At 63.9% G+C, this 57,671-nt stretch carries 45 protein-coding genes (1 of these 45 running past the window's edge); 27 read left to right on the top strand and 18 right to left on the bottom strand.

From position 1 onward, the window contains the following. Positions 1 to 2,736, top strand: the 3' portion of a protein-coding gene (locus F4Y38_01020; protein ID MXY47858.1) for an autotransporter outer membrane beta-barrel domain-containing protein. The gene continues 1,875 nt to the left of window position 1, outside the view; 2,736 of the gene's 4,611 nt are visible here — the last part of the coding sequence; its start codon lies off the left edge, out of view; the stop codon is at positions 2,734 to 2,736. Positions 2,737 to 3,072: 336 nt separating this feature from the next. Beyond that, positions 3,073 to 3,597: a hypothetical protein gene (locus F4Y38_01015; GenBank protein ID MXY47857.1), complete on the top strand. Its 525-nt coding sequence runs from the start codon at positions 3,073 to 3,075 to the stop codon at positions 3,595 to 3,597. Positions 3,598 to 3,758: 161 nt separating this feature from the next. Here the strand turns inward: F4Y38_01015 and F4Y38_01010 are convergent, their stop codons facing one another. The 4 genes from F4Y38_01010 to F4Y38_00995 all read right to left on the bottom strand — a co-directional run bounded on the left by F4Y38_01010 (position 3,759) and on the right by F4Y38_00995 (position 12,325). Next, complete coding sequence (locus F4Y38_01010) at positions 3,759 to 4,409, bottom strand: hypothetical protein (protein MXY47856.1); 651 nt, start codon at positions 4,407 to 4,409, stop codon at positions 3,759 to 3,761. Positions 4,410 to 4,538: 129 nt separating this feature from the next. Next, positions 4,539 to 5,261 carry a hypothetical protein gene (locus tag F4Y38_01005; GenBank protein ID MXY47855.1) on the bottom strand — a complete coding sequence of 241 codons (723 nt, stop codon included), beginning with the start codon at positions 5,259 to 5,261 and terminating at the stop codon, positions 4,539 to 4,541. An 86-nt stretch (positions 5,262 to 5,347) separates the two neighbouring features. Further along, positions 5,348 to 10,507: a hypothetical protein gene (locus F4Y38_01000; protein MXY47854.1), complete on the bottom strand. Its 5,160-nt coding sequence runs from the start codon at positions 10,505 to 10,507 to the stop codon at positions 5,348 to 5,350. A 63-nt stretch (positions 10,508 to 10,570) separates the two neighbouring features. Continuing rightward, entirely contained in the window at positions 10,571 to 12,325 is a 1,755-nt protein-coding gene (locus F4Y38_00995; protein ID MXY47853.1) for a hypothetical protein, read from the bottom strand. A 359-nt stretch (positions 12,326 to 12,684) separates the two neighbouring features. Between F4Y38_00995 and F4Y38_00990 the strand changes: the two genes are divergently transcribed. From F4Y38_00990 to F4Y38_00975, 4 genes are read left to right on the top strand one after another with little or no spacing between them, the layout of a single operon-like run. Continuing rightward, entirely contained in the window at positions 12,685 to 13,854 is a 1,170-nt protein-coding gene (locus F4Y38_00990; protein MXY47852.1) for an amino acid ABC transporter substrate-binding protein, read from the top strand. 47 nt (positions 13,855 to 13,901) lie between these two features. Beyond that, positions 13,902 to 14,825: a DUF4956 domain-containing protein gene (locus F4Y38_00985; GenBank protein MXY47851.1), complete on the top strand. Its 924-nt coding sequence runs from the start codon at positions 13,902 to 13,904 to the stop codon at positions 14,823 to 14,825. Then, the gene (locus F4Y38_00980; GenBank protein ID MXY47850.1) at positions 14,785 to 15,918 is read left to right on the top strand and encodes a hypothetical protein; all 1,134 of its coding nucleotides are present in this window, start codon (positions 14,785 to 14,787) and stop codon (positions 15,916 to 15,918) included. Before F4Y38_00985 ends, F4Y38_00980 begins: the two co-directional genes overlap by 41 nt. Next, positions 15,919 to 17,118, top strand: a complete 1,200-nt coding sequence (locus F4Y38_00975) for a hypothetical protein (protein ID MXY47849.1) — start codon at positions 15,919 to 15,921, stop codon at positions 17,116 to 17,118. A 52-nt stretch (positions 17,119 to 17,170) separates the two neighbouring features. Here the strand turns inward: F4Y38_00975 and F4Y38_00970 are convergent, their stop codons facing one another. Further along, positions 17,171 to 19,855, bottom strand: coding sequence for a BamA/TamA family outer membrane protein (locus F4Y38_00970; GenBank protein ID MXY47848.1), 2,685 nt, complete (start codon positions 19,853 to 19,855; stop codon positions 17,171 to 17,173). 363 nt (positions 19,856 to 20,218) lie between these two features. On the opposite strand from F4Y38_00970, the gene F4Y38_00965 reads away from it, so the two are divergent. The 7 genes from F4Y38_00965 to F4Y38_00935 all read left to right on the top strand — a co-directional run bounded on the left by F4Y38_00965 (position 20,219) and on the right by F4Y38_00935 (position 25,371). After that, positions 20,219 to 20,632: a RidA family protein gene (locus F4Y38_00965; protein ID MXY47847.1), complete on the top strand. Its 414-nt coding sequence runs from the start codon at positions 20,219 to 20,221 to the stop codon at positions 20,630 to 20,632. Between the two features lie 259 nt (positions 20,633 to 20,891). Next, entirely contained in the window at positions 20,892 to 21,326 is a 435-nt protein-coding gene (locus F4Y38_00960) for a YkgJ family cysteine cluster protein (GenBank protein ID MXY47846.1), read from the top strand. A gap of 13 nt (positions 21,327 to 21,339) precedes the next feature. Next, entirely contained in the window at positions 21,340 to 22,842 is a 1,503-nt protein-coding gene (locus tag F4Y38_00955; GenBank protein ID MXY47845.1) for a hypothetical protein, read from the top strand. Positions 22,843 to 22,862: 20 nt separating this feature from the next. Further along, positions 22,863 to 24,152, top strand: coding sequence for a phosphoribosylformylglycinamidine cyclo-ligase (locus F4Y38_00950; protein ID MXY47844.1), 1,290 nt, complete (start codon positions 22,863 to 22,865; stop codon positions 24,150 to 24,152). A 133-nt stretch (positions 24,153 to 24,285) separates the two neighbouring features. Beyond that, entirely contained in the window at positions 24,286 to 24,537 is a 252-nt protein-coding gene (locus F4Y38_00945; GenBank protein ID MXY47843.1) for a hypothetical protein, read from the top strand. Positions 24,538 to 24,635: 98 nt separating this feature from the next. Continuing rightward, a complete protein-coding gene (locus F4Y38_00940) occupies positions 24,636 to 24,875 on the top strand; it encodes a hypothetical protein (protein MXY47842.1) in 240 nt (79 codons plus the stop codon). A 283-nt stretch (positions 24,876 to 25,158) separates the two neighbouring features. Beyond that, positions 25,159 to 25,371 (top strand): hypothetical protein, encoded by a 213-nt coding sequence (locus tag F4Y38_00935; protein ID MXY47841.1) that lies wholly within the window; start codon positions 25,159 to 25,161, stop codon positions 25,369 to 25,371. 17 nt (positions 25,372 to 25,388) lie between these two features. Here F4Y38_00935 and F4Y38_00930 read toward each other — a convergent pair whose 3' ends face one another. Genes F4Y38_00930 through F4Y38_00920 form a run of 3 tightly spaced genes read right to left on the bottom strand, consistent with a single transcriptional unit; the run spans position 25,389 to position 29,786 of the window. Continuing rightward, positions 25,389 to 26,015 (bottom strand): RDD family protein, encoded by a 627-nt coding sequence (locus tag F4Y38_00930; GenBank protein ID MXY47840.1) that lies wholly within the window; start codon positions 26,013 to 26,015, stop codon positions 25,389 to 25,391. Then, positions 25,820 to 27,019 (bottom strand): starvation-sensing protein RspA, encoded by a 1,200-nt coding sequence (locus F4Y38_00925; GenBank protein MXY47839.1) that lies wholly within the window; start codon positions 27,017 to 27,019, stop codon positions 25,820 to 25,822. Before F4Y38_00925 ends, F4Y38_00930 begins: the two co-directional genes overlap by 196 nt. Before the next feature lie 58 nt (positions 27,020 to 27,077). After that, the gene (locus F4Y38_00920; protein ID MXY47838.1) at positions 27,078 to 29,786 is read right to left on the bottom strand and encodes a peptidase M14; all 2,709 of its coding nucleotides are present in this window, start codon (positions 29,784 to 29,786) and stop codon (positions 27,078 to 27,080) included. A gap of 239 nt (positions 29,787 to 30,025) precedes the next feature. Between F4Y38_00920 and F4Y38_00915 the strand changes: the two genes are divergently transcribed. Together F4Y38_00915 and ppk2 are read left to right on the top strand one after the other, a co-directional pair. Continuing rightward, positions 30,026 to 31,207 carry a hypothetical protein gene (locus F4Y38_00915; GenBank protein MXY47837.1) on the top strand — a complete coding sequence of 394 codons (1,182 nt, stop codon included), beginning with the start codon at positions 30,026 to 30,028 and terminating at the stop codon, positions 31,205 to 31,207. 29 nt (positions 31,208 to 31,236) lie between these two features. Further along, positions 31,237 to 32,151, top strand: a complete 915-nt coding sequence (ppk2, locus tag F4Y38_00910; GenBank protein MXY47836.1) for a polyphosphate kinase 2 — start codon at positions 31,237 to 31,239, stop codon at positions 32,149 to 32,151. Between the two features lie 24 nt (positions 32,152 to 32,175). Here ppk2 and F4Y38_00905 read toward each other — a convergent pair whose 3' ends face one another. Next, on the bottom strand, positions 32,176 to 33,960 hold the full coding sequence (locus F4Y38_00905) for an alkaline phosphatase family protein (GenBank protein MXY47835.1): 1,785 nt from the start codon (positions 33,958 to 33,960) through the stop codon (positions 32,176 to 32,178). A 258-nt stretch (positions 33,961 to 34,218) separates the two neighbouring features. Here F4Y38_00905 and F4Y38_00900 point away from each other — a divergent pair, with 258 nt between their 5' ends. Beyond that, positions 34,219 to 34,581: a hypothetical protein gene (locus tag F4Y38_00900; protein ID MXY47834.1), complete on the top strand. Its 363-nt coding sequence runs from the start codon at positions 34,219 to 34,221 to the stop codon at positions 34,579 to 34,581. A gap of 28 nt (positions 34,582 to 34,609) precedes the next feature. On the opposite strand, the gene F4Y38_00895 is transcribed toward F4Y38_00900, so the two are convergent. From F4Y38_00895 to F4Y38_00880, 4 genes are read right to left on the bottom strand one after another with little or no spacing between them, the layout of a single operon-like run. Beyond that, on the bottom strand, positions 34,610 to 35,926 hold the full coding sequence (locus F4Y38_00895) for a hypothetical protein (protein MXY47833.1): 1,317 nt from the start codon (positions 35,924 to 35,926) through the stop codon (positions 34,610 to 34,612). Between the two features lie 18 nt (positions 35,927 to 35,944). Continuing rightward, complete coding sequence (locus tag F4Y38_00890; GenBank protein ID MXY47832.1) at positions 35,945 to 36,967, bottom strand: Gfo/Idh/MocA family oxidoreductase; 1,023 nt, start codon at positions 36,965 to 36,967, stop codon at positions 35,945 to 35,947. A 27-nt stretch (positions 36,968 to 36,994) separates the two neighbouring features. Beyond that, positions 36,995 to 37,816 (bottom strand): tungsten ABC transporter substrate-binding protein, encoded by an 822-nt coding sequence (locus F4Y38_00885; protein ID MXY47831.1) that lies wholly within the window; start codon positions 37,814 to 37,816, stop codon positions 36,995 to 36,997. An 11-nt stretch (positions 37,817 to 37,827) separates the two neighbouring features. Then, the gene (locus F4Y38_00880) at positions 37,828 to 39,267 is read right to left on the bottom strand and encodes a hypothetical protein (GenBank protein MXY47830.1); all 1,440 of its coding nucleotides are present in this window, start codon (positions 39,265 to 39,267) and stop codon (positions 37,828 to 37,830) included. A gap of 148 nt (positions 39,268 to 39,415) precedes the next feature. Between F4Y38_00880 and F4Y38_00875 the strand changes: the two genes are divergently transcribed. From F4Y38_00875 to F4Y38_00825, 11 genes are all read left to right on the top strand, one after another. After that, a complete protein-coding gene (locus F4Y38_00875; GenBank protein ID MXY47829.1) occupies positions 39,416 to 40,675 on the top strand; it encodes an aminotransferase class I/II-fold pyridoxal phosphate-dependent enzyme in 1,260 nt (419 codons plus the stop codon). 16 nt (positions 40,676 to 40,691) lie between these two features. Next, the gene (locus tag F4Y38_00870; protein MXY47828.1) at positions 40,692 to 42,026 is read left to right on the top strand and encodes an alpha/beta hydrolase; all 1,335 of its coding nucleotides are present in this window, start codon (positions 40,692 to 40,694) and stop codon (positions 42,024 to 42,026) included. Positions 42,027 to 42,104: 78 nt separating this feature from the next. After that, on the top strand, positions 42,105 to 42,716 hold the full coding sequence (locus tag F4Y38_00865) for a nitroreductase family protein (protein ID MXY47827.1): 612 nt from the start codon (positions 42,105 to 42,107) through the stop codon (positions 42,714 to 42,716). Positions 42,717 to 42,725: 9 nt separating this feature from the next. Continuing rightward, positions 42,726 to 43,601 (top strand): 4-hydroxy-tetrahydrodipicolinate synthase, encoded by an 876-nt coding sequence (locus F4Y38_00860; GenBank protein MXY47826.1) that lies wholly within the window; start codon positions 42,726 to 42,728, stop codon positions 43,599 to 43,601. Positions 43,602 to 43,613: 12 nt separating this feature from the next. Beyond that, positions 43,614 to 44,663, top strand: coding sequence for an aminotransferase class I/II-fold pyridoxal phosphate-dependent enzyme (locus F4Y38_00855; GenBank protein ID MXY47825.1), 1,050 nt, complete (start codon positions 43,614 to 43,616; stop codon positions 44,661 to 44,663). 16 nt (positions 44,664 to 44,679) lie between these two features. Beyond that, on the top strand, positions 44,680 to 45,975 hold the full coding sequence (locus F4Y38_00850; GenBank protein MXY47824.1) for an aspartate aminotransferase family protein: 1,296 nt from the start codon (positions 44,680 to 44,682) through the stop codon (positions 45,973 to 45,975). Between the two features lie 17 nt (positions 45,976 to 45,992). Further along, complete coding sequence (locus tag F4Y38_00845) at positions 45,993 to 46,715, top strand: NAD(P)-dependent oxidoreductase (GenBank protein ID MXY47823.1); 723 nt, start codon at positions 45,993 to 45,995, stop codon at positions 46,713 to 46,715. An 88-nt stretch (positions 46,716 to 46,803) separates the two neighbouring features. Then, positions 46,804 to 47,382 carry a hypothetical protein gene (locus F4Y38_00840; protein MXY47822.1) on the top strand — a complete coding sequence of 193 codons (579 nt, stop codon included), beginning with the start codon at positions 46,804 to 46,806 and terminating at the stop codon, positions 47,380 to 47,382. Then, positions 47,243 to 48,367, top strand: a complete 1,125-nt coding sequence (gene dgoD / locus F4Y38_00835; GenBank protein MXY47821.1) for a galactonate dehydratase — start codon at positions 47,243 to 47,245, stop codon at positions 48,365 to 48,367. Before F4Y38_00840 ends, dgoD begins: the two co-directional genes overlap by 140 nt. Positions 48,368 to 48,431: 64 nt before the next feature. After that, a complete protein-coding gene (locus F4Y38_00830) occupies positions 48,432 to 49,238 on the top strand; it encodes a protein-L-isoaspartate(D-aspartate) O-methyltransferase (protein ID MXY47820.1) in 807 nt (268 codons plus the stop codon). After that, complete coding sequence (locus F4Y38_00825) at positions 49,235 to 51,733, top strand: hypothetical protein (protein ID MXY47819.1); 2,499 nt, start codon at positions 49,235 to 49,237, stop codon at positions 51,731 to 51,733. Before F4Y38_00830 ends, F4Y38_00825 begins: the two co-directional genes overlap by 4 nt. Before the next feature lie 66 nt (positions 51,734 to 51,799). On the opposite strand, the gene F4Y38_00820 is transcribed toward F4Y38_00825, so the two are convergent. The 5 genes from F4Y38_00820 to F4Y38_00800 all read right to left on the bottom strand — a co-directional run bounded on the left by F4Y38_00820 (position 51,800) and on the right by F4Y38_00800 (position 57,584). Continuing rightward, positions 51,800 to 53,848, bottom strand: coding sequence for a SpoIIE family protein phosphatase (locus tag F4Y38_00820; GenBank protein ID MXY47818.1), 2,049 nt, complete (start codon positions 53,846 to 53,848; stop codon positions 51,800 to 51,802). A gap of 30 nt (positions 53,849 to 53,878) precedes the next feature. Then, complete coding sequence (locus F4Y38_00815) at positions 53,879 to 54,685, bottom strand: creatininase family protein (protein MXY47817.1); 807 nt, start codon at positions 54,683 to 54,685, stop codon at positions 53,879 to 53,881. A gap of 36 nt (positions 54,686 to 54,721) precedes the next feature. Beyond that, complete coding sequence (locus F4Y38_00810; GenBank protein MXY47816.1) at positions 54,722 to 55,786, bottom strand: LLM class flavin-dependent oxidoreductase; 1,065 nt, start codon at positions 55,784 to 55,786, stop codon at positions 54,722 to 54,724. A 32-nt stretch (positions 55,787 to 55,818) separates the two neighbouring features. Then, a complete protein-coding gene (locus F4Y38_00805) occupies positions 55,819 to 56,913 on the bottom strand; it encodes an LLM class flavin-dependent oxidoreductase (protein ID MXY47815.1) in 1,095 nt (364 codons plus the stop codon). 128 nt (positions 56,914 to 57,041) lie between these two features. Continuing rightward, positions 57,042 to 57,584: an LLM class flavin-dependent oxidoreductase gene (locus F4Y38_00800; GenBank protein ID MXY47814.1), complete on the bottom strand. Its 543-nt coding sequence runs from the start codon at positions 57,582 to 57,584 to the stop codon at positions 57,042 to 57,044. Positions 57,585 to 57,671: the final 87 nt, after the last annotated feature.

Genomic DNA, 57,671 nt, shown 5'->3' with positions numbered 1-57,671 from the left:
GCTTACGAATCCGACGAATTCGCCGTCTTCGCTGGCAATCTATTGGGAACGATCAGTGAGCCGGTCGTAATCACCATCGTCGACAACGACACACCGAACATGATCCTGAGCGCAGTTCCGACCTCGTTGCGCGAAGACGGCGGCGCCCAGACGGTAACGTTCGACGTCACGATGACCGGCAGCCCGGTTCCGGTTCCCACCGTGATCACGCTGGTGATGACCGGCACGGCCGCCCAGGAAATAGACTACACTTGGGGCGGAACCGCGGAAATCGCCATTCCCGCCGGCGGGACGACGGCGGGCACGCAGCTCACCTTCCAGGTCGAGGACGACGAAGTTCACGAGCCGGGCAACGAGACCATTGTGGTGACGGCGAGATGGCAGCACCAGGATCTCGGCCACGTCACGCTGACGATCATAGACAACTTTCCGGCGCCGGCGGTGGCCAACCCGATTCCGGAGGTGAGCCTGATTGCGGGCGGCGCCTTTCGCACCGACCTCTCCGAAACCTTCTCGGGCAAGGACCTGACCTTTTCGGCCCAGGCCTCGGGTGGCGCGATTTCGGTTGAATTGACGGGCGCCTCGCTGGTGGTCACCGGCAACTACCTGGGTTCGGGCCGCGTGACGGTCGCCGCGACCAACGCCGCCGGTTCGGTCAGCTACAACTTCGGCGTGTCCGTCACGGCGGCGTTCAGCCTGAACGTCGACCAGGATACGCTGCGTGAAGACGGCGGTACGCAGTCGGTGTCGTTCACCGTCGCGTTGTCCGGCGCCGCGCTTTCTGTTCCGACGGCCATTACGCTGGACCTGGCCGGCACGGCCACCCGGGGTACGGATTACCAGGTGAATGGAAACGCGGAAATCGTTATCGCCGCCGGTCAGAGTTCAGCGGCTGCGCAGCTGGACTTCTCCGTCGTGGACGACGCGGTCTACGAACCGAACGACGAGACGATCGTCGTATCCGCGAACTGGCAGGGAAGCGAGATAGACCACGTCACGCTCACCATCGTCGACAACTTCCCGGCGCCCGCGGTAACGAGTGCGATTACGGACATGACCCTGGAAGCGGGCGATTCCAGGCAGGCCGACGTGGCCGGCAGTTTCTCCGGCAAGGGCCTGGCCTTTTCGGCCTCTTCCTCGGACGAAGCGGTATCGGCCGAAGTGTCGGGATCGACGCTGACGGTCACGGCCGATCACAGGGGTTCGGCCCGCGTAACGGTGCTCGCGACCAACGACGCCGGTTCGGTCAGTTTCGACTTCGGCGTGACGGTAACGACGGTCACCGAAGAACGGATGATCTACACCGACATCCTGGCGGCCATGGGCCGGGGAATCCTGTCGAGCGTGTCCAGCACGATCGGCGGCCGGTTCGCGGTGTCCGGTTCCGAACGCCAGCTTGCTTTGGGTAACCGGCGGGTCGACGGCATGGCGGCCGGTCTGGAAGCCGTGGTCGGACTGACCGGTACACAGGAGACGAGAAAGTACGGTGCTGCCGGCGAAACTCTGGCCGGCGCACATCCCGTCTCGGCCCGAGAGTTGATGCGGGGCACGTCCTTCTACTACGCGCTGGATGATGCGCCGCAGGTTGGGAGCGGCAGGGACGGCCTGAGCTACACGGTCTGGGGGGCCGGAGACTGGAACGCCTTTGAGGGTGCGGCCGCCCAGACCGCCACCTACGACGGATCGCTGATTTCCGGTTACTTCGGTATGGATGTGTCGAAGGCCGGCAGCTGGACGGGCGGCGTGGCCTTTGGCCGTACCATGGGTAGTTCGGATTACACCGGATCGGTCGCGGACGGCAAGCTGGAAACCACCTTGAACGGCGTGTATCCCTATGTGCTGTGGCAGGTTCCCAGTTACATCGTCGAGGTCTGGGGTATCGGCGGTTTCGGTTCGGGTAAAGTCGAGTCGAACGAAATGACCAACGATCTGTCCATGCGCATGTACCAGTTCGGCGTACGCGCCCAACTGGTCGGATCGGGCATCGAAGGGCTGGACCTGGGCGTAATCGGTGACGCGGGCATTGCCAACCTGACGGCCGCCGACAGCGAACACGCGTCCTTAAGCGACCTGAAGGCCGGCGTACATCGCGTTCGTGTCGGTTTCGAAGGTTCGGGAACCATCGAAATGGACAATGGCATGCGCGTATCGCCCTTAGTCCAGGTGACGGGCCGGTATGACGGCGGCGACGGCCAGACCGGCGGCGGCATCGAGGTCGCCGGCGGACTCAAAATCGCCCGCGGCAGGATCGGCGTCGAAACGCGCGGCCGCCTGCTGGCCTCGCACTCGGGCGAAGGCGTCAAGGAGCGCGGCATTTCGCTGGCCGCCTACGTAAATCCGATGGCCGCCGGCAGGCGGGGATTCTCGATGACGGTCGTTCCCCGGATCGGCGCCGCAACCGATATGTCCGGCGATATGTGGCGCGATGAGCAGATGGAGGGCCTCACGCGGCCGTCCCGCGAGGGCGTCGGCGTGAAGGCCGAAGTCGGCTATGGTCTCGCGCGTTTCGCATCGAGCGATATCCTGATGACACCCTTCGGCGCAATGGACTTGGCCGGTGACGACCGCCGCCGCATACGCTTGGGCACGCGGTTCGGATCCACTGGCGCCGGTGCCGTGGGCGGCACGGCTGGCGGGGTCGGCGCATTGAGTTTCGAACTCGCCGGTGAGCGCATAGAGGGTTACGGCCGGACGCCCGACCACCGCATCGGCCTGATCGGAAGGATGAGCTTCTGAGGGGCAGCTACGAATGAAACAATGGCCGGGTCGTCGGTCTTGTGTGGATAAGCCTGTGGATAACTATGGCCTGTACCTGCACTTTTCCACTGCGTGAATTGAACGCCCCGTGATACTGAAATTCCGGGGCGTTCTGCGTTCAAGTGTGACAACACGTCCCGCTGTTCGTCTTTTTGTCACGTTAATCTCATTGCAGTTGACTAACTAATAACAACTTTGTTTATTTAATAATAACAATAATGAACAACCGGTATGATGTGGGAATTACATGCGTAAGTGCCGAAGGAAGCAACCACCCCATGCCGTGTATGGGGTACTCGATATAGGGAGGTTAAAATGAAGTGGATTGCTGTTATATTATCAGTTGCTACGTATAGTAGCGCTTTTGGACAGACAAACTTGATGGTTGGTCCAGCAGGTCATGTGGGTAGTTACAACGGATCTGTTGGAGGAGGAATGAGGGTAGAGATTGCCAGAGACCTGAATTCCTCGGTTCAATCCATATTCAATGTTTCATTGGATTTACATGAACAAGTAAACGGAGATTACCTGTTAGAGCGTGAGAATACTTTTGTACAAGACGGAGAAGGTCCAGTCATATCTGTCCCGATTATGACCGGATTGAGATTTAAGGTTGGTGGAGGTGATGATAACTTCCTTTTCGCACAAATCAGTGGTGGTGGGATGATAAGTACGGAATCTGGTCTAATGGGCAGTGCTGGAATTGGTGCTATGCTTTATATGGCTGGCGTTATGGTAGAGCATAACAGGTCTGTGGCCAGGTATTGGGATTATGAACATAGCAGTCCAAAAACATGGACATCTTTTCATATCTTTATGCGCATACCTTTGTCGATGTAATGCAGACGCGGGGTGGATAAGGGGTTAATCGCCGATCTCGTAAGCCGAAAATCGCGGTTTCGAATCCCCACGATACAGGAAAGTGGCTGGCGGAAATGCAGGGGCACTGAGGTATATAGTTCCCAATCCTTGAAACAACGGCCGGGTCGTCGTAACGTAGCTTACGGCACTTCCAAGGCGCAGAAGTGTCCCGTGGTCACGGAGAAACCCAAACCACCGCCGCTTCGCCAGCTTCCCGCAAAACCCTTCTCGTCGATGCTCCTCACAGACAACACCGTGTAGGTCCCGTCGTAGCGCACCAGGTCAGACCTGTTGGCAAGCGAACCCAGCCGCAGCGTGATGATGGACCGACCGTATTCCTCCCTTTCGAGCACGAGCACGCCGGGGGCCGACGGGTCCCTGCTACCCGGATCGCCGACGCGGTGCGCGCCGACCGACTTCGGATCGAGATCCGTGAACCCGTAGAGGGGCGTCGAGGGATCGTTCGACCGGTCAATCGAGTCCGCAGAGCCCGACGAGTCCGCTTCGCGGGCTAGCCGGCGCAGGGTGAGTTGACCGGAAACGGCACGGCGGGAGGTGCGGCTGGAATCCGCTGCGGCGCCGCTGGGGTCCGCCACTATGCTGGAGTCCGCCACAAGGATGAGGTGATACCGGCCGGCCCGATCCGCCAGGGTGGTGTCGGCTTCCAGGGAACCGGCCGTGGGTTCGCAGGCGTATTCCCCGTACGATGCGGACGATGCGGACGGTCTCGCGTCCGCGCCTGAGGACTGATCGAGTGCGGAATCGTCGTTCGAAGCCGTCTGCAAAGCCATTGAGCAGCCAGCGGTAAGGCCCAGGAAATGAGTGAGACCCAGGATAGGAATCAAAAGGAGTGCCTTCGACATCAGCATGTTCCTCGCGGCGGCGCAGCGACGGCGCCGGCTTTCGGACCGACCCGCTACTCAGTGATTCAATACGTTCGAGCTGAACCGTAGTCTCGTTTGTCCATCTCGGCTTATCGTAACGTCGCCGACCATTCTGTATAGTCCCGACTGGGGCGGCGCGTACACGCACAGCTTGTTTTCGCCGCGCACCGTTCCGGGTATCGTTATCCAGCCGAATTCGTCCTGCCGTTGCCATCTCGAATGGTGAAACCGGTAACTTGCCGTTTCGTATCCCGACCCGTACACGGTCTGTGGATCGACGTCGATGCAGGAGCCGGACCCCTGCGCGGACAATCCAAAGAACTCCACGCTGTTTGCCATGACGATCAGTCTCGATAACGGTTGATAGTTTTCGTCATCGTCGGGATGGGCAGGAGCGTTTACCGTTACGGAAATGGTGATGGTTGCGCTGTTCCCGCCGGGGTCCGAGGCCTTGATGGACACCGTGGCGCTTCCCTCGGCCAACGGGGTGATCGTCAGGACCGATCCGGATATGGCGACCGTGAGGACCGAAGGATGGCTCGATTCCGCCGAGTAGCTCAGCGGACGCTCTTCCGGGTCGTTGAATGCCGTCGCGAAATCGATCATCAAGCGCTCCCGCTCGGCCGTCAGCGTCTGCACTTCAAAGGTCTCGACCGCCCTGGGCGGGAAATCCTGCTGGGGTCTCGGCTCTACGCTCTTGTCGCCGCCGCAACCCATGCCTATGGCAACCAGTAGTACAGACGTAGCAGTGTTTCTCATGGCCTTATCGCCTCTTTCTTTTTGCAGGTGAATGCACGCTTCTTCCAGTGTGCGCAACTCCCAGTGTGCGCAACTCCCAGTGTGCGCTACCAGTCCGCCGCATCGGGAACGCCCTGGCTCGTAATCACCTCCAGTCCCGGTTCGGGCAGTACGCGGCGGGCCGGCGGCATCCCCGCGCCCGTGACGGCCCAGTCGTGCAGGTACCCGCGTACCTGGCCGGTGGCGCGGTCCAGCAAAAGCGCCGCGGAACGGTCGCTTTCCTTATCCTGTATCACCACGCCTTCCGGCCCGGAAAGGGTGATCTGATCCAGCCTGCCGGGCCAGTCCGCCCGGAACGGAAGGATGAAGTTGAAGCCGCCGCCCCCTATGTCGCCGAATCCATTCAATCCGAATGAAACATCGAAAAGGACGCTGCCGTTCGTACTCTGTCCCGTGAGCCGGTACGGACCGCTGCCTTGAGGGACGTTCGGTGGCGCTTCGACGGCAAAAGCCGGTTCCAGCACGAGGTCTCCGGATGCGTCTACATGGCCCCAGAGCATCAGCCCCAGTGTGGTGGACGGCGTTACCGCCAGCCTGACGTCTTTGGACTGTCTCCAGCGAAGCGCCTTGTTGAAACTGTAGTAGCCTATCCACTCCGGCTCGCAGTAGCTCATCAGGTCGGGCCGGCTGGGGGATATCAATTCCCGCCTGCTGAAGTCGTAGCCCCACGCGCCGATGGATCCGTCGGATTCCGGATAGTTGGAGTCCGTTCCGGAAGGACCGCCGCACGGCGCGTGCCGCAGAGACAGATTGTGGCCGAATTCGTGCGCGATGACGGGACCTTGCAGCACGGTCACACTCGAATACTCCCTGATGTACCCCAGAAAATAACCGCCTACGTATGCGATTCCAAGGACGCCGTTGTCGCCTCCGCGTCTGAACACACCCATGTAATAGGTGTCCTCCGAGTCTTCCATGTCGCGAATCGATTCCGTCAGCGTAATGAGATCCTCGGCGCGATCACCGGTCGGATCGTACGAAACGAATACCGGGTCGTGCACGTCGTACGTAATGTCGCCCACCGGCAGATAGTCGCGGGTTTCGCGCAGGACTTCGCCGCGTGAGGTGATGGCGTTGATCTCCGTCAGGATGGAACGGTCCGGGTTGTCTTCCCAAAGATAGGGAATCGCCAGGATGTCGAAAGAACGAACTGTCCGGACGTCGACGGAGGTGCGTCCCGTGGCCGGTATGCGACGGGCAATTCCGAGCGCCGCGTCCAGGGTGCTGTCTGGGTCGACCTCGACGACCATTTCCAGGCCCGGCTCGATGACGGAGCCGGGTATCAGCGCATTGGAAGACAGTTCCAGCACGCCCTCCTCGATCTGCTCGGGTATGCTGGCGGATTTGCCCGGTATATCCACCTCGTGCGCGACCGACCCGTTTTGGTAGAAGGTGGCGCGAACCGGCGGGATGCCGACGTCATCGTCGCCGTCTCTTGCCAGAAATACGCGCAACAGGGCCTGGTCGCCTTCGATCAGGGCGACGGGGTCGCCGACCGATTGTACCGACTGCGTGAGGTATGCGTAGGCGTCGGCGCCGACGATCGTCGGTTTTTCCATGACGTCGATGGATACCACACCGGAGCAGTTGTTCTGGTCGTTCGTTTCAGCGGGAAGCGCGTCCACGCAGGCGCCGTAGTAGTAGGTTCCGGCGGCGTCCGGCGCCGCCAGGCTGATGGATTCGTCGCCGGTCCTGCCGCCGTCGAGCCTGGATACGTAGTCCGTTCCCACTTCCGTATCGTCGGAGGATACCGTGGTGTCGTCGGACCGGTAGTAGCGAAGCGTCGTCGAGGAGGTGGCGTCGCCGGCGCCCTGGTTGGTGACCGTCACGCTCAGGGCGAACACTTCCGCGACCTGCGGACTGGCGTTGGATACCGAAGGCAGTCCGACGACCAGGTCGGGACCTACGACCGTCACCATGACCGCGGCGGAGCAGTTGTTCCCGTTATTCGACTCCTCGGACAGCGCGTCCACGCAGGCGCCGTAGTAGTGCGTGCCGAGCGCCGCCGGCGCTCTAAGGGAGATCCATTCATTGCTGGTGGACGATGGTCTGAGCGAAGATACGCGGTCTGTACCCAGTTCCGTGTCGCCGGAAGTAATGGTGTCGTCGGTGGAAAGGTAATAACGCAGGGTCGTGGAAGACCCCCGGCCGTCTCCCTGGTTGCGCACGGTGGCCCGGAAGGTAAATCGCTCATCGGCACTCAGTTGATCTTCGCTTACCGTCGGCGATTCCACGATGAGGTCCGGCGCGAGCACGACGGGGTTCCGCACGGTCACGCGGATCGTCTGCCTCGCGGTCAGGCTGCCGTCGTCCGCCGTAACGGTGATGGTCGCGTTGCCCGCCGACTTGCCTTCCACCGTCACCACGCTGCCCGAAGTGGCCGCCGTGGCGACCGCCGCGTCGGACGTGGCGGCCGAGAACGTCAACCGGTCGCCGTCAGGATCGCTGAAATAAGAGGACACGGTGATTCGGACCGATTCGTCCACCTCCACGTTCTGTGCCGGAATCGTGCCCTGTGCGACGGGCGCCTGGTTGACGGGCTGGCCCACCGTCACCGTCACGGCGACGGAACAGTTGTTCTGACTGTCGGATTCGTCGGACACCGCGTCCACGCAGGCGCCGTAGTAGTACGTGCCCGCGTCTGAAGGCGCGTTCAACGCGATCGATTCGTCGCTGGTCTCGGAAGAGTCCAGGGAGCGCACGCTGTCCGTGCCGACTTCCGTGTCCGCGGCCGAGATCGTGGCGTCCCCGGAGTGGTAGTACCGCAGCGTGGTCGAGGACGAGGCGTCGCCGTCGCCCCGGTTGCGAACCGTCGCGCGGAACGTGAACCGCTCGTCCGGTTCGGGACTACCGTCGCTGACCGACGGCGATTCCACGATGAGATCGGCAAGCGGGACGATGGAACGCCGCACGGTGACGTGAATCGATTGCCCGGCGGTCAGGCTGCCATCGCTGGCCGTGACGGTGATCGTCGCGCTGCCGGCCGACACGCCCCGGATCGTCACCACGCTGCCCGGAATGAAAGCGGTCGCGACTGCGGCGTCAGACGTCAGGGCCTGGTAGGTCAGCGCATCGCCGTCGGGATCCGTGAAATACGAGGACACGTCCACCGTGACCGACTCGCCGCCGTCCACTTCCTGGTCAGGGATCATGCCCCGGGCTACCGGGGGCTGGTTGGCGGTCTGTCCCACGGTCACCGCGACGCCCATGGAACAGTTGTTCCCCGTGCCCGTCTCGTTGGCCAGCGCGTCCACGCATGCCCCGTAATAGTAGGTTCCCGCCGCATCGGGCGCCGTCAGCGAGATCGACTCCTCGGCGGTTGCCGCCGCGTCCAGCCTGCTTACGAAGTCGGTCCCGACTTCGGTATCGTTGGCTGAGATCGCGGCGTCGCTCGAGCGGTAGTAGCGGAGCGTGGTCGAATTGGCCGCGTCGCCGCCGCCCTGGTTGCGCACCGTGGCGCTGAGGTCGAATTGCTCGCCGGGCGCCGGGTTGCGCTCGCTGACGGTCGGGGTATCGACGACCAGGTCGGGGCTGCTGACGGTAATGGTCACCCCGCCCGAACAGTTGTTCCCCGTGTCGGCCTCGCCGGGCAGGGGATCCACACAGGCCCCGTAGTAATAGGTGCCGCCGTCCGAGGGCAGTTCGAGGAACCTGAGCGTCCTTTCCTGCGATCCGGACGCCTCCAGGGGAGATATGGCCCATGTGCCGACCTCCGTATCGGCGGTCGAGATCGCGGCGTCGCCGGACTGGTAGAACCGAAGCGTCGTCCACGCGACGGCGTCGCCGCCGCCCTGGTTGCGCACCGTGGCGCCCAGGGAGAACCTGCCGCCCGCGGTGGAGCTGACGTCGCTGACCGTAGGCCGCTCGACGATGAGGTCCGCCGTTCTCAGGGATATGGTCACCGCGTCCGAGCAGTTGTTCTGCTGGTCGGTTTCCTCAGGCAGGGGATCGACGCAGGCGCCGTAGTAGTAGGTGCCGGCGGTGGACGGCGCATAGAGCAGGGGCAGGGACCATTCCCGGGTCTCGGCCGGGTCGAGGGGCAGTATGGGCCGGGTATCGAGCTCCGTGTCGGCGGTGGAGATCGTCGCGTCTGTGGACAGGAAGAAGCGCACGGTCGTCAAGGATATGGATCCGCCGCCGCCCTGGTTCTTGACCGTCGCGCTCATGGAGAAGCGCTGCCCGGCGCTCAGACTCGTCTCGCTCACCGCGAGGGAATCGACGACCAGGTCGGGTCCTCCGACGGTCAGCTTCAGTGCTGCCGAGCAGTTGTTCTGCTGGTCGGTTTCTTCCGCCAGCGGATCGACGCAGGCGCCGTAGTAATAGGTGCCGGCCGTTGACGGCGCGTACAGGGCGGGCAGGGACCACTCCCGGGTCCCGCCCGGGTCGAGGGTCAGGATCGGCCGGGTGTCGAGTTCCGTATCGGCGGTGGAGATCGTCGCGTCGGCGGACTGGTAGAAGCGCAGCGTCGTCAGGTCGATCGTGGCGCCGGCGCCCTGGTTCCGCACCCTGGCGGTCATGGAGAAGCGTTGGCCCGCACTCGGACTCGATTCGCTCACCGCGAGGGAATCGACGACCAGATCGGGTCCGCCGACGCTCACCGCCACCGCGACCGAGCAGTTGTTCTGCCGGTCGGCTTCTTCCGGCAGGGGGTCGACACAGGCCCCGAAGTAATAGGTACCGGCCGCCGACGGCGCATAGAGGACGGGCAGGGACCACTCCCGGGTCTCGTTCGCGTCGAGCGGGAGGATGGGCCGATCACCGAGTTCCGTGTCAGCGGTGGAGATCGTGGCGTCGGAAGAACGGTAGAACCGCAGCGTTGCCAGATCAAAACCGGGGTAGTCCACGCCCTGGTTCTTGACCGTTGCGGTCATGGAGAAACGCTGTCCGGCGCTCAGGCTCGATTCGCTGACTTCCACCGATTCGATCACGTAATCCGGTGAGGTGGCCTGCTCGGTGGCCTGCCCTGCCTGGCCGGCGACCGTGCCCTGCGGACCGGTGACCGTGCCCTGCGGACCGGTAGCCGTGGCCTGCGGACCGGCTGCCGTGGTCTGCGGACCGGCTGCCGTGGTCTGTGGCCTTGCCGCGGCCTTCGGTGCGGTTGCTTCCTGCCGTGAGGAACTGGTGGGATTGTCTTTCCCACAGGTGAAAAGAGATACGGCCACCAGGCAAAGGATAACCGGGAATCCGAGTTTAGCGGTTCGATACATCAAATGGCCACACCTTCGTGCGACGGCAGGCGTCGCGGCGGTTTAAGGGTTTGTCGATCCGGATTACTCGTCCGGGCAGACAGGTATTGGTATTTCGCTGAGATCCGGTATATCACTCAGCCATTCCAGGAATTCCTCGGATAACGGCACGCAAAGTTGGGTTCCGTTAACGTGCAGGCTTTCCAGGTCGAGATTTGAAAGTGCCAGGGGCAGCGGTCCGGCGAGTTCCGGGTTCGAGGCCACGTTGAGGGCGGTCAGATTGCCGAGCCGGCCCATTTCAGGGGGCAGCGGACCGGATAGCTGATTGGCCGATAGATCAAGGTGGACGAGGGTCTGCAACGTGCCGATTTCGGGCGGGATGGCGCCCGAGAACATGTTATCCCCGAGGTCAAGTGCTTCAAGCGCATCGAGATGCTCGAGTTCACCGGGAATTCCGCCGGATAGTTGGTTTCCGGCAAGATAGAGTGTTTCGAGATTTCGCAGGTGCTCGATTTCCTGAGGCATAGGACCCGTCAGCTGGTTCTCTTCCAGGTTCAACGATTCAAGCAAGATCAACTGGCCGACCGAGGACGGTATGCTTTCCGTCAGGTGATTGCCGCCGAGGTCCAATGCCGTGAGATTGCCGAGCCGCCCGAGTTCAGCCGGGAGCGTGCCCCGAAGACTGTTTGCGTTCAGCTCCAGCCTGATGACCATGCCGTCGGCGTCTGTCGTGACGCCATGCCACTCGTTCATCGGTGCGTTGGACAGCCAGTTCGACCGGTCCGTCCAATCCGGCCCGCCTGTCATTTCGTAGAACGCGACGAGCGCATTCCGATCCGGACTCGAAACCACCGTCGTCACGGCGAAGCTCTGCGTGGCGCTCAGGCCTTCCGGGTCGGTCGCATGGACTGAAATCGTCGTTTTTCCCGGTGATACCGGCCGGATCGTGATCCGCGCTTCCATCGCTCCGACCGTGGCGATCAGTTCGTCGCTCGATACAGCGGTATATACCAGACTGTCGCCTTCGGCATCGAGAAACGCGTCGGACACGTCCAGTTCCTCTGCCGGTCCGCCCTCGACCAGTCTCAGGTCCGCGAGCATACCCACCGCCTGAGGCCGGGTATTCACCCCCGTAACGATGACCGATATGGACTGCGTGGCGCTCAGGCTGTCCGGATCGGTCGCCGTGACCGTCACGGTCGCTTCGCCGGCCGCGACGGGACGGATGGTGACGGTGGCGCCGAACGCTTCCGCCGTGGCTACCTGGTCGTTGCTGGATTCCGCGGAATAGGTCAGTTCGTCGTCGTCCGGGTCCCGGAAGGCGGCGGATACGTCCAACTCCGCGGGAGAACCGTTCTCGACCAGTGCCTGAGGTTCTATTTCATCCACTGGCTCCGGGGCGCGGTTGGGAAGGGGCGCCGATACGGTCACCGTGATCCCGTTCGAGACGCTGCCCGAACGCGCGGTGATGCGGGCCGTTCCGTTACTCACGGCGGTAATCAGGCCTCCGGTACTCACCGTGGCTACGTCGGTGTTGCTCGATGACCAGGCCACTGATGCCCCGGTGATCGGACTGCCGTTCTGATCGTTGACCGCGGCGGTCAGTTGCGCGGTCTGTCCCAGGGCGGTCAGGGTCAGGGAGGCCGGCGTGATCCGGACACTGGTCGGGACGGGTTGTGGCGGAGGAGGCGTCGGCGGCGGTGTAGGCGTGGGAGGTGGTGTCGGCGTAACGGGCGACGTCGGACCGGGTTGCGAAGATCCCCCTCCGCCACACGAAACCAGTGCTGCCGACAGGACCAAAAGCGCGACAACAGATGAGATGAAGCGGGACGTAAGCAAACCGGGAAACTCTCAGAATCGTGTGCGCCGCTACGGATTCATAGGTATAATCTGTTGAATGTACAGTTAATATAATCATTTATTTAGTACATAGTTTCAGGTTTTTAGCATACCGTTCGTTTTTTAGCATGCGAAGTACGGCTCCGTGGTTTTTATTATGGTTGAACTTCCTTAGCGTATAGGTAACCTGCTATAACAACTTTTTGCTTTTTCAACATTGCTGTCTGATACGCAGAGCCTTCCGAATCGCCGGGCTCTCGTGTGATATACCATAGCGGATGCGGCTTAGTTCGAGGCCGGGGTCCTGCAGGCGGTCAGGGCCACGCTTCGCGTTTTAGTCAAACAACAAGGTAAGGATCATGTACAGACCGGGTAACAGACTGCTGGTATGGTTTCTTATCTTCAGCTTCGTTTTTTTCGTGGTGGCGGTGATCGTGGAGGAGTTCGCATTGTTCGATTCCAATGCGGAAGTCCGGCCAGGCGACCCATCGGGAAGCCTGTACGAGCAGGACGCCGCTACGAATGGTCCGGCAGATGTGTCTGCCTCTGGCGCGCGATTCGACGGTCATCCCGCGCTGTCAGGCCGGCCGTTGCGACTGGTGACGACAACATGGTCGCCTTTTGCCGGCGTGCCGGGAAAACCCAGGTTCGCCCTCGACCTGGTCGAAGCGGCCCTGGAGCGCATGGGCATCGGCGTCGATACGGTCGTCATGGACGAAGAAAGGTTGTCGTCCGTGTTGCTGACCGGAGGGTTCGACGGAAGTGCGGCAGTCTGGCAGAATGAAGCGCGGAAAGGCGCGATGATCTACTCCCGGCCGTATCTGGAGAACCGGCTGATCCTCGTGGGGCGGACGGGCAGTGACGTATCCGCTGCCTCCCTGGCCGGCCTCGACGGAACGAAGGTCGCCCTGGTCGCCGGGCTCGCCTACGCAAGTGTGGACGTGACTGAGGGCGGGCCGGAATTCGTCCGCTCGAACAGCGACGAGGGCGGTGTCGCAAGACTCCTGAACGGCGAGGTGGATTACGCGCTGTTGGACGACCTGGTCGTCCAGTACCTCATCTCCAATCACGGAGACGAAGCGCGGACACGTCTGGTGTTTGGCTCGACGCCGCTGCTCGCGCGATCGCTTCACCTCGCCGTACGCCGTTCGCTTCCGGAAGCCGATGCGATCATCACGCGATTTGACGCCGAGGTAAGCGCCATGATAGCCGACCGGACCTATAACGGCCTGCTCGAGCTCGACTGGATCCGGGCGGACGTCGACGGCGACGGTCTCGGCGAGTACGTCCCATACGGCAATCGGACCGGTCCGGACCCGCCTGCGCATTTCTACGAACTCTTTCTGTCGGACAGGCCGGCCATGGGACCCGGTATGACGCGGCGGTATTTTCTGGACGGCAGTATCTACGAAGACTGGTCGGCGGTGCCAGGCCGGTACAAGGCCGTGGACGCCGGCAGGGCCGGGTCCGATCCGCAAGTGGCCGGGTCCGATCCGCGGGTGGCCGGATCATTCAGTTTCACGTGGTAGGGCGCATGGATTGACCGCCCTCGCATCGCACGACTCCGAGGTGACTTATGCAAGGATCTGGCCTGCTCGACCATATCATTATACGGCTCGTGGTTTACTATATCGCCTCGTTTCTGTTTTTCGCGGCCCTGTGGGAACTGCTTCCGGGGGTCTTCCTCGAATTTCAGGTGGCCGAACGGATCGAAGACAGCTCCCTCCCGGCCCTGGATTTCGAACAGTTCGAGGCCGACGCGGGCCTGTCCCAGGTGTTTGTTCCGGTGACCATGTCGTTGCTGTTTTCCTTTCTCTTCGCCCTGCCCGTGGTCTGGGTCTATCGCTGGACGCGGCCCCGCAAGAAATACGACCAGGCCTTTGCCCAGACCCTCCTCGTCGTCCCCATCGCGATCGCCCTCGTCGTGTTTCTCGTGAAGGACAGCATCGCCCTCGCCTTCAGTATCGCGGGTATTGTCGCCGCGGTACGCTTCCGCACGTCGCTGAACGAGACCATGGACGCCATCTATATGTTCATCGTCATCGGCATCGGGCTGGCCGCCGGGATCCAGTACGGTTCGGTGGCGATCCTGGCCTCGGTGGCTTTCAATGCCGTCGTACTCGTCGTCTGGCGCATGAACTGGGGCGCGGAGCCCGCGGTACTGTCCGGGCTCAGACTGGTGCATCCGCCCGGTGGGCACCAGTTGCCTGACGGGAGCGATCCCCAGTCGGACAAAAAAGCGAAACCGTTCACCTCCAGGCTCAGGGTACATACGTCGCGGACCGAAGCAGCGCAGCAGGCCGCCGAAGCGCTGCTGGCGACCCATGCCGCGCGTTGGCAGTTCGCGGGGGTAGTGGAACAGAAAGACGACGCTTCGATCGTCGAGTTCGACGTCCGAATGAAAAAGAAGGCGGACCCGGACGCATTCACCTCGGCGCTTGAGAAAATCACCGAGGGTCATGCCGCAAAGGTGGAGTTGGAGGAGCGGCCGCAACCCTGAGGAGAGGTGGTCTATGAGGGCACCGGGCAATAAGCTTCTGGCGGCGTTTCTGGGCTTGAGCGTGGTCTTCTTTGCGGTGGCTCTGTTGGTGCGGGAGGGCGCGCCGGACGATCCGGACGAGGGCGCATCGATCGATCCGGACCTGGAAGCGCGGCGTGATGGCGCACCAGGCGGTGTTCCTGCGATGCAAGATGATGGCGCCGCTGCGGGGCAGCGCGCGACTATGGATTCAGCGGTGATCGCAAGGGCCGCAGCCACGGTCGCCCTGGCATCCATTGCCGATTCCACCGCGGCGATCTCGGGGGATCCTCTTCTCCTCGGGCGTTACGCTTTCGAAGAGCCGGACCGGCAATTCAGGCTGCCGAGGCGGATGCGGGAAATATCCGGCCTGGCCATGCTCGCGGGGAACCGGCTTCTCGCCCACGATGACGAAAGAGGCACGGTAGTAGAAATCGACTACCGCGATGGTTCGATCGTGAAAGACTTCGAACTCGGTGGTCCGCGCGGCCGGGTCGCCGACGACTTTGAAGGTATCGCCGCCGCTGAGGGCCGCCTGTACCTCGTCACGAGCGCGGGCCGGCTGTACGAGTTCGTTGAAGGCGACGATGGGGCGGCCGTTCCCTACAACCGGTTTGAGACCGGCGTCGGACGAGTGCATGAAATAGAGGGACTTGCGTACGATCCGGACCGGCGCGAGCTGCTGCTCGTCAGCAAGAACCCCAGAACCCCCCGGCAGGGGGACCAGATCGTCATTTACCGCTGGTCGCTTGTTACCAAACGGCTTGTCGAAAACGGGCGCATCCACATAGAGGCCGACGCGTTCGCCCGCCCGATTGATCGCGTGACATTCCAACCCTCGGGCATCGAACGGCATCCGGCATCGGGACACTACTTTGTCGTGGCGGCCCGCCAGCGCGCCGTTGCCGAGATTACCCCCGGGGGATCGGTCCTCGCCGTAATCAGACTGAAGGCCAGCCGGCACCGGCAGGCCGAGGGCATCACTTTCGCAGCCGACAATTCCCTGGTCATAGCGGATGAAGGGGCGGGGAAGCGCGCGACCCTGAGTGTCTACCCCGTTGTAAAGGATCGGTAATTGCAAAGATCAAAATACGCTCGGCCGGAATTCCTGTCGGTGGCCGCACTGCTCCTGGCGCTGGCCGTATTCCTGGCAGGATGCCACGCCGGACGATTGCGGGGTGAAAACTACGACGCGGACGGGGACCCGTTCATCCGGTGGGCCGCCCCAGCGGACACGATCGCCACCGCCGGCCCAGCCGATACGGCCCGGGTCGCCTATCGCGTCATCCTGGCCGGGGACACCGGCGAGCCGGTTCCGGAGGACCCGACTTTAGCCGCAATCGGGCGCTGGGCGGTTCCGCCGGACCGTGCCGCCGTCGTGTTTCTGGGCGACAATTTATACCCGTCGGGACTGGAAGAGGATAACCGCGCCTGGGGCGAGTCCGTGCTGCGCCAGCAACTCGAGGCCACCTCGGCGCTGCGGATCTTCTTACCGGGCAACCACGATTGGGGTTCGTCTCCGCGAGACTGGACGGGAGAGCGCGTCATCGCGCAGCAGGAGTTCGTACTGGCCTGGCCCGCGGGAGACGTGGACTTCCTGCCCCGGGACGGATGTCCGGGTCCCGCCGTCCGCGAACTGCTTCGGCCGGGGGAGCAGATGGAACGGGGGATCGCGGTCGTCGCCATCGATTGGTTGCCGTGGTTCTCCGATGTTGTCGACGCCGACGGATGCACAGAAGGGGATTTTGGCAGGCAGATCGACGAGGCGTTCGCCGCCCTGGAGGAGCATTTCGTGATCGTGGCGAGTCATTATCCGCTGCGGTCCGCCGGAGACCGCGCCGACCTGGGGCGCGGGATGTTCATCGATATCCTGGTCAACCTGTATCATCTCCTGCTGCAGCCACGATCCGAACTCACGCTGCACCACCCGAAATACGTGGACTACGCGGAAAAAGTCGAGATCGCACTCGGAAGACACAGGCCCCTCGTCTACGCCGCGGGACATGACCACAGCCTGCAGCTCTTCGAAGGCGACGAGATTGCCCGGATGCACATCGTGAGCGGGGCGGGCTCCACCGGCAAGGTGACGCGGGTGACCGACCTTCCCGGAACGATCTTCGCCCATGCCGTTCCGGGATTCGTCGTGCTCGACTTCGTCAGCCTCGAGGGAGGAGAAGTCCCCGTCGTGCCCGTCGTGCGCGTCGTGAGAACGGGACAGGAAACGCCCGTGTTCCAGATGCGCATTCCGCTGCGGGACGAGTCGGACGGCAGGTAGGTCCACTGATCCCGGGTGCCGCGTCGGCCCCCAGTCGGCCCCCGGCCCTCCCCTAGAACATGAACCCGAAGTACAGGTACAGCTCGGTCTTGTCCTTGCTGTCCATCATCGCCAGGCTCAGCGTCGCCCGCCGCTCGGTGAAGGAGACCCAGAGCCCGCCGCCCCGGCCGATATGCCAGTTGTCGGCATTACCCGGATCGTCCCCGTAGAATACACGCCCCACGTCGACGGCGCCGAACGCGCCGAGGTCACCGGGAACCAGGAACTTGATCGGGGCCAGCCGGAAACGTATCTCACCGTTGCCGTAGACCGCCGAATCCCCCGCGAAACGGAACTTGCGGAATCCCCGCAGGTTTTCGGAACCGCCAATCGCAGCGGCTTCGTGGAAGGGATACTCCCCGAGGACGGTTTTGCCGCCCACGCGCAGGGCGAGGGTGGGGGAGGCGGGGATGTTCGCCGAGAGGTAGGTGGACGCCTCCCCCGCGACATTGCCGAAGATCGATTCGACGTCCCACAGCGCCGGATAGAGTTCACCGGCCAGCCTGATCCGCACGCCCCGCCGGGCGTGAGCCGGATGGTCGCGGGTGTCGAAGACGACTTCCCCACGCACCCCGGCCTGCCCGAAGGATCCCGTCCCGTACAGCGGCGTTTCGTAGGATGCGATAAACTTCCCTTCGTTCTCGTCTAATGAGGTGTTGGTTATCTTGGCGACGGGGCCGCCCGCCAGGTTCCACTTACCGTGCGCATCACCGGAACCCGTGAATGACAGGGCGGGTGCGAGAAGGAACTGCGCCTGTTCCAGCTCGTAGAACGGCTCGTCCTCCGTGAGATTGTAGTCGTTGCCGAAGCCGTTGAAGCGTACCATGTTGATGCCGGAGTACCCCATCTCCAGCTGTCCGTCCAGGCTCCGAAGCATATGCCGGAACCGGCCGGAATAGATGACGAAGGGTTTAACTCCACCCCGTGAGGCGACGCCGACGTCGATGGCGTATCGCGCGGCATACGGCGCTTTCCGGTAGCCATAACTCAATCGGGCGTACTGAAGCCCGGCGTAGAAGCCGAAGTCGGACTTGTAGTAGACCACCGGGCGAATACCCGATACACGGCCCCAGTCGAGGGTATAGATGTCCTGCGAGATCGCGCTCTCGTTCCTCGGCCGCACGAAACGTCGCTCGTTGACGTGCGCCCGGCCGCCTTCGAAGAGGTTGCTTCCCCGGGCGTCGTAGAACCGTGTCGTCCGGCGTCCCGCCCGGGAGTTGTTCGCGAAGGTGTCGTCGCCCCCGCCCCCGTCCACGTGCACCTTGATCCTCGCCCTGTCTCCGACGACGTTGGTCTGATCGTCCCCGCCGTGCAGGTAGATCCTGACCTCGCTGGTCTCGTTAGGATAGAGCGTGCGGCGGAAGTAGGGCGCGTCCCGGTTCCCGGCCAGGCTGATGCGGATCTCCAGCGCGCCATCGGTCCGGTGATCCAGTTCGAGGTACTCGTCCTCGTCCGTCGCCCGGATCTCGACCTGGTCGCTGATGAACCCGTAGTACCGCGCCGCGAATTCATCGAGCCGGTCCCGGCGCACTTTCAGCGTCCGGGCAAGGAATTCCCCCACCTGCGCGTAGAACGGATCCGGTAGCCGCCGGACGGCTTCGTCGATCACCGGGTCCGGCAATTCGGACTGTACCGCGGCGACCACGGTCTCCCACGCGCTCCATTCCAGTTCGGCCAGCAGCCTCCGGTCCAGTTCCCAGCCCGTGCGGGACAGCCCCTTGTGGTTAGGATATTTCTCCCGGAAGCGGACGAACTTGGGCTCGATACGGCGTACCAGTTTCATGAACTGGCCGTCCAGGTCGATGAAGGCCTTGTCCCGGTCTTCGGGGACCGGCAGCCACGTGTAGCAGTCGCCGACCGGAAATTGCGCCCAGCGCCACTGGCCCCGGTGCCGGTCCGAATCGCCGATCAGGAAATCGATGAGCCGCGCCTTGAGATAGGCCCGGGCGTCCACGCGTTCGCAGGGGGATTCTTCGAGGCCCTCGTACAACCGCTCCGAGCCGCTCACCCGGCGTGAACCGGCGAATCCCGGCTCGTTGCCGGGGGCTTCGGACGGATGTTCCTGCAGGGTGCCGATCAGCCCGGCATATTCCTCGCGAAACGATTCCAGCCTGGGATCGTCGGGGATCACCACGAGCCGGTGCGGCGCATGCAGGACTCCGGTTGCGTCCATCAGGGCGTCCACCACCAGGCCCGCCGCGGGCAGGTGGGCGCTCACGAGGTCCTGGATCACGTCCTCGACGACCGTGTCCTTGAGTTCCTCCAACAACCGCTTGGATGGGTCCTTGTCGATGGAGCGCACCGTGTAGCGGCGGCCGTCCTCGCCCATGAAATGGAGCGAAATGGACTGGCCGGCGCCGCCGGGTCGCATGGGCGACAGCCCGCCGCCCACGGTATCCAGATCAAGGACCGGCAGATCGAGCGGCGTCGTCCAGAGCTGGCGGTAGTCGCTGCCATAGAACCACCGGCCGAAACCGCCCTTCTCGAACCGCCCGCCCGGTACGGCTACGTGCGTCGTGTCGCCCGGCGCAGGGATCGAGCGGAAGATGCGCTGGCCGGCCTGCGCCGCTGCCGTATCGGCGCCCGCAAGGGACAGTGCGGCGACAAGCAGTGCGGTGATCCATCGACGACGACACGGACGGATCGAGTACGCCTCTCGGATCATTGTGTGTCTCCTGTGCAACACAAGAGATAACATGTATGCTTGACCGGGTCAACTTCAAATTGTTAGTTTCAGGTTTACCTTTACAAGTATATAACCACGTTGACGCACAGCAACAGACACCTCTGAACTCTGGAGCGAAACATGACCGGAACGCTACGTCCTGTCGATTCATTCATGTGGTTGGCGAAGACCTTCGCACCGCTGCTACTTTCCGATTCGCCGCGGTTAATTGGCGTTATGCCGCTGCTGCTTGCCGGATTTGTGTTGCTGTCGACCGCGGGCTGCGCGGAACAGGCTCAGGACGCATCGACGGATGCTCAACAAGCCGCGCAGACGCCCACGATGTCCGCGGCGCCGGAGGGGTCGGAACTGCCGGCGACCACAGAAGCTACGGAAATGTCGTCGGAACCGGCTTCACCCTCACCCGAGGCGGTCTATCTCACCTCGGAGACCACGGCGAGCATGAACCTGCCCTTCTCGGACGCCGTGCGTGTAGGGCATTTGCTGTTCCTCTCCGGGCAGATCGGAAACATTCCAGGCACGACGGACCTGGCGCCGGGGGGCATCCAGGGCGAGGCCCGCCAGACCATGGAGAACATCAGGACGGTCCTGGAAGCCAACGGATCCTCCATGGACCGGGTGATCAAGGCCACGGTCATGCTGGCGGACATCGCCGAATGGCCCGCCTTCAACGAGGTGTACGTCACGTACTTCCCAGGCGACAAGCCGGCCCGCAGCGCCTTCGCCGGCAGCGGCCTGGCCTTCGGCGCGCGGTGCGAAGTCGAGGTGATCGCCACGGTGGGAGAATAGGGGATTCGGCTGAAAGGTCGGGGAGTTCTGCCACACCGGCTGTGGTGATCGACAGAGCGATATTTAACTTGGTGATACGAGTGAATCGCCAATGCGCCGACTAATGCCTTATGCACAGCACTGGATACAGGCTGCTGTCTGGCTAAGCCATACACGATCCTATGCCCGGGCTCGGCGAATTGGAACTGCTCGAACTCTTATCAACGTTTTTTAATTTGGCGAAGGAACAAGGAATCTCTTTCAATAACGATCAATAGCCATGGCTAAAGGCAAGTTCTGGCACGACGGATTGCAGTTCTCCTGCCACGGGTGCGGCCACTGCTGCACCTTCCCGGGTGGATTCATCTACGGCAGCGAGAAGGAATTCCGGCGCATCGCCGAGTACCTGGACCTGCCGTTCGAAACCTTCCTGGAAAAGTACACGGAAGAGATCGACGGCTACGTCTCCCTGGTCTCTCCGGATGACGGTCCCTGCGTATTCTACGACCAGGGGTGTTCCATCTATCCGGTGCGGCCGTCCCAGTGCAGCAGCTATCCCTTCTGGCAGGACATCCTGAAGTCGAAACGCCGGTGGGAACGGGAAGCGGAGACGTGTGGGGGCATGAACAAGGGGAAGCGATGGACGCGCAAGGAGATCGAGGCACAGGCGGCAAGCCGGACGGAGAACCTGATGGCCGCGAAGAAACGGTCGTAGGGAGCGTGGACACATGGACGAGGACATCCGGGAAGACAAGCGTGTGAATGAGCCTGATTCGGCGGCAGCGGAAAACGAACTGGACGAGCTGGACGGTCTGGACCGGCTGGACCGGCTGAACCGGCTGGACAGGCGCACCTTCATCAGGGTGAGTGCCCTGGCCGGCGTGGCCGGCGCGGCCGGTGCGGCGGGCGTCGCGGCGTCCGGTTGCAGCGGTGCGGGCGAGATGGATGGATCATCGGGAGGTGGTGGCGCGGGCGGCTCCGGTGGCACGGGTGGCGCGGGCGGCACGGACGAAGCCGGCAGTTCGGGCGGTATGGGCGGCGCTGGAGGTTCCCCGGCGGGCATGGGCGGCGACCCGGAGGCCCTGGCGGCCGATCTGAAGGACAACGTCTACACCCGGCTGCTGGGCGTACGGCCCCACGTCGGCGCCCACGAGCACCTCTCGAGTATGGGCGGCTCGCGCATGCCGGCCGAGGTGATGGAGGCCATGGCCGAGGCCAACCGATACTTCGTGGACATGGCGGAGCTGCACGAAGCGGCGGGACGGCGCATCGCCGAGATCATGGGGGCGGAGGCCGCCCTGGTCTCGTCCGGCGCCTTCGCGGCGATGCTGGTAGGCGCGGCAGGCGTGTTGACCGGGTCCGACGAGGAACGGATGGGGCTCCTGCCCGATCCGACCTGGCCGAAGGTGGAGTGCCTGTTCCAGACGGCCCATCGCTTCTTCTACGACAACGTGTTCGGCTTCGCGGGCATGAAGCTGGTGGAGGCCGGCACCCGCGCGGAATACGAGGCGGCCATCACGGACCGGACGGCGCTGCTCGTCGGCCTGGCCTATATCGAGCACCAGACCCGGGGTGTCCCGCCCTTTCCCGTGCGCCACCGGCAGGAACACGACCCCGAGACCCTCATGCCCCTTGAAATCATCGAGATCGGCCGGCGCAGGGGCGTGCCGGTGATGATCGACCTGGCGTCCAACCTGCCGCCGAAGGAGAACCTGACCAAGTACCTGGAAGCCGGTGCCGACCTGGTCGTGGTCAGCGGCGGCAAGGGGATTCGCGGACCGAACTCGACGGGGATCCTCGCGGGCCGCGCCGACCTGATCGAGGCCGCCCGGATGCAGAACGCGCCGAACAACGGCATCGGACGGGGACTGAAGGTCGGCAAGGAGGAGATCGTCGGCCTGGTCGCCGCGCTGGAACGGTACGTGGCCCTCGACGAGGAGGAGGAGATCGCGGCCTGGAACGCGAAGGCCCGTTGGCTGGCGGACCAGCTGCAGGGCATCGACGGCCTGGTAGCCCGCTACGAGCTCAACACCCACGGATACTGCGACGTGGAACTGGTCTGGGACGAGGTGGTCATCCCCCTGTCCCGGGAAGACGTGGGCCGGCTGTTGCGCGCGGGCGACCCGAAAATCATCTACGACGGTCCGGGTCCGCGCACGCTGCAGCTCGAGGAAGGCGAAGTCCAGCTCGTGGCCCGCAGGCTGCGGGAACTGTTCACCACGGGAACCTGAGGAACTCCGAAAGGACGGGCATGGCCGACGAACATACGAGCGACCGCAGTGGTGCGCCGGGTGGAAGCGGCGCGACGGGCGATCAGGTAGCGGGAGCTGGCGCGCCTGGTGGTCCGCCGGCCGGTAACCGGCTGACCTACGAGGATTCCGGTGTGGACTACGACCGGATCGATCCTTTGAAGGTCCTCGCCCAGCAGGCGGCGCGGACCACGGGGGCCAACCTCGAGCGCGCGGGTGCGCACACAGGTGTCCGCGAGGTGGCGGCCAGCCGCGGGGAGTCGGCCTACGTAGTGGATATCGGCGACGCCTATCTCGCCTCCATCACCGAATGCCTGGGCACCAAGGCCCTGGTGGCGGATGCGATGCGGGAGGTGCAGGCGGTGTCGGGTGTGTCGGGGCCGCCGGAGATGTCGGAGATATCGAAGGGGTCGGAAACATCGAAGGCATCGGGGCGGACCTGGTACGACCACATCGCGCAGGACACCATCGCCACGGCCGTCAACGACCTCGTCACCGTGGGCGCCCGCCCCCTGAGCATCCACGCCTACTGGGCCGCCGGTTCTTCGGACTGGTTCGACGACACCGAACGCATGAACGACCTGGTCGACGGCTGGAAGGCGGCCTGCGACGTCCTGGGCGTGGCCTGGGGCGGTGGCGAGACGCCCTGCCTGACCGGCGTGGTGGAGGAAGGCGCCATCGACTTGGCCGCTTCCTGCGTGGGCATCATCCGGCCGAAGTCCCGCCTCACCCTGGGCGAGGACCTGGCGGCCGGCGACGCAATCGTCCTCCTGGAAAGCAGCGGCATCCACGCCAACGGCCTCACCCTCGCGCGCAAGCTGTCCGAGCGGCTGCCGGAAGGGTACGCCACGGTCATGCCCGGCGGCCGGACGTACGGCGAGGCCCTGCTCGATCCTACCGTGCTCTATCCTCCCGTTACCGAAGCGGCCTTCGAGGCCGGCATCGGCCTGCGCTACATAGCCAACATCACCGGCCACGGCTGGCGGAAGATCATGCGCCACCCCGGCCGGTTCACCTACCGCATTACCGAAGTGCCCCCCGTCCCAGAGGTCCTGCAGTTCATGGTGGATGAGACCCGCCAGACGTCTGGTGAGGCCTACGGCAGTCTCAACATGGGCACCGGCTTCGCCCTCTTCGTCCGCCCGGAAGACGGGGGCGCGGCGGTGGCCTGCGCCGAAGCGCAAGGCATCCGCGCATGGGTTGCCGGCGTCGTTGAGGATGGCCCCCGCCAAGTGGTCATCGAGCCGATCGGCGTGACGCTCAGCGGAGAAAGTCTCGCCCTGCGGGACTGAGTAGTCGCGTCTTTACCAGCCTGTCTTCTTACTTTTTCCAAGAAAAACTCCGAGTATCGCCTGGTGATCTCCGACTGATACGCTTTAGAGGTCGGTTTTTCATGCTTTGTCACACTCACCAGGAGGTCGGAAGATGACCGGAATGTCCCGCGAAAACTGGTCCTTTGGAGTACAGATCGTATCGGCAATAGGCATCCTCGTAATCGCCGTCGTCACTTTCATCAATTCATCCAACAAGGAATTCCGGGATGAGATTCGGGCCGAGTTGACCGGATTGCGGACGGAAATGCAATCCGAATTCGCCTCCATACGTTCCGAAATCCACGATATGAATACACGCCTCGGCCGTGTCGAAGGTATCCTGCGCGTGTCGGTAAACGAATAGAAACGGTAAAACTACGAGATCTGAAGGCAGATCTCTGACTATTGAATCATATAGGTCCGACTATACACACATCGTCACACTCACCAGGAGGTTGTAAGATGACCGGAATGTCCCGCGAAAACTGGGCTTTTGGCGCGCAGATCGTATCGGCCATAGGCATCCTCGTAATCGCCGTCGTCACTTTCATCAATCAATCCAACAAGGAATTTCGGGATGAAATTCGGACCGAATTGACCGGATTGAGGACGGAACTCACCTCGATACGTTCCGAGATGCACGACATGAACACGCGCCTTGGCCGCGTCGAAGGTTACCTGCGCGTATCGGTAAACGAATGAGGTCTGAATAATGAGCGAACACAGCAAGAGAGATTGGTCATGGACTCCGGTTGTTACAATCGCCGGAATGCATGTAATGATGACGGCCATCACCGTTACGGTAATGCTCTTCTCATATGGCGACCTGAATAACAGGATGCTTTCGGTAGAAGAGAAACTGAGAGACTTGATTGAGGTTGTTTCACGCGTAGAGACCAAAATCGATAATAGCAAACAGGAAGTGTCCAAATAGAAACTGGTCAGGGAGAGACTGTATTAGCGCATGTAATGCATGGAGGACAAGATGGATAAGCGTTTAGGGACGTTGGAAGCGCGCATGGTCGCACTGGAAGACAAGATGGATAGGCGTCTTGACTATCTCGAAAACAAGATGGACAGGCGCTTCAACTATCTCGAGAACATGATGGACAGACGTTTTGCCGCCTTGGAGGACAGGATAGACACCCGTATAGGCCGGCTGGAAGGGGTGCTGACTACGCAGCAGAAGGCGTCTTGACTTACGTTTCTTTCCCGCTAGGTATCGGATTTGAGTACCAGCGTCCGCGCGATCAGGTCATGAAAGGCCTGCCGGCGCTGGGTGAAGACCGCGGCGAGGTAGCCCGGCCAGAGGACGGGCAGGCACTTGGGAATGGCCCTCAGCGCGGCGCGGCCAAAAGTGGGCGTATGCCCCTCGGCGTCGGCCACCCGGATTCCCAGGATCATCTTGCCGATCGTGGCGCCTTTGGCCGAACTCTCCATGGCCGCGTAGTAGAACCAGGGCATGAGCAGCTGGAACGCGCTCAGCAACGGGACGGTGACCGGGTCCGAGCCGGCATCCAGGAATTCGGCGGCCAGCGCCATCACGGCGCCCGTGGCGGTGAGGATGGCCAGGTCGATGGCGAAGGCGCCGATCCGCTGGAGGTGGCCGGCGTAGTCTTCGGACAATGAGTAGCCGGAGATGAAGGTCACGGCCGGGCGGGCCCTCCGTCGGGCGTCCGGGCCTGGGTCCAGTTGATGATTTCGTCCTGGCAGGGATACCGGACCGCCAGTTCCTCGTTCACTTCGACGCCCAGTCCCGGTCGGTCGTTGGGATACATGTAGCCGCCGCGCACTTCGGGGGTGCCGGGGAAGATCTCGTAGACCAGGTCGCTGAAGCGGCACCACTCCTGGACGCCGAAATTCGGAGCCCACAGGTCGAGGTGCAGGTTGGCGGCGTGGCCCACCGGGGAGACGTCGCCCGGACCGTGCCAGGCCGTGCGGATGCCGTACATGGCGGCCATGGCCGCGACGTTCCGGGCCGGCGTGATGCCGCCCATCTGGCTGATGTGCATGCGCAGGAAGTCGATGAGCCGTCCCTCGATCAGGGGCAGCCATTCCGCGGGATTGTTGAAGAGTTCCCCCATGGCGATGGGCGTCGTCGAGGTCTGCCTCATGCGGCGGAACCACGCGTTGTCCTCGGGCGCCAGGGGGTCTTCGAGGAAGAAGAGGTTGTAGGGTTCGAGCTGCTTCGCGAAGACGATGGCGTCGGCGGGCGTGAGCCGCTCGTGCACGTCGTGGAGCAGTTCCACCTCGTCGCCCACGGCCGCGCGCAGGTGCTCGAACATCTTCACCGTGCGGCGCATGTAGCTCCGCGGATCGAAATAGTCCCCGGGTTTCGCGCCTTCGGGCGGGGTGACCCGCGGCTTTCGGCCTCCGTATCCGCCGGTCTGGCAGCGGACGTGCCGATAGTCCTGCTCCATGTACTTCAGTACGTTTTCCGCCACCTCTTCCGGTGACCTCCCGTCGGCGTGGACGTAGGTGTCCGCCGCCTCCCGGCATTTGCCGCCGAGAATCTGGTACACGGGCATGCCCGCCCGCTTGCCCTTGATGTCCCACAGGGCCTGGTCCATGCCGGAGATCGCGTTGTTCAGGACCGGTCCGTTGCGCCAGTAGCCGTTCACCATGGCGGTCTGCCACAGGTCTTCGATATCGTCCACGTCCTTTCCCACGAGGAAGGGACGGAGGTGGTGTTCGATGGCAGAATGGACGGCCTGGAACCGCTGGGTGAAGGTGGCGCAACCCAGGCCGTGGAGGCCGGGTTCCGACGTCAGGATCTTCACGACGATCAGGCGCGACCCCGCGGGCTGGGTCAGGATGGTCTTCACGTCGGTGATTTTCACGGGCATGGGATTGGCTTTCTGTAACGGATGCGCGGTTCACTCCGGCCACGCTCCTGGGTTGCGCCTAGAACGCGCCCCCAAAGAATACGGCGTTCAGGAACAGGCCGTTCGTGCCATACCAGAATGCCCGGAAATTGGGGTTGTCGGCGAAGAGCACGACGGCGCCGGCACCCTGCCTCCGGGCGATCAATGCGGCGGAATCCGTCAGCTCTCCGTGCCGCTTCGGCGAGATGTAGCCGGACAGCAACGGCGAAGACGCGTACCGGGCAACCGTAGCCCCGGCCGTGGCGGAAGGTTCGAAGAAGATCTCGTGGTTGCGGAAGAGCGGTACCTGGTCGCCGTAACCGAAGGCCAGCGGGTGGGTGGTGTCGAGCGCGGCTGCGAATATGGCGCCGCCGATACGCTGCGCCCCCCGCGTGGACGATACCAGCTCATAGGGGATATCGACGGTATCGGGCCGGGCGGATCTAAGGTCCTCGTCGATCAGTTCCTTGCCGATGAGCCACCGGGCCGCGCTTTTCCAGGCGATGAGGATGCCGCCCTCCCGCACCCAACTCATCAGACGGTTCACGTCTTCCGTATCCAGGTCGTAGCTGCCCGTGACCATGACCAGGGTCGTGTAACGGTCCAGGTCCAGGTCGAAGAACCCGTCGACGTCGACCAGGGAGACGGGAATGCCGAACCGCTCGTTCAGCAGGTGCCAGGTCTCGCCGACCTCGTAGGCCCGGGTGCCGGGGCCCGAGAGCAGCGCGATCTCCGGTTTGACCAGTACCGGGGAGGTGGGGCCGCCCAGGTCGCCGCCCGTGGGCGTCAGGCCCGTATCCGTGCCGTGGACGACGACGTGGTCTTCCGACACGACCCGGTCGATCAGCGCCCGCACCTGCGCGGCGGTCACGGTGGACGCGGCATCGCGCTGGGCGACGGGAATGATGATCGTGCCCCGGTCGAAGGTTCTTTCCATGGTGGTCGGGCCGCCTGTGCTGCCCGGCCCGGCTGGGCCGCCCTGGCCACCCGCGCTGCCGGAACCGTCCGGTCCGCCTACGGCCACCGAAAAAGGTTGCCTGGCCAGCCGGGGCCGGAGGCCCACGTCCAGGATCCGGTAGAGCGCGCGCGGCGCGAAGTAGCGGTCCCATTCCATCAGGTAGGCATAGGCCCCGTGGCCGCCGATCAGCTCGCCGCCGTCGAAGGCGGCTTCGGTGATCTCTGCGCCGGCCAGGTCGTCGGAGTAACTGCGCAGTTCACCGCTCGGTACCCCCATGGCCAGAGGCAGGGTCCAGGCCGAGACGTCGTAGAAGAGGGAGTCCTTGAAGGTCGTGACCTGCTCCATCGAGGCCTTGATCAACCGCGTCTGCGGCTGGTCCATGGGGATGATGACCGCCTCGCCGGCGCGGAAGGTACGTTCGCCGGAACCCCCGATCCGCCCGGCCGGCAAGGTTCGATCGGCCTGCACGGTCCGTGCGAGTTCGTAGACCCGGATGCGGTGGCGCAGCAGCATCTGCAGGAGGGCCTGCGTACGTGTCCTCGTTCCGCCGAGATCGAGGACATAGGCCTTGACGGGATTGCGCCGCGCGGCCTCGGGCGCCGAGGCGTAAAAGTCGCGTTGGTGCGTGAGCAACTCCGTCCGCAGCGCCAGGCTGCCGGCCAGGGTCGACATCGAGGTGGCGACCTGGTTGCGGATCGTGAAGGGGTAAGTCAGGACCCCGTCGTTTGTCATCCGCTCCAGCGCCCGGGACGAGGCCTGCTCGAAGAGAATGCCGATGGCGCCGTTCACGTCCGGGAAGGTAGATCCCTTGCCGTAGAAGAAGTCGTCGAAGGTCTCCCTGGAGTAGTACAGCGCACCGTGGCGGTCGAGCCACTCGGCGTGGTGCTCCGCGAGCGCCGCCGTCAGTTCGAAGGTCCGTTCCGGCGTGTTCGGGTTGTTCCGGCTCGGGATGCCGGGCTGGAAGAAATAGGTGGCGTTGCTGCCCATTTCGTGGACGTCGGTCAGCACCTGGGCGCGCCAGTGGTGGAAGAGACCCACCCGGCCCTTCGATGAAGGGTGCTGCGCCACGAGCCAGTCCCGGTTCAGGTCGAACCAGTAGTGGTTGGTCCGCCCGCCCGGCCACGGTTCCGCGTGCTCCCGGTCCTGGCCGTCCTGCGTGGCGACCCGGCCCCGGTTGGCGTTGACCCAGTTGACGAAACGGTCCCGCCCGTCCGGGTTGTAGTTGGGGTCCATGATGATCACGGCGCGGTCCAGCAGGCCGTCCACGGCCGGTCCGCGGCCCGCGGCCAGGTGGTAGAGCACCAGCATGGCCGCCTCGGGTCCGCTGGCCTCGTTGCCGTGCACACCGTAGCCCATGTGGACGACGACGGGCATGGTCTCGATCATGGCGTCCGACACCTCGCCCGGCGCGTCGGACAGCCGGAGGTTGGCCAGACGGATTTCTTCCAGGCGCCCATGGTTGGCCGGCGATGTCACCACGGCGTGGTACAACTGGCGTCCCTCGTAGGTGGCGCCGTGGCGGCTTACCACGACGCGGTCCGAGGCTTCGGCCACCGCCCGGTAGTAGGCGGCCACCAGGTGGGACCGCGTGTGCGTGTCGCCCACCACGTGGCCGATTACCGATTCAGGACGGGGGATGGCCGGGTCGTAGGATTCGACGCCGGGCACGCGGACCTCCATGGCGAATGGAAGGTCCTGCGCCCGGACGGTACCGGGGACAAGGGCACAGACCAGGCCGAAGGCGAAGAGGAAGACTGCGGAAAACGCGCGAGGATGGACTCGATTCATCATCAGTTCCTGACATGGAATGAGGCTCGGATACGATGGGTATTTGGAGGAAAACGTAAGCGCCAAGATACAGGCGCCGGGGGACCGGATCAAGGTTTATCCGGTGCGGCATCCCGGCCAGATTGGCCTTGACGCGATCCCCTTCCAGCGTGCTAATTGTGATCCTGACTTCCGACGCTGTCACTACCACAACATGCTTTTTACCTGCGTTCCGACAGGTTTGATCCATTACGGAGGCACCCGTGCGTATACTCGTGATCGGCAGCGGCCTGATGGGACCCGCGGCGGCGTACAACGCCATGGTGGACGATGAGGTGGAATGCGTTACGGTCTGCGATCTCAGCGATGACCAGCTCGGGGCCTGCCGCGAAACGCTGCGGGACAAGCCGGGGGCGAACAAGGTCGCCTACCGTCGACTGGACATGAACGACCGGGACGAATCCATTGCCGTGATGAGGGATCACGCGGCGGGCGTGGCGGCCCTGCCCAGGGAGGCGAGCATGACGGCTTTTCCGCTCGCTCTCGAAGCGGGCATGCCGTACATGGACCTTACCCGACTGGACATTGCCGGAGTGCCGCGGGACGAACTCGACGCCATGAAGGCGCGCTTTTCCGGTTCGCGGGGCTTCGTCATCCTGGGTTGCGGGCTGGAGCCGGGACTGACCGAAATCCTGGGCCGCCGCCTGGCGGAGCAGCTCGACCGGACGGACGAACTGCACATACAGTGCGGAGGCATTCCCACGCGGCCCGAACCGCCCCTGGGGTACAAGATCGTCTTCGGCGGCAAGCGCCTGCCCCTCCGTGATTCCACGGCCCGGATGGTGAAGGACGGGCGTCTCGTGGACGTCCCCCGCTACTCCGACCCGGAACCGGTTTCCTTCGACGGCGTGGGGGACTGCGAAGCCTGGCACGAGGGGTTCTTCCCCTGGCTCCTCGAGTTGGATGTGCTGAAAGGCCTGCGCACCGGCACGCAGAAGACCGTGCGCTGGCCGGGGTATTCGCACAAGGTGACCGTGCTGCGCGAGCTGGGCCTGCTGAGCGAGGAGCCAGTGGACGTGGACGGCACCAGCGTGATCCCCAAGCACGTGGTGGACGCCGTGCTCTTTCCCCGGGTGAAAATGGTCCCGGAGGACCGCGACATCACGACGTTCCGCGTCACCGCGATCGGCGAGAAGGACGGACGGCCCGCCACGCGTACGGCCGAGATGGTCGACCGGTACGACGAAGTGACGGGTTTCACCTCCATGGCGCGGACCACGGCCTTCACCGCGGCCATCGGCGCACGGATGACGGCCCGGGGAGACCTGCCCCATCCCGGCCGACCCTTCGTTACCCCCGAGCAGGCGATTTACGGGGACGGTTTCGATACGATGATCGACGAGCTCGACCGGATGGGCGTGCGGTTCACGATGAGCGGAAGCTGAGGAGACCCGGACGGACCGGGCGGCTTGGCATGGACCGTGACAAAGCGGCCGGTCACGGGCCGGGTAACCGGTCGTCGACCAGTCGGCCCTTCGCGATACGAGGAGGAACGCGCGTGAATAAACTCGACGGGAATCATCCTGAGACCCGGGAAAAGAAAACGAAGAAGAAACTTAAGCAGAAACACTACGAGAAGGAACTGGCCCGGTTGCAGGTCGAGTTGTCCAAGCTCCAGGAATGGGTGGTCGACCATGGCCTGAAGGTGGTGGTCATCTTCGAGGGCCGCGACGCGGCCGGCAAGGGCGGCACCATCTCCCGCATCATCGCGCGGCTCAATCCCCGCGTCTGCCGCGTGGCCGCCCTGGCCAAGCCGACGGACCGGGAACAGTCGCAGTGGTATTTCCAGCGGTACGTCGCCCAACTGCCTTCGGCCGGCGAGATCGTCCTCTTCGACCGGAGCTGGTACAACCGCGCGGGCGTCGACCGGGTGATGGGGTTCTGCACGGAGGAGGAGTACCGCGAGTTCCTCCGGTCCTGCCCCGAGTTCGAACGCATGCTCGTCCGCTCCGACATCCACGTGATCAAGTACTGGTTCTCAGTGAGCGCGAAGGAGCAGGCACGGCGGTTCAAGAACCGGATCAAGGATCCCCTGAAAAGCTGGAAGTTCAGCGATATGGACCTGCAGTCCTACATGAAGTGGGACGAGTATTCGCACGCCAAGGACGAGATGATGAACTACACCGACATCAAGCAGGCGCCATGGTACGTCGTGCCGTCGGACAGCAAGCGCCGCGCGCGCCTGAACTGTATCACCCACCTGCTCAGCCTCTTCCCCTACGACAAGGATCCTCCTACGTCGAAAATCGATCTGCCGGACCGCGATACCGACTCCGGTTACGTCCGCCCCCCCATGGACGACCAGCGGTTCATCCCCGAAGTGTACTGAAGTTCCGGCGCGCCGCCGGCACGCCTACCTGAGGATCTCGCCCAGTATGCGCCCGTCGCGGTTCGACGGCAGGGTGATCCGCAGCAGGTTGCAGATCGTCGGCGTGATGTCCGCCGCGTCGACGCGGTTCCGGTAGTGGCCGGGTGCGATCCACGGGCCGTGGAACATGATCGGTATGTGCGTATCGTAGTCGTGGGGCCATCCGTGGGAGGTGCCCACCGTGGCCGACCCGTATTCGCCCAGCAGCAGGTAGAAGGGCGTGGAGATGAGCATGATGTCGCCGCTGTTCTCGGAATGGAAGCTGTGATAGACCGTCTTCGTGAGGTCTGATTCCGGCAGCAGCCGCCGCTCGATTCGGTGGCGCGTATAGGCCTTCCATACGGCCGGATGGGTCACGACGGCCGCGGCCGCCGTCTCTTCCACGTCGGCCCGGCTCAGGCCGCGGCTGTCGATGGCCTCCCAGTTCAGGTACACGCCCGATTCCGCCACGTGCAGGACCCAGTCGTCTTCCCCGTGCAGCCCGTCCAGGGCCTCCTCCACCAGGGCCGTCAGCGGTTCGGGACCGGCCCGTCCGGCCTCCAGACCCCTGAGCGCCAACTGCTCCGGCAGTTCCAGTGCGCCGTGGTCGGCCGTCAGGACCAGGAGGGTGCGGTCACGCCCGACCCGCTCGTCGAGGAAGGCGAAGAAGTCCGCCAGTTGCCGGTCCGTGCGCAGGGTGGCGTCCATGGATTCCTGGCTGAATGGGCCGAAATCGTGGCCGATGTAGTCATTGGCGGAGAGACTGATGACCAGGACGTCCGGGGTATCATCCTGCCCCAGTTCTTCCTCGATGATCGCCTGCCGGGCGAATTCCAGCTGGTAGTCCGTGGACCAGGGTGTGTGCTTGAAGGCGTTCCAGTAACGGGGTCCCGGTTCCTCCAGGCCGCCTTTCGTCACATGAGGAAAGACGATCCCGCTGTTCCGGTTGTCCTCCTCGCCCTCCCGGACGTCTTTCCCCGCCCGTTCCAGGTACAGTTCCTCCGGCAGCAGGCGGTCCCATGTGCGACCAAAGGACTGGTTAGGGATGTTCCGGTCGTTGAAGCGCTTGACCCAGTCGGGCAGGTCGTCCATGAAGAAGCTGCTCGATGTGATCCGGCCCAGGCCCGCTTCAAACCAGTATGGCGCGCCCAGCTTCCCGGCGGAGATCATGGCGCTGTAGTCCTTGAGTGATATCGTGATGGCCTTGCCCCGGTAGCGCGTGGCCATGCGCAGTTCATCCGCCAGGGAAGAGCCGACCAGTTCCCGTGTGGAGGCGCGTCCGGTCGCGGTGGGCCACAATCCGAGGATGTGGCTTTCCGGATCTACCAGCGACGGCCGAAACACCCCCGTGGACCGGCTGTACCACGCGTTGTTGACCATCCCCGTCTTGTAGGCGTAGGTGCCGGAGGTGACCACGCTGTGGCCCGGTGAAGTGGAGGCGTGCACATGCGTGAAACGGGCGTCCTGCATCCATGCGCCGCGGTCCATGAACCGGCGGAATCCGTCCTCCACGAAGAGGTCGTCGAACCGCTGCAGGTAGTCGTGGCGGAACTGGTCGATGATGATCAGCACCGCGAGCCGGGGCGGATCGGTCGGCGCGGAAGCCGATGACTGCGCGGGTGGGTTGGTCGGTGCGGACGCCGAAGACTGTGCGGGCGGGTCGGTCGGCGCGGTCGGTCCGGCTGCTTCCCGGAGAACCGTTTCGCCGTTGGCGTATACCGCTGAAGCAGGCGTAATGAGCAATATAAACGACAGGATCAAACCCGTCCTGGTGAAACCGGTTATGGACATGATCGGCCCTTTCAGAGGTCGGATGTGTTACAGGAGCTTTTTTATTACGAGGTTACGGTAAATGCCAATGACTAACCCTTTAAACACGGTTGCCGGTCGCTGTTGCCGGTTCCGGGTCCCGATCGAACCATGGCCGTAGACTTCATGCCCGGGTCAGGTACGTTCAGGACGGTACGGCAGCCGGCTGATTTTAAGATAGTGTACTATCGAGCGTTGTCAACGCAGGGTCGCGTCCAGGAAAGGGGGCTGTAGAATCAAATGACGGAATTCATGGTGATTACCCAGGTGATTTGCGCGGCGGGGGTCCTGTTGCTCGGAATAGTGACCTCAACGGGACGGATCACGAAGTCTCTGCGCGTAGAGATGGATAAAAAAGTCAATACCTTACACGTAGAGATGCGTGCGGACCGGGTAGTCATTTTCGGTGAGATCAAATCGCTTCGTGAGGAGATGCACGCTGGATTCAGCACCTTACGCGAGGAGATGCGTACCGATCGGATGGCGGTCTTCGGTGAGATCAAGTCGCTACATGGGGAGATGCACGACATGAACGGCCGGCTGGGCCGGGTAGAAGGTCACATGAGCATCTCCGCAACGAACAGTTCAAAGGAGTCGCAATAACCGAAACAATGGCAGTTTTGTCGAACATTCAGTCGGTAGATGTTTCCCGTTGCCTGATCCGGTGAAGCAGGGCGATGAGGTGATCACGAAACACGGTGCCCGCATCGGGTTCGAAGGGCAGATGACGGCAGATCCGTGGCGCGAACACCGCGGCGTACCAGCCGAATCCTTCCTGGTCGAAGTCCTGCGGCCGCGCCAGGTAGCCGACGGTCTCGTTGGCGTACCCTATGATCATGGTGTTTGGGTAAGGGGAGGCTGACTGGACCTGCTTACCGTAGGTCAGGAACAATTCCAGCGGATGGGCGATCAACACGGCATCGTTGACGCGCATCCACGAAACGCGGAATTCCAGCCGCTGCGGATGGGGGCCGTCGAGCAGGCCGAGGCGCTGTGCACGCCAGTCCGCCTCGAAACGCAGTTTGCGCAGGTCCGCGGGATCCGCATCAATGCCCGCAGCCTCGAGATGGTCGCGACTATCGGCTAGTTCCGACTCGAGCGCCGCCCGGTCCGCCCGGTCCGGGACTTCCATGGGTAGCGCGACCTCGAAGGTGTCGCCGTCCAGGTCGACCTCCGGGTCCGTCCCGATTTCGTCCAGGGCGGGCAGGACATGATCGCGGAGGAGGGAACCGTTCGACTTCATCCTATCCATGCCATCGCCGAATCCCCGGCAGTTGAGGTCGCCACAACTCCCCTGAAAAAACAGCACACGCAGGCCTTTCCGATCCTGCTCCATTTTCCCGATGGCATCGGCCGGATAGTCGCCGCAGATTAAGGAGTCGGCGCCGAGTGTAACGGGGTGGGCGCCGAAATTGATCGCGGCGGCGCGCATCCGGCCACGGGAATCGTCGATGCGTATCAGCAGCGCTTCCCCGTCGGCTTCCCCGCCCTCGTCGACCCGGTTGACCGAGAGGTCCGGCACGGGCGTTCTCCCGAACCCGATACGCCCGGGTTCCAGGTTCGACACGGCCTGCCCAATGGCGCCGGCGAACAAAGCCGGCAACCCCGCCGTGTAATCTTCGTCCCATTTTCCCCAGGCCACGGTCTTCATGGTGGCCGGGCCGGAATGGGTATGGGTGTTGGTGATGACTACGCGGACCGGGTCGAGGCCGTACCGGTCGCGGACGATGCGGTGGGTCTCGTCGACCAGGGAGCGGTCCGTCCACACGAGGTCGTTCGATACCCAAACGAAAGTCCGGTCCCCGTCCGAAAAGGCCAGGGCCGTGCAATGAAGGTCCTGGTGTACCGCGGTGGACCGCCGCTCGAGGTAGGGACCGTATCCGCAGAGCTCAATCCCCACTGGCGGCGTGATGAGAGTTCGGCCGGTGCCGAAATGCAGCTGGGGCATAGTAGAAATTCGGTCGGTTCAGTCCGGGAACCGCACGGTCTTCCCCGTCTTCACCGATTCGGCCTCTCCGTGGCAGATCCGCAGAGCGTCGCGGGCCGCGCCGGCCGAGACCAGGTCGGGCTCCGTGCCGTTTTCCAGGGCGTCGACGGCATATCCCAACTGGGCCTCGAAGGCTTCGGGAAAGTCGATTACCGGTTCGGTTCGGCCGCCGTCGGGCGTGTAGAGCGTGACCGGCCGTTCGGAGAGCACGTTGTACCAGAGCGTGCCTTCCTCGAAATAGGCGTCGTATCCGTGTTCGAAGGCGGCCGAGCTGATGGCCCCGCACTGGGACGAGACGGTGATGTCCCGGTCGTCGTATCCGTACTGCGTATTCAGGTAGAGCACGTAGCCGTTCGGACTCGTCCTGCCGTCGGCGTGCACGCTGTCCGGCATGCCGAAGAGGTACCGCAGGTAGTCGGTGTCGTGGATGTGCAGGTCGATGCCTGCCGCGCCCGTGCGCTCGTAGTCTCCGAACCAGTTGCCCTCTCCCCAGAGGGGTTTGGAGATGACCCGCTTGAGGTGCAGGCCCAGCAGGCGGCCGTAGCGGCGGTCGTCGATGGCGGCCTTGAGGAAGGCGAACTCGGGGAAGAACTTCAGCACGTGGGCGACCATCAGGGTCCTGCCGGCTTCCCCCGCCCGGTCGATCATGCGGTCCGCCTCGTCCAGCCCGAGGGCGATGGGTTTCTCGACGATGACGTCCTTGCCGGCGTCCAGCGCGCGCAGGACGACGTCGTGGTGCAGGGCCGTGGGCAGGCACACGTCGACCAGGTCGATGTCCGGGTCGCCCAGCACCTCGTCGATATCGGTACAGGTACGGATGCCTGTAAGGTCCTGCACGCCGCCTCCGCCCCCGAAGTTGCCCTGGATATGCCGCCAGTCACCGCTCAGCTTCCGTTCGTCCCGGGTGCATATGGCCCCCACCTGCGCGTTGGCCAGGTGCTTGATCGCCATGAAGTGAGTCGTCCCCATGAAACCGATGCCCAGGATGCCGATGCGTATCAATTTAATACCTCCTCTGCTTCGTGCGCTTTAGTCCGTCGCGGACGGCGTGAACAGCTGCTGGCCGTATTTCCGGTATCCGCCGATGATGGCCTGGGCTTCCGGCGAGGTCACGTAGTCGATGAGCGCCCGCGCCCGCCCGTACTTGACGTGCGGCCAGCGCTCGGGGTTGACGGCGATGATGCTGTAGGGGTTGTGCAGCGGGGGATCGTATTCTACCAGGACCCGCAGGTTCACTGTTTCCCTCAGGGCCAGGTAGGTGCCCCGGTCGATCAGCACGTAACCCCGCTTCTCGTCCGCCATCCGAAGCGTGGCCGCCATGCCCTGGCCCACTTCCACGTACCAGTCCCCCGAGGGCTCGATCCCGGAAAGGTCCCAGATCGCCCGTTCCTTCAGGTGGGTGCCGGACAGGTCGCCCCGCGAGAAGAACAACGCTTCCCTTCGCGCGATGGTGGCGAAGGCGTCGGCGACCCGTTTCGTTCCGGCGATCTGTGCCCGGTCGGCAGACGGACCTACGACGACGAAATCATTGTACATGACGTCCCGGCGGTCCACCCCGAAGCCGGCGGCCACGAAGGCCTCCTCAAGCTTCGGCGCGTGTACGAGGACCGCGTCCACGTCCCCGTTCTCGGCCAGCTTCAGGGCCTTGCCCGTACCCACGGCGATGACGTCCACCCGGATCCCGCCCGCCCCCTTTTCCTCGAAGGGCGGAAGGAGGATGTCCAGCAGGCCGGAGTCGTCGGTGCTGGTCGTTGTTGCGAGCTTGAGGCGCGGCTGCGCTTCCGCGGCGGCCACGAAGACCGCAAAGACCGCGACGAAAAGCAGCTGGAGCGAAATAGAACCGAGACGCATGCTGTGGGCCGTCAGTTCAACAGGAAACTTAACATGAAGCGGAGGCGCGTACGCCACGCGTTGTTGGCCACGGGGGAGACGAGCGTTTCGGGGGAATCGTACTTGCGGGTATACAGCGCGATGTCGACTCTAAACCGTTCGATGACATGGTGACCGAACAGTAGTCCGACACCCTTCGTATTGGTCTGGGAGTAGTCGATATTGCTGAAAGGCGCCAGGGTGGCGTCCTGCTGCATGAGAAAGGCATGGATCCCGCCCCGCGTGCTGCCGACCCGCGCCGTGCTGCCGTAGGTAATCATGCCCGTGATGCCCTGGCGCATGTCGTTGGCCCCGGTATTGAACACGTAATCGGCACTTACGGTCAGCGGACGCCCGTTCACGGTTCGGGTATATTGACCGCTGAGGTTGATCATGCGGAACTCGGACAGGTAACCGTCCCTGTACCGGTTCGCCCGGTTGGAGTTCGGCGCGACGATTGGCGACGGAAATCGCAGATTCTGCGCGACAAAGATAGAATCCGCGGCGGACACGGAGTAGATAGCGGCGGCCAGCGTCTGCGAACTTCCCGGTTGGTTGAAGCGGGCCACCAACTGTCCACCCAGAAAGTACGTGCGGTCGAGGTCCTTCACCGGAGAGGCCAACTGGTTGATCATGAACTGGCCGAAGTTCATACCGAAGGACGATGATCCGTCCTCGCTGTCGATCACGATCTGCTGGGCGAAGCCCTCCGGAGAGAGGTCGCTGTCAAGGACCACCTGCGTCGGCCGGAAGAAGGGCAGGGGGAACTTGCCCGCGATGAGGGCCAGCGAAGGGTTCGGACGCACCGTGACGTACGCCCATGAAACATGGGGGTGCTCGTTTACCAGAAAGTCGCCGTAGGACATCCATTCCGAGGTGACGATGGCATTGGGGTTCCCCGTCTTGATCCGGCCGGCCACGTCGATCCGGTCGGTGAGGCGGAACGTGCCGTTGAGAAAGAAGCCGTACATGAACCGGTTCACCGCGCGGCTTCCATCCTGGTAGTCGCCCTGCAGCCGCGTCCTGATCATTCCGTTCCAGGAGAAACGGTCTTCTTCCTGCCCAGCGTCCTGCCCGGCGGCGGGAACGACGTACGTCAGGACGGAAAGTGCAAGGACGCACAAAAGGGCGCATCTGGTCCGCATGGGCTCAATCCCTCCAGTGTATCGGTTCTCCCGGGCTTCGCGAAAGTGAGCCGGATTCGCCGGTATACGCCGGTAGACGATCCAGTAATTGATGGCAGGTCTTGAAAAAGGGATAGTATGGGCGGGTTGATTTGGTGTCAAGAAATATTGAACCGGTTGCAGCAGCCGTCCGCGGGAATAGAATAGCAGGATTATGTTAGAATAAAGTCGGCGGTTCGGATGTATCCAATTTGTATACACGAATCCGCCCGGTGCCTTGCCCGGTTTCGAGTCCCGGTTCCGTGACATTTAGGGTTGTCAGCACACCCCCGGGCGCGTATATTCGACATCGTAATCGAACCGGCTCATCAACGTAAATGCTATACGTACATGCGGATGGGTCGAATTCGACCGCCGCCGCTTCGCGGCCGCGTCCACACACACAGGGAGCACTTTCATGTTGAACCGTATCAAGGAGACGGTCGATTCCGGCCTCTCCCGCCGCCGTTTTCTCTCGGGAGCGTTGGCTGCAGGCGCCGCGCTTACGCTGGCCGATCGCCTGGCCCTGGCCCAGACCATGGCTTCGGGCGGCCTTACCGCCAAGGACATCCACGGGATCGGCGTCGAGCCGGGTCTCGTACGCATGGCGCTGAACGAGAACCCCATCGGACCATCCCCGCGGGCCTTGGAGGCCATCGCCGAGAACATGTTCAATATCAACCGGTATTCCTTCGGCGGCGGCGACATCTACGGCGCGCTGGCCGAGTTCGACGGTATGGAGTTGCCGCCCCCCCCTCCCAGGTTCGGCGGTACGGGTCGTATGGGCGGTGGAGGTCGTTTCTTCAGGCAGACTCCCTTCTACATTACGGCGGGATCCGGCGCGCTCCTTTCCCAAATCGCGCTGACCTACCTGAGCAAGGGCGGCACCGAGGTCATCGAGGCCGATATGGGCTACGGCGACATTTCGGGTGCTGCCGAGATCTACCAGCAATTCGCCGGTCTCGACGTTAACATCATCCGCACGCCCATGAAGGACTACACGCACGACCTGGACGCCATGCTCGCGGCCATCACGCCGAAGACGTCCGTGGTGGTCATCACCAATCCGAACAACCCGACCGGCACGCTGCTCTCCTTCGAAGAGACGGAGAAGTTCGTTGCCGCCGTGCCCGAGAACGTGATCGTGGTCATCGACGAGGCCTACATTCATTTCGTCAAGGATCCGCAGTACCGGACCGCGGCCTCGCTGACCACGAAGTACGACAACGTGATCGTCACCCGTACCTTTTCCAAGGTCTTCGGCATGCCTGCCATGCGCCTTGGGTACGGGATCTGCAGCCAGGCCATCCAGCAGAAGCTGCGGTTCTACAGCACGGGCCGCGCCAACGCCCTGGCCATGGCCGCGGGCGAGGCGTCGCTGAAGGACAAGAACCACTACAACCGCTCCCGGGCGGTCGTTCAGCATTTCCGGGACCGGCTGGAAGACGAATTCACGAAGATGGGGCTGGAGTACATCCCGTCCGAAAGCAATTTCATGATGGTCGACCTGGGCAAGCCGTCGATGAACATCATGCGGGAGATGTTCCAGAAGGGCGTCATGGTGACGAACCGGCGCAGGCAGCAGATGCCCACGTGGATCCGCGTATCCTCCGGCGACGAGCGGGAAACGGAAGTCTTCCTCAACGTGCTGAAAGAAGCTTTGGGCAAGACCAGCTAGCAGCACGGGGCCGCCAATGTCGCTCATCCGCCTGCCCCTGATCGTTACCTGGGGCCTGGTCGTCCTGTGGTTCCTGCTGGACGTCACGAACCTCGCTGCGGGCGGTCCCTTCAACATCAACTGGACCATCCCGGCCGCCGCCGCATGGCTTGCGGTCATCTGTCTCCGCGCGGGCAGGGGTTACGGCGGGTTTCTTTCCGCGGCACTGCGCTATACGGCGGGCGTCCGCCTGCTGATCATCCTGCTGGCGGTACTGGGCAAGACGGCGGGGCTCGAAGGCGAGTATTTCACCTGGGGCCGCAACGTCCTCTTCGGCCTGGTCATTCCCCACGTCGTCCTGTGGCCGGTCGTCACCTTCATCGCGGGCACGCTGATCTGGCCGGTTCTTGCCTTGGCCATGCGCCGGAGACAGGTTTCCTATCGAGGCGCTGCCATGGGCGTCGTGGTCATCCTTCTGCTCGTCTTCATCGCCCTGCCCTACCTCATTTCGACCCTCTACACCGGTAGCGTGGGTCCCCGCCGCACGGCGCGGGACACCCCCGCGGACCACGGTCTGGCCTACGAGGACGTATCGCTGACCACGTCCGATGGTCTGAACCTGGCCGCCTGGTACATCCCGAACGAAACCGGCCGGGGCACGGTCATTTACTGCCATGGCCACACCAACCACCGGGGTCAGATGCTCGACCAGGCTGCCTTCCTGCACGCAAACGGGTTCAGCGGGCTCCTGTTGGACTTCCGCCGCCACGGGGACAGTGAAGGCGATTTGACCACATTCGGCTATTACGAATGGCGCGACGTGCAGGCGGCCCTGCGATACACGGTCGACGAACGGGGCGAGGAGGGGCCGGTCATCCTGTGGGGCGTTTCCATGGGCGCGGCCACCGCGTTGCTGGCGGCGGCGGAAGAGCCCGGGATCGACGCCGTCATCGCCGAGAGCAGCTTCTACGCGGCCTCCGAAACGCTGCGCAGCGACCTGAGCCGGATGTTCGGCCTGCCCACGGTGCCCTTCGGGTTCCTGACGAGTACGATAACGGAACTTCGCGTGGGCATCAGGATCGATGACCTGGACATCGGCTGCGCGGTGTCCGGACTGGAAGACACGTCCGTGCTCCTGGTGGGCGGCACGGCGGACCGGCGCATGCCGGTGGCGAATAACGAACGGTTGTTCGAGCAGATTCCCGGTGCCGGCAAGGAGATGTACGTGGCCGACGGCGCGACCCACGGCGATATCTGGGAAATGGACCGGGAGGCCTACGCGGAGAAAGTCCTGGCATTCCTGGAGAAGTCGGGGTTTGTCGATGACCAGGACTCGCCGGCCGAAGGAGATGGGTCAGATGAAACCCGCTAGCGCGCGCAAAGGGGTACTGGCGTGAAAGATCCCGTTTTTCAATCCCTGTCGACCTACCGGGAGTATCCGCCCGAAGAGATGAAGCAGCGGGCCGAAGCGTACTACCGGGAGCTTCGCCGGCGGAGAACGGTCCGCGATTTCTCCGACCGGCCCGTGCCGAAGCAGGTCATCGATCACTGCCTGCTTGCGGCCGGCACGGCACCGAGCGGCGCGAACATGCAGCCGTGGCATTTCGCAGCGGTGGCCGACCCGGAGATCAAGGCGAAGATCCGGGTCGCCGCCGAGCAGGAGGAACAGCAGTTCTACCGCGAGAAAGCGCCGCAGGAGTGGCTCGACGCCCTGGCCCCGCTGGGTACCGACGAACACAAGCCCTTCCTGGAAACGGCGCCGTGGCTGATCGCGATCTTCGTCCAGCGCCACGGCGTGCTGCCCGACGGCCGCAACGTCAAGCACTACTACGCCCTGGAATCGGTGGGTATCGCCACGGGCATGCTGATCGCGGCGGTGCACCAGGCCGGCCTGGCGTCGCTCACCCACACGCCGAGTCCCATGAATTTCCTGAACCGCCTACTGGGCAGGCCGGCCAACGAACGGCCCTTCCTGCTCCTGGTCGTCGGCTACCCGGCGGAGGACGCGAAAGTGCCGGTCATCACGAAGAAACCGCTCGAAGACATCGCTACGTTTATTTAAGGAGGATGAATGCGCGGGTCGATCGTACCGGTGGTTACACCCTTCAAAAACGGATCGTTGGACCTTGACGGCCTGGCCGGCCTGGTCGAATGGCAGATCCGAAGCGGGTCCCATGGCGTGTCGGTGCAGGGGACGACGGGCGAACCGGGTTCGCTGTCCCTCGAAGAGCGCAAGGAAGTGATCCGCACCGCGGCTGCGGCGGTGGACGGAAGGGTACCTTTCGTGCCGGGCAGCGCATCCACCCACCACGAGGAGTCCATCGAGCTTTCCCGCTTCGCCCAGGCGAACGGCGCGGACGCCCTGCTCTTCATCGCGCCGTACTACAGCCGGCCGGGCCAGGAAGGGATCTTCCGTCATTTCGACGCCCTTGCCAAATGCGTGGACCTGCCGGTCATCCTGTACAACATCCCCGGGCGCACGGCCGTCAACATCGAGATCGATACCGTGGCGCGATTGAAAGAGGCCAACGACAATCTCATAGGCGTCAAGGAGTCGAACAAGGATTTCGAGCACATCAACCGGCTTCTGCACCGCATGGGCCGGGACTTCCTCGTATACTCGGGGATCGAACTGCTCTGCTATCCCATTCTGGCCATCGGCGGGGCGGGATTCGTGAGCGCCACGGGCAACCTGATGCCGGCGGAAGTGGCGCGGCTGTACAACCTGGTCCAGGAGGGCAAGTGGCTGGAGGCGCGCGAACTCCATTACCACATGATGACGCTCAACGACGCCGTGTTCATGGAGATCAATCCCGTGCCGGTCAAGACGGCCCTGGGCATGATGGGCAAGATCAGTCCCGAAGTCCGGCTGCCCCTGGCCCCGTTGTCGGAACCGAACCGCGAGAAGCTGCGCGGGATCCTGGCGGACTACGGGCTGATCGGCTAGCCGGTCACGTATATGTCGAATACTCCCTACCGACTGCATTACAACGAGAACCCGCTCGGTCCTTCTCCATTGGTGATGGACCGGATCAAGGCTCACCTGGCCGGCCTCAGCCTCTATCCGCCCAGGGACGATGAAGTGCTGAGAAACCGCCTCGCGGCGTTCTACGGCAGGGGCGTGACGCCGGCGCACCTGTTCACGACCTACAGCGGCTCCGAAGCCCTGGACCTCATCGCCCGGGTCTTCCTGGCGCCCGGCGACGAGGTGATTGTTTGCGGGCCCACGTTCCACGTATACGAACGGACCGCCGCGTGGCAGGGCGCGAAGGTCGTCGACGTACCCCTGGACGGCGAGGATTTCAGCGTCCGGACCGCCGCGGTCATGGAGGCGGTGACGGCGCGGACGCGCCTGGTCTACCTGGGCAATCCCAACAATCCGACGGGTTCCATCGTTACCCGGGACGACATGGACCGGCTTCACCGGGGCCTGCCCGGCGGCGTGACCGTGGTTTCCGACGAGGTGTACCACCAGTTCGTGACCCATCCGGACTATCCGGATTCGCCCGCCGACGCCGTAGCCGGGAGCAACGTGATTGTCCTCCACTCCTTTTCGAAGGTCTACGGGCTGGCCGGCCTTCGCGTCGGCGTGGTCATGTCCCGTCCCGATTTCGTGGAACGCCTGGCGGGACTTCGCCGGACCTTTCACCTGGGTTCGCTCGAGATGGAAGCGGCTGTCGCGGCCATCGGGGACCAGGAACACGTAGCGCAATCCGTGGCGCTGGCGGAACAGGGCAAGAAAACGCTCTACGCGGCCTTCGACCGGCTGGGCGTCGCCTGCTGGCCGAGTGAAGGCAACTTCGTGCTTTTCCGGACGCCGGTCCCCGCCGACGAGCTCACGGCGCGCATGGCCGACCGGGGCATACTCGTGGGATCGGGCAGCCGTTTCGGCCTTACGCACAGCGTCCGGGTCAGCGTGGGGCTTCCTGAGGCGAACGAGGCGTTCATATCGGCGCTGGAGGGTATCCTGATCGACAACAGGCAGGCCGTGAGGACCGACGGGCGCTGACTTTCGAGGGAAACGCATGTCGCAGACCGCATTGATCGAACGGGCCGAACGGGTTTTCGTGGGCGGAGGGAACGGGGAATTCCGCCTGCCGCCCGAAGCCAACCTGGTCGTGACCCGCGGCGAGGGCGCGGTCATATACGATACGGCGGGCCGGTCGTACATCGACTTTCTCCTGGGGTCCGGCCCGATGATCCTCGGTCACGCCCATCCCGAAGTAGTGGCGGCGGTGACTCGTCAGGTCGCGCGCGGGACGACCTTCATGGCCCTCAACGAACCGGCGATCGAGCTGGCCGAACGGGTGGCCGACGCCTCGCCCTGCGGGGAGAAGGTCCGCCTGGTCATCACCGGATCCGAATCGATGCAGTTCGCCCTGCGGGCCGCCCGGGCCTTCACGGGCCGCGACCGCTGCCTGCGCTTCGAGGGGGGCTGGCACGGCGTGAGCGATGCGGCGCTGCACGGGGCGCGGACGTTGCATCCCGGCGCCTACCCCGGCACGTTGCCGGACGGCGGCGGCATACCCCGGAACTGGTCGGCGGACATGCTTGCCGTGCCCTTCAACGACGCGGAACGGGCCACCGAAGTCGTGGAACGCCACCACGGGGAACTCGCCGCGATCGTCATCGAGCCCCTCCAGCGGTGCATCCTTCCCCGGCCGGGCTTCTTCGAGGCGATGCGGGCACTGTGCGATCGGTACGGCATCGTCCTCATCTTCGACGAGATCGTCACGGGTTTCCGCATGGCCCGGGGCGGGGCGCAGGAACGCTATGGCGTAACCGCCGACCTGGCAACCTATGGCAAGACGATCAGCGGCGGTTATCCGTTGGCCGCCATGTGCGGACGGGCCGACGTGATGGACGTCATGAACGGCTGGCGCCCGGCGGACGATCCGAAGCGGGTCATCGCCTCCGGCACCTTCAACGGCTATCCCGTGGGCGCCGTCGCCGGACTGGCCACTCTCGACGTGCTGGAACGGCCCGGGACCTACGAGCGGCTCTTCGCCATGGGCGACCGCATCACCCGGGAGATCACGGCCATGGGCGCGCGGCATTCGATCCCCCTGCTCGTCGGCGGCGAAGGCCCCGTGCTCCAGGTACTGTTCACCGGCGAACGGGAGATCGTCGACTACGGTTCCATGTTCCGCGCCGACAAGCAGAAGGCCTATGTCTTCGGCGTCGAGTTGATCAAGCGGGGGCTTTTCGTCAGTCCCTACGAGAAGATCTACCTGTCCCTCGTGCACACGGACGGCCACATCGACCGGCTCCTGGAGTCGGCGGAAGAGGTGCTGCGGGACGTGATCGCGAAAATGGATTGAACAGAAGGAGCAAAACCATGAAAAACGTCCTCCTCCTGGGCGCCTCCGGCAATATCGCGCCGTTCATCATCCCCGGCCTGGAACAACATTACAACCTGCTGCTGGCCGATATCCGTCCCCATCCCGGCGGCAAGCCCATCATGCACGTGGACATGGGCGAATACGGGCAGGTGCTGGAAGCCGCCCGCGGCATGGACGCGATCATGAACTGGACCGTGGTCCGGCAGGATCCGGTGGCGAGTTTCGCCGTGTCCGTCCGGGGCGCCTGGCACGTGATGAAGGCGGCGGCGGAACTCGGTATCGAGAAGATCCTGCACACGGGTCCGGAGATCATCATCCCCGGCTATCTCCACGACCACGACATCGGCGACGTGCCGCAGGCACCGGGAACAGCTTACTATATGCTGACTAAGCACCTGGCCATGGAGATCTGCAAAATCTACGCCCGCAAGTACCGGATACACACCGTGTGCTACCAGTTCAACGGACTGGGCCCGATGCCCGAAGAGCCGGTCAGTAACGCCGACCATCCGCCTTTCACCATCGTCTACGACGACCTGGTGGAAGCCTGCCGGCTGGCCCTGGAGATCGAGGAGGTGCCGGACTTCTTCCAGGCCTTCAACATGGGCAGCTACCTGCAGCAAGGCAAGTACACCATCCACAAGGCCCGGCGCATCCTCGGCTACGAACCCCGGACGAATCCCCACCGGTTCTACAGGCGGCCGGTGGCGACAGGATAAGGCGACAGCGGGTTTCCGGCGGCGTGTTCCGCCGGCGTGTTCCATTGGCGTGTATACAAAGTAGATACGACGGGAGTGGGCAGTACCCATGAAGATCACGCGGTTCGAGGTCATCCCCCTGAAGCAGCGCGGCCTGCTGCTCAAGGTGCATACCGATTCGGAACTCGTGGGCTACGGGTCGCCCATGAACTACGAGCACGGCCGGACGGTTACCCGGGCCGTCCATGACATGGAAGACTACCTCCGCGGCCGCGACCCCCGGCAGATCGAGGACCACTGGCAGACACTCTTCCGTTCGAGCTACAGCCGCCAGATGCCCATCCTGCTCTCCGCGCTGAGCGGCATCGAGCACGCCTGTCTCGATATCCTCGGCAAGTCGCTGGACATGCCGGTATGGCGGCTGCTGGGCGGTTCCTGCCGGGATCGCGTCCGGGTCTACGCGTCCGTCGGCGGCCCGTCGCCGGACGAATACGCGAGACATGCCCGGGCACGGGTGAAAGTAGATACGACGGGAGTGGGCAGTACCCATGAAGATCACGCGGTTCGAGGTCATCCCCCTGAAGCAGCGCGGCCTGCTGCTCAAGGTGCATACCGATTCGGAACTCGTGGGCTACGGGTCGCCCATGAACTACGAGCACGGCCGGACGGTTACCCGGGCCGTCCATGACATGGAAGACTACCTCCGCGGCCGCGACCCCCGGCAGATCGAGGACCACTGGCAGACACTCTTCCGTTCGAGCTACAGCCGCCAGATGCCCATCCTGCTCTCCGCGCTGAGCGGCATCGAGCACGCCTGTCTCGATATCCTCGGCAAGTCGCTGGACATGCCGGTATGGCGGCTGCTGGGCGGTTCCTGCCGGGATCGCGTCCGGGTCTACGCGTCCGTCGGCGGCCCGTCGCCGGACGAATACGCGAGACATGCCCGGGCACGGGTGGCGGAAGGGTACACCGCGCTCAAGTGCACCCCCTTTCCCGATCCGGTGCGTTTCGTGGATACGCCGGCGGCCATGGAGCGCATCATCGCCCGCGTCGCCGCGATCCGCGAAGCCGTGGGACCGGAGGTCGACGTGGCCGTGGATTTCCACCGGGCGGTGAGTCCGGCCATGGCCAGACGCCTGCTGAAGGAACTGGAACCCCTCAAACCGATGTTCGTGGAGGAACCCGCCCATCCGGAGAACGTCGACGCCCTGCTCGAGATCACCCGCTCCACCACCATCCCCATCGCCACCGGCGAGCGGAACACGACCCGATGGGGGTTCCGGGAACTGGTGGAGAAGAAGGTCGCCGCGATTCTCCAGCCCGACGTGCGCCACTGCGGAGGGATCCTGGAGATGAAGAAGATCGCGGCCCTGGCCGAAGTTCATTACGTGGCCATGGCGCCCCACTCCGCCGCCGATCCGGTGGGCGTGGCCGCGTCCCTGCAGGCCATGGCCGGCACGCCCAATTTCCTGATCCAGGAATACGGCGGTGGCGGCGGCGACACGCTCTTCACCCAGCCCCTGGTGTTCAAGGACGGTTTCGTCGAGCTGCCGCAGGGGCCCGGACTCGGCATAGAGATCTCGGAGGAAGGCCTCGCGGCCAACACGGCCGACTCCTGGCCGCTCCGCAACATGCGCCGTGATCCGGACGACCTGTCCTATTCCGATATCTGAACGGGGACGGAGGCATATGCCAGGTGCAATCAGTCTATTGACTTCAGCGCTGCTTTGCGGATACATGCTATTGGCGTGTGCGGCTGAGCCGGAGTCCTCGGCGTCGACCGCGGATCCCGATGGCCGCCGCGGAGACGTACAGGTCGCCGCCACCTCCAACACCGCGGCCGCCTCCACCTTGGCCGCCGCCGACACGGCCTGGACGCCGCCGCAGCCCCGCTCCGTCCATGAGCGGCAGCGGGAGCGGGAACGCATGGTCGAGGTGATCCTGGACAAGTCACCCATGGTCACGGACGAGGCCGTAATCCGGGCCATGATGGACGCCCCTCGCCACGTGTTCGTCCACGAGCAGACACGGCGCATCGCCTACGACGATACGCCCTTGCCCATCGGCCTCGGGCAGACCATCTCCCAGCCCTACATCGTGGCGTACATGACCGAGTTACTCGAGATCGGTCCGGCTTCAAAGGTACTGGAGATCGGCACCGGATCGGGCTACCAGGCCGCCGTGCTCGCTCACATTACGCCCCACGTGTATACCATGGAGATCATCGAACCGTTGCTGGACCGGGCCCGAGGACTGCTCGCCGAGGAGGGGTATGACGCCGTTCAGACACGCCACGGAGACGGTTATTACGGGTGGCCGGAGGCGGGGCCCTACGACGCCATCATCGTCACCTGCGCGGCCGGGCATCTGCCGCCGCTCCTGTGGTCCCAGCTCAAGCCCGGCGGCCGGATCGTCATCCCCATCGGCGAGATGACGGGTGTGCAGCGGCTCGTCGTCGTCCGCAAGACGGCGGAAGGAGAGCGCACCTCCCGCACCGTGATGCCCGTTCGCTTCGTGCCCATGACCGGCCGGGTCGAACAGTGACGTCGCGAACCGAAACCACCGATACGCCCGAGGATTTTCCGGCAGGTTATCTCGTACGGGCCGCCGGCCTGGTTTCCTGCGGCGTCATCGCCTTCGAAATCGGGCTCATACGCGTCCTGCAGTACGCGAGCTGGTACCATTTCGCCTTCCTCGTCATCACCATCGCGCTCCTCGGCTTCGGCATGAGCGGCGCCATCCTGTCGCTGTGGCGCGGTTACCTCCTGCGGCACCGGCATACGGCCCTTCCGGTACTGGCCCTGCTCACGGCCGTCTCCATTCCCCTCATGCTCCAGGCCGCGCAGCTTCTGCCCGTGACCGGCCGTTTCCTGCCCGGCCTGGTCGTCGGGCAGTTGGCCTGGTGGGCAGTATTTTGGGCCCTGCTGACCGTCCCCTTCGCCCTGGGCGCCACCGCCATCGGACTGGCACTGATGTCCGCCGGTGAACGGCTTTCGTCGGTCTACGCGTCGAACCTCATCGGCAGCGCGTCCGGCGCGGTCGGCGTGACCATCGGCCTGTACTTCGTGGAACCCGCATGGCTGGGCTACATGACCGGGGCCGTGGTCCTGGCCGCGGCATACCGCGGCGACCGGCGGGCGTGGAGCGCCGGACCGGTTTCCGCGAGTGTGCTGGCCGTGCTGGCCGTGCTGGCCGTGCTGGCCGGCGCGTTGCTGGCGTTGTTTTATCCCCCTTCCATCCGCGTAGACGACGACAAGTACCTGGCCTATGTGGAACGCCTTGAGGCGGACGGGCAGGCCGAGCAACTGGCCCGTGCCGTCGGTCCGTCGGGGGTCGTGGAGGCGTTCGGCAGCGATGCCTTCCACGACATGGCCTTCATGACCGACGAGCGCGTGCCGCCGTCCATGGCGTCGATCGTCGTGGACGGTCACCGCGCCGGCTCCCTGTTGCGCATCGACCGGCCGGATCAGGCGGCGGCGCTGGACGGCACGCTCATGGCCCTGCCCTATGGACTGGTCCCTTCCAATTCCAGGGTACTGCTGCTGGACGAGGTCGGCGGTGGCAACATCTGGCTGGCCCGGCGGCACGGCGCCGCCGCGGTAGACGTCGTGCAGCCTAACCGGGTGCTGTCGGACCTCCTGGCCGGTCCCCTGGAGGACGAAGGCGGCATGGTGTTCGGCCTGCCGGGCGTCGCGCTCCATCCGGTGGAATCCCGGGCCTTCCTCGAAGGGACGCGGGGTTCCTTCGATCTCATCCAGCTGGCGGGCATGGAATCCTGGTCGGCGGCCGCGGGCGGCCTGGAAGGGCTGAACCAGGATCATCTCATGACAGTGGAGGGTATGGCGGCCGCCCTGCGGCGGTTGTCACCCAACGGCATCCTCCACCTGTCCCGCGGGATACAGCTGCCGCCCCGGGACAACGCGAAGATCGCGGCGACGGTCATTGCCGCTCTCGAACAGTCGGGGATCGCTCGCCCCGGCGCGCACATCGCCATGGTCCGGGATTTCCTGGGCGTCTGCACCATGGTCCGGCCAAGACCCTGGCGGGTCGGGGAGATTCGCCGGCTGCGGGACCTGGCCGCGGAGCGGAACCTGACCCCGGTGTACTTCGAGGGGATAACGGCCGGCGAACTGAACCGTCCCGACGAACTCCCCGGACCACCGGGGCAAGACGGGGACTACCTGTACCACGTGATGCGTAGCCTGTTGTCCGGGGACCGAAATGAAACCGCCCGGTTCTTCGACGAATGGCCCTTCGAAGTCCGGCCGGCCACCGACGACCGCCCCTTCTTCGGCAATTTCGGAAAGCTTGGCGCCCTGCCCGATTTCCGGCGGACCTACGGAGCGGGGTGGCTGCTGCGGTCGGAACTGGCTTTTATATTCGTTCTGTCCACCGCCGTCATCGTTACGTGCGCGGGACTGGTACTGATACTGCTGCCCTTCGTTTTCCGCTCCGACATCCGAAAGGCGTCCGGACGGTCGATCGCCGCGGTGTACTTTCTTTCCATCGGGCTGGCCTACCTGGTGCTGGAAATCGCCTTTCTGTCGGGCATCCAGCGCCTGCTGGGCGATCCCGTGCTCGGCGGCGCGGCCACCGTGGGAGGCTTTCTGCTTTGCTCGGGCCTGGGAAGCCTGGCGGCGGATCGCATCGCCAAGTTGCCCGGCGTTTCACTGGGCAGGCTGGCCATGATGCCGGCGGTCCTGGCCATACCCGTGTTCACGGGCCTGATCCTCCTCGCGCTGTTCGGAGGGGCCTGGCCGTTGGGAATCCGTCTCGCCGCGGTGCTCGTCCTCATCGCACCCCTGGCCTTCGCCATGGGACTGCCCTTCCCGCTGGGGCTGCGATGGTTCGGGGCGCGGTCCGCCGCGCTGGTTCCCTGGGCCTGGGGCGTTAACGGCTGCGCTTCCGTCCTGGCCTCGCCGTTGGCCATGATCCTCGCCATGCAGTGGGGATTCGTGCTCACGGTAACGGCGGCGGCGGCCTGCTATGTCGTCGCGGCGTGCGCGGCGGTAAGGGGGGCACCGCACGGCGTTGAGTAGCGGCGCACGGCGTTGAGTAGCGGCGCGCGGCAGCCCGGTTTCGGCTAAAACAGGTCGACGACGCACTCAGCGCACGCGGCCGATGACGGCGGTCTGGTCGTCGAACTGTTCCACACCGAGCGAGAAGTCGCGGACGGAGGCGAGGATCCGCTCCAGGATCTCCTCGCTGGACCGGTCGCGGTTCCGCGAAAGGACCCGGTGCAGACGCGCTTCCCCGAAGTCCTCTTCCTCCCGGTTGAGCGCATCCGTGATACCGTCGGTGTAGACCGCGAACAGATCCCCCGGATCGACGCTGACGGAGGAATCTTCGTATTCCGCTTCAGGAAACAACCCGATCGGGTAACCGCCGCTTTCGAGCAACGCGACATTGTCGCTGCCGTTGCGCAGCAGCAGGGGTGGATTGTGCCCGGCGCAGCAGTAGTTGAGCCGGGACGTCTCCATGTGGTAGCTGCAGATGAACACCGTGGCGAATCGATCCGGCGCCGTGCTGTGGCACAGGTAGACGTTGAGGCGGGACATCAGCCTGGACAGCCGGTCCGGGCTTCCTTCCAGCGCGGGATCCAGCGCCTGGGACCGCAGCGACGCCTGCAGACCGGCCATCATGAGCGCCGCCGATATGCCCTTGCCCGAGATGTCGCCGACCACGATATCCAGCATCCGGTCCCGGTGTTCGATGAAGTCGTAGTAGTCGCCGCTGACCGTACGGGCGGGGATCCAGGCGCCGGCCAGTTCAAGCGGGCCCCGCTGCGGCGGTACGTTGGGTATGAAACGGGCCTGCACCTCCCGGGCCATGGACAGTTCAGTTTCGATGCGCTCCTTTTCTCTTTCTTCATCCATCAGTATCTCGATGCTCTGCGCCATGGTGTTGAAGGAACGACCGAGTTCACCCAGCTGATCCCGCGCCTTTTCTTCCACGCGGAAGTCCGTCCTGCCCGAGCGAATGGCTTCCGTGCCCTCGTACAGCCCGTGCACCGCCGTGGTAATCCGCCGCGAGACGAGCAGCCCGATCATGAAGGAGATCAGTTCGAAGCAAACGAATACCGCGCACAGGACGATGACGACGAAAAACAGCGGAGGAAAACCGGACAGCAGCATGTCTCCGGTGACGGTAGCTTCGAAGATGTGTGCCGGATCGAGATCCAGGCCCAGGATCGCCACGGTCTGCTCTCCCGAATTCCAGGACTTGACGGAGAACGTAGCGGCCCACGGCACGTGAAGCGCTCCCAGGAGCGGCAACCGGGACCTTTCCACTTCCGATGGCGGAGACTCATAGACAGTGACCTCTTCGAAATCGACCGGCCCCGACCGAAACGCGACTTGCGTGCCCAGTTCCTCCCATATTTTGGTCCGGTATTCCTCCCCCAGCGGCTTGTAGGAGAGGACGTACAGGTTCCGTCCTCGGATATCGATCGCGGTGCCGGCGCGAAAGGACAGCGCGGAGAGGCCGTCGGACAGGCTGTCGAATACAACTTCTGCGAAATGGTCTTCCCGGAGCAGCCAGTCCGGGAGGGGTTCGGGCGTATCGAAGGGGGCAGAAGCAAGCACCGGGCGGCCATCCTCGAATACGCTGATCGACAGGCCGGTAAGGTCCTGATTGTCCCGCAGGATCTCGTCCAAGATCCCCGCGTAAGACGGTATGTTCTCCGAAGCCGTCCTCAGCAGGGCCAGTTGCAAATCGACCGGTATATGATCGAGTCGGTCGACGGTTTCTTCGATATGGCGGGTGACCAGGTTGGTACCCAGGGTCCCGATCCAGAGCCATCCGACGAGTATGCTGATCGAAGAGGCGATACACAGGGGCGCGATACCGGCGAAGAGGAAAACGACGATGATACGGTTCCGGACTTTCCACAGCAGATGGTCCCGCAGCCACGAAAAGGCCTTCCACGTGTAGTAGAAAACGCCGGCGGCCAGGAGGGCGATGGCCGGCCAGCCGAGCCAGGTGACCACACCCTGCCAGGTGCCCAGGACCAGGAAGACCCCGGCCGCCAGGACCAGTCCCGCATAGATGCAGCGCTTCATCCAGGTATCCGGGGCCAGCCGCTTCAGCGTCCGGAGGATGGCGAACCCGAATCGCGAGGCGATGCGTGCAGCTATGCGAGCGGCGCGGTTCATGAAAAGGTACTCCAGGGATTGGGCAAGTCGTCAGTGCCGGTCCACCCGGGGCTCGATGGGCAGTGCGCGGAATTCCTGGATCAGGCCGGCCAGTTCCTCGGAAGCCGCACGGTAGAGTGCCTCGCCCTTCTCCACGGTGGCCACGGTGGCGTCGCCGATGACGCCGGAATCGGAGATCCGTGACCACTGGTCCATCATGCGCAGGGGCGAAGCGCCCTTGCCGCGGATCCAGCCGCGCCAGTAGTACTTCGACACGGGGATCTTCACCTCCCGCACCGCCTTGTCCATCTGGATCGCGTCGTCGTTGAGGTAGCGGTAGACCGAGGTCTCGATCTCGTCGGCGTGGGACTGGAGCTCGGAGTCGCCGATCTCCCAAAGCTTCGACTGGGCCACGCTCCACCAGTTGAGCGTCCCGCAGTGGGCGTCCGTCTCGATGACCGTCCGCCGCGAGGCCGTCTCCAGGATAGTGGCATTGGAACCGTGGCCGTTGACGATGAGGATCTTCCGGAATCCGTGGTGGGCCACGCTCCGGGTGATGTCCACGACGAAGTCCTGCAGGTGGTCGTCCCGCACGGTGATCGTCCCGGGAAAGTCCATGTGGTGGTCCTCGAACCCGTAGGGCAGGGCTGGCAGGATCAGCACTTCGTCCGCGATGAGCTTCGCGGCGCCGTCGCACACGCTGCTCACCAGGAAGGTGTCCACGTCCAGGGGCATGTGGTAGCCATGGTCCTCCGTGGATCCGACGGGCAGGATGACGGCGGGCTGCTCCTCGACTTTCTCCTTCAGTTCGACCCAGGTGTAGTGATCGTAGCGGTAGGGGAGGCGTGGGCCCTTCATCTGTGCTCCTTTGGCGGTGCGGCGTGGTGCTCAGTCTTACATGCGCGGCATTACTTCGTGGACGAAGAGGTCCATGCTGCGAAGCCAGGAATCCTTGTCGTCCCAGTCGTACCCCATGAGGATCAACGTGCCGAAGTCGCCGGTTTCCTCCCGCACCAGGTCCAGCCGCCGGACGACCTCGTCCACGTCGCCGTGGATGATCTGTTCCGTCATCAGGTAGTCCAGGTTGCACTCCGAATCCGGCATGTCCGGGTCCCGCTTCAGCATCTTACGCCCCAGGCCCTGGTCGAAGAGGCCGCCAAGGTATTCGAAGCCCCGTCCCAGGGAATTGTTGCGCACTTTCCGCGCCGCTTCCTCCTTGCTGTCGGCGAGGAAGATGCTGCGGGAGACGCGCCAGTCCTTCCGGTCGGGTGTCCGCCCGGCATCCAGGGCCGCCTGCTCGTACACCCGCCAGTTGTCGGCCACGACGTTACCGGGGGAAATGTTCGCGCTGATGGGAAACCATCCCTTTTCGCCCGCCAGCTTCATGGTGGAGGAATTCATGCTCATCCCGGGGGCGCAGATGGGCGGATGGGGCTGCTGCAGGGGCTTGTGGATGTAGCCGATCAGCGTGTCGCGGTCCACGTTTTCTTCCAGGTCGATCTCCCAGAAACGTCCCTTCAGGTGATAGGGCGGGTCCTGGCTCCAGATCTGCAGGATCATCTCCGCCGACTCGGCGGCCATGGCGCTGTTGAGCTTCGGATCGATCTTGTAGAGCTCCAGGTCCGTCGTTACGCTGCCCGGGCCGAAGCACAGGTTGAGCCGCCCGTGGGAGAGCTGATCCATGAAGGCCAGCCGGCTGGCCACATGGGCGGGGTGGTGATAGGGCAGGCAGGTCGGCGCGGTGCCAAGGCGGATGGATTGGGTCATGGCCAGGGCCTTGCCGATGAAGGCCTCGGGCAGGACGATGTTCTCGTACTTCATGGTGTGGTGCTCGCCGATCCAGAACTCGGTGAAACCCAGTTCCTCGCAGCGCACGATGAGTTCAAGGTCCTCGTCGTGGCACTGCGCCGCCGGCTTCACCGGGTCGTGGAAGGGCATGATGAACATGCCGTGGTTCATGTCATAATCTCCATTGTAGTGTGAGCGCCGCCTCAGTCGTTCAGCGCCGGCATGACTTCGTTGACGAACAGCTCGGTGCTGCGCAGCCAGCGGGCCTTGTCCTCCGCGTCGTTCCAGTCGTAGGCCATGAGGATCAGCGTGCCGAATTCGCCCGTTTCCTCGAGCAACCCGTTGAGGCGCCGGACCACTTCGTCCACGTCGCCGTGGATGATCTGTTCGCCCAGGAAGAAGTCCCTGTCGCACTCCGCGTCGGGCATGTTTGGATCGCGCTTGAAGAACTTGCGGCCGGGCCCCTGCCCCTCGCCCTTGTCCAGCACCCCGCCGAGGAAATCGAAGAACCGCCCGAGGTAACTCGTCCAGGCCCGTCTCCTGGACTCCTCCGGATCGTCCCCCACGTAGATGCTGCGGCAGACGCGCCAGTCGGCCCGGTCGGGCGTGCGGCCCGCCTCGAGGGCCGCCTTTTCGTAGACCTTCCAGTTGTCCGCCACCACGTTGCCTGCGATCAGGTTACTGCTGATGGGCGCCCACCCCTTCCGTCCGGCGAGCTTCATGGTGCCCGAGTTCATGCTCATGGCCGGTGCGCAGATGGGTGGATTGGGCCGCTGAAGAGGTTTCTGGAGGATGCCGAGGCGCGACTCCCGGTCGACCCAATGCTCCAGTCCGATCTGCCAGAACCGTCCGTCGTACCGGTACGGCGGGTCCTGCTGCCAGAGTTGCAGAATGATCTCGGCGGCTTCTTCAGCCATGGCGCTGTTCACCGCCGGGTCGTGGATGCCGAAGAGCTCCATGTCCGGATAGACGCTGCCCGGACCGAAGCACAGGTTCAGGCGGCCGTGGGACAGGTGGTCCAGGAAGGCCAGGCGCGTGGCAACGTGGGCCGGGTGATGGTAGGGCAGGCAGGTGGGCGCCGTACCCAGCCGGATCGTGTCGGTCAGAGCCAGGGCCTTGCCGATGAAGGCCTCGGGCAGGGCGATGTTCTCCCACTGGTGGGTGTGGTGCTCGCCGATCCAGAACTCGGAAAAGCCCATCTCCTCGGCCAGGACCACCAGTTCGAGGTCTTCGTCGTAGCACTGGGCCGGCGCCTTATCCGGATCGTGGAAAGGCATGATGAACATGCCGTATTTCATACTGGACTCCGACAAGGTTGCTGGATCTTCGTTGTATCTACAGTGTAGACACCCTGCGCATTGAATCTAACCCTCGCAATGTATAGACACCGCTCCGCGCGTGATCCTGCGAAATCCGCCCGGCGCGCTCAGGCGTAGCCCAGCGACCGGTTGAACCTCGGCATGACTTCGTTCGCGAACAGTTCCAGGCTGTTGATCCAGGCCTCGCGGTCGTCCCAGTCGTGGGCGGTCATGATGAATGTGCCGAACTCCCCCGTCTCCTCCATCATGCGGTGCAGTTGCCGCACGCACTCGTCGGGATCGCCGGCGATGACCTGCTCGTCCATCATGTAGTCCAGGGTGCATTCGGAGTCGGGCATGTCCAGGTCCCGTTTCCAGAACGCCCGCCCCGGTCCCAGGTCCGTGAGCTTCATGATGTATTCCAGGCATTTGCCCAGCGAGCTGTTCCGTGCCTTCTCGCGGGCTTCCTTCGTCGTGTCCGCCACGAAGATGTTGCGGGAGATCTTCCACTTGCGCCGGTCCGGCTCCTGTCCGGCGGATTGTGCGCCGGAGGCGTAGGTCTCCCAGTGGTTCGCCAGCACGTTCGCGGCGACCATGTGGTGGCTGAAGGGAGAATAGCCCTTCTGGCCCGCGATGCGGGTCCCGGCCGAATCCCGCATGATCACGGGCACGGACTTCCCGGCCCACGTGCACCTGCCAGATACGGCCGTTGATGTCGTAGGGCGGATCGGTGTTCCAGAGGGTCTTAATCATCTGGA

It is taken from the genome of Gemmatimonadota bacterium (genome assembly GCA_009838645.1).
In the GTDB taxonomy this organism is placed as follows: Bacteria; JAAXHH01; JAAXHH01; order JAAXHH01; family JAAXHH01; genus JAAXHH01.
The sequence above is the reverse complement of the archived record's forward strand: the minus strand, read 5'-3'. Positions and strand labels throughout refer to the sequence as shown.

Excerpts from the sequence above, each read along its gene's own strand:
- F4Y38_01015 (MXY47857.1), top strand. The coding sequence starts at position 3,073 with ATGAAGTGGATTGCTGTTATATTATCAGTTGCTACGTATAGTAGCGCT.
- F4Y38_01010 (MXY47856.1), bottom strand. The coding sequence starts at position 4,409 with ATGGCTTTGCAGACGGCTTCGAACGACGATTCCGCACTCGATCAGTCC.
- F4Y38_01005 (MXY47855.1), bottom strand. The coding sequence starts at position 5,261 with ATGAGAAACACTGCTACGTCTGTACTACTGGTTGCCATAGGCATGGGT.
- F4Y38_01000 (MXY47854.1), bottom strand. The coding sequence starts at position 10,507 with ATGTATCGAACCGCTAAACTCGGATTCCCGGTTATCCTTTGCCTGGTG.
- F4Y38_00990 (MXY47852.1), top strand. The coding sequence starts at position 12,685 with ATGTACAGACCGGGTAACAGACTGCTGGTATGGTTTCTTATCTTCAGC.
- F4Y38_00985 (MXY47851.1), top strand. The coding sequence starts at position 13,902 with ATGCAAGGATCTGGCCTGCTCGACCATATCATTATACGGCTCGTGGTT.
- F4Y38_00980 (MXY47850.1), top strand. The coding sequence starts at position 14,785 with ATGCCGCAAAGGTGGAGTTGGAGGAGCGGCCGCAACCCTGAGGAGAGG.
- F4Y38_00970 (MXY47848.1), bottom strand. The coding sequence starts at position 19,855 with ATGTTATCTCTTGTGTTGCACAGGAGACACACAATGATCCGAGAGGCG.
- F4Y38_00965 (MXY47847.1), top strand. The coding sequence starts at position 20,219 with ATGTCGTCGGAACCGGCTTCACCCTCACCCGAGGCGGTCTATCTCACC.
- F4Y38_00960 (MXY47846.1), top strand. The coding sequence starts at position 20,892 with ATGGCTAAAGGCAAGTTCTGGCACGACGGATTGCAGTTCTCCTGCCAC.
- F4Y38_00955 (MXY47845.1), top strand. The coding sequence starts at position 21,340 with ATGGACGAGGACATCCGGGAAGACAAGCGTGTGAATGAGCCTGATTCG.
- F4Y38_00950 (MXY47844.1), top strand. The coding sequence starts at position 22,863 with ATGGCCGACGAACATACGAGCGACCGCAGTGGTGCGCCGGGTGGAAGC.
- F4Y38_00945 (MXY47843.1), top strand. The coding sequence starts at position 24,286 with ATGACCGGAATGTCCCGCGAAAACTGGTCCTTTGGAGTACAGATCGTA.
- F4Y38_00940 (MXY47842.1), top strand. The coding sequence starts at position 24,636 with ATGACCGGAATGTCCCGCGAAAACTGGGCTTTTGGCGCGCAGATCGTA.
- F4Y38_00935 (MXY47841.1), top strand. The coding sequence starts at position 25,159 with ATGGATAAGCGTTTAGGGACGTTGGAAGCGCGCATGGTCGCACTGGAA.
- F4Y38_00925 (MXY47839.1), bottom strand. The coding sequence starts at position 27,019 with ATGCCCGTGAAAATCACCGACGTGAAGACCATCCTGACCCAGCCCGCG.
- F4Y38_00920 (MXY47838.1), bottom strand. The coding sequence starts at position 29,786 with ATGATGAATCGAGTCCATCCTCGCGCGTTTTCCGCAGTCTTCCTCTTC.
- ppk2 (MXY47836.1), top strand. The coding sequence starts at position 31,237 with ATGGACCGTGACAAAGCGGCCGGTCACGGGCCGGGTAACCGGTCGTCG.
- F4Y38_00905 (MXY47835.1), bottom strand. The coding sequence starts at position 33,960 with ATGTCCATAACCGGTTTCACCAGGACGGGTTTGATCCTGTCGTTTATA.
- F4Y38_00900 (MXY47834.1), top strand. The coding sequence starts at position 34,219 with ATGACGGAATTCATGGTGATTACCCAGGTGATTTGCGCGGCGGGGGTC.
- F4Y38_00895 (MXY47833.1), bottom strand. The coding sequence starts at position 35,926 with ATGCCCCAGCTGCATTTCGGCACCGGCCGAACTCTCATCACGCCGCCA.
- F4Y38_00885 (MXY47831.1), bottom strand. The coding sequence starts at position 37,816 with ATGCGTCTCGGTTCTATTTCGCTCCAGCTGCTTTTCGTCGCGGTCTTT.
- F4Y38_00880 (MXY47830.1), bottom strand. The coding sequence starts at position 39,267 with ATGTCACGGAACCGGGACTCGAAACCGGGCAAGGCACCGGGCGGATTC.
- F4Y38_00875 (MXY47829.1), top strand. The coding sequence starts at position 39,416 with ATGTTGAACCGTATCAAGGAGACGGTCGATTCCGGCCTCTCCCGCCGC.
- F4Y38_00870 (MXY47828.1), top strand. The coding sequence starts at position 40,692 with ATGTCGCTCATCCGCCTGCCCCTGATCGTTACCTGGGGCCTGGTCGTC.
- F4Y38_00865 (MXY47827.1), top strand. The coding sequence starts at position 42,105 with ATGAAGCAGCGGGCCGAAGCGTACTACCGGGAGCTTCGCCGGCGGAGA.
- F4Y38_00860 (MXY47826.1), top strand. The coding sequence starts at position 42,726 with ATGCGCGGGTCGATCGTACCGGTGGTTACACCCTTCAAAAACGGATCG.
- F4Y38_00855 (MXY47825.1), top strand. The coding sequence starts at position 43,614 with ATGTCGAATACTCCCTACCGACTGCATTACAACGAGAACCCGCTCGGT.
- F4Y38_00850 (MXY47824.1), top strand. The coding sequence starts at position 44,680 with ATGTCGCAGACCGCATTGATCGAACGGGCCGAACGGGTTTTCGTGGGC.
- F4Y38_00845 (MXY47823.1), top strand. The coding sequence starts at position 45,993 with ATGAAAAACGTCCTCCTCCTGGGCGCCTCCGGCAATATCGCGCCGTTC.
- F4Y38_00840 (MXY47822.1), top strand. The coding sequence starts at position 46,804 with ATGAAGATCACGCGGTTCGAGGTCATCCCCCTGAAGCAGCGCGGCCTG.
- dgoD (MXY47821.1), top strand. The coding sequence starts at position 47,243 with ATGAAGATCACGCGGTTCGAGGTCATCCCCCTGAAGCAGCGCGGCCTG.
- F4Y38_00830 (MXY47820.1), top strand. The coding sequence starts at position 48,432 with ATGCTATTGGCGTGTGCGGCTGAGCCGGAGTCCTCGGCGTCGACCGCG.
- F4Y38_00820 (MXY47818.1), bottom strand. The coding sequence starts at position 53,848 with ATGAACCGCGCCGCTCGCATAGCTGCACGCATCGCCTCGCGATTCGGG.
- F4Y38_00815 (MXY47817.1), bottom strand. The coding sequence starts at position 54,685 with ATGAAGGGCCCACGCCTCCCCTACCGCTACGATCACTACACCTGGGTC.
- F4Y38_00810 (MXY47816.1), bottom strand. The coding sequence starts at position 55,786 with ATGAACCACGGCATGTTCATCATGCCCTTCCACGACCCGGTGAAGCCG.
- F4Y38_00805 (MXY47815.1), bottom strand. The coding sequence starts at position 56,913 with ATGAAATACGGCATGTTCATCATGCCTTTCCACGATCCGGATAAGGCG.